The following is a 57,671-nucleotide window of genomic DNA, read 5'->3' on the forward strand; positions in this document are numbered from 1 at the left end:
TTTATCCCATCCACAAGTATGATCTCTACATTAAATTCGCTTTCAAGAAGTTCTTTCATCTTGGTAGCAATCTCTTTATTTGGACCTTCATCGTTGTAGATGAATGAAAAGGTCAACGTTGTTGGATTACAGGATGCTAGTAAAATGATAGCTAGTGTAATAGTGATAATTTTCTTCATAGGAGCATATTACGCGTACTTTAAAAATACTGCTAATTTTTTTGTGTCAGATTATTGACACTTCGCATTTTGCACCTAAATCCCTTTCAGTCATTATTTTGCATTATTTTAGGAGTAGTTTTGCTGCCTGAAGCTGAGGATGATTTTTTTTGAATGAAAATAAGTCACTCGCAGCAACTATATATTTGATTTTGATTGCTGTGATTTTTTGACACTAAAAGGCCGCTTAAAACAGACTAGACAAATGAGAAATATTTCCTTTTCGGATAGGATTAAATACCGCTTTGACAGTTTTGTTTCTCAGGGAACGATCTCAATGATCAAGGGCCTTGGGATAATTACTGTCCTTGTAATTATATTGTTTGGAGCTGCCCTTTTGCTTTTGGGATTACATCCAGACCATGAAGCCAACTTCAATATTTTCGAATCTTTTTGGGTTAATCTTACTCATGCATTGGATCCAGGTGTATTAGGTAATCATGATGAAAACTGGCCTTTCAGGCTTTTCATGCTGCTTACAACTGTCATTGGTCTAGTTATTATTTCAACATTGATTGGTTTGGTTTCTAATGGTATTCTCACAAAGTTGGAGGTTCTGAGAAAAGGCCGTTCGTTCGTGATAGAAAGAGACCATGTTCTAATTTTAGGTTGGTCTTCAAAAATATTCACCATTATTCCTGAGATCGTTGAGGCTAATGAAAACCAAAAGCGTGGAGTCATTGTAATCCTTGCAGATATGGACAAGGTCTTGATGGAGGACGAAATAAAAGATAAGGTAGGAAATACGGGAAATACCCATGTAATCTGTCGCACTGGAAATCCTATTGATGTTCATGATTTAAAGATTGCCAACCCGTTTGATACTAAGTCCATCATTATTCTTGACAAGGAGAATGAAAACTCTGATAGCCAGATCATCAAGACGATTGTTGCTATTGTAACTGACCCGAAACGTGAGAAACTAAGAGGTTTGGCTGACGAACGACCATATCATGTTACTGCGGAGATGGAGGATAAGAAAAACTTCGATGTGGCCAAGATGGTTGGAAAGGATGAAGTGGAACTTATTCTATCGGATGAGATTATTTCAAAAATAATGGTTCAAACAAGTCGGCAATCCGGCTTAAGTGTAGTTTATCAAGACCTTATGGATTTTGATGGAGATGAAATCTATTTTGAGGATGCGCCAACATTAGTAGGAAAATCGTTTCGTGAAGTGCTTTTTGCATATGAAGATTCCGCTATTATGGGTATTCAGTTTGCCGATGGGCATGTAGCTATAAATCCTCCGATGGATACGGTCTTCAATAGCGGCGATAAAGTAATTGGAATTACCGAGGACGATGATACGTTACTTCCCAATTCCTCTCCAGTAGATCCACATGAAAGTAAAATAGTCTACACCGAACCTGAGCCACAGGACAGTGAAAAGCTATTGATTGTCGGTTGGAATAATCGAGCCAGATACATTATCAGAGAACTTGATAATTATGTTCCACCAGGATCAGAAGTTCGAATTGTGTCAAAATTTCCAGATGCCGAAAGTACGATAAATCAGCTTAAGAACAGTGTTCAAAATATTACCATTGAGTTTGAGGTTAAGGATACAACAGGCCGAGAAACCTTAGAATCAATGGGACTCGAACAATATGATTACATCATATTGTTATGCTATCAAAACAGTTTTCCTATTCAGGAAGCAGATGCGCAAACACTCATTACGTTGCTACACTTAAGAAACTTCACCGAACTGAAAGGAAGTAAATACAAAATTGTAAGTGAAATGCTGGATATCCGAAACAGGCAACTTGCGGATATTACAAGTGCAGATGACTTCATTGTGAGTGACAAACTTATTAGCTTATTAATGAGTCAGGTTTCTGAAAATAAGGATTTGATGCGCGTATTCGAAGACCTATTTGATGCTGATGGATCTGAAATTTACATTAAGCCAGCCAGAGAATATGTGCAGACAGGCATGTCTATGAATTTCTATACTATTCTGGAATCTGCAGCACGAAAAAATGAAGTGGCTATCGGATATCGGGTAATCAGTAAAGCAAAGAGTGCTGACGAACAATACGGTGTTGTATTGAATCCGAAGAAATCTGACGAGTTTACCCTAGAAGAAAACGATATGGTAATCGTCCTCTCTGAAGATTAAGCGCTTGCCAGAGCTTCTCTTATTTCTTTCATGGCTCTTCTCCTATATAGTCTAGTGTTGTGACTTGTAGGTTTGATGTTTTTAATATAATCAAGAACATCATTTTTCTGATGACCATTCAAGCTTTGAACAGAAGAAATGATTTCAGTTTCTAATCTCAAATAATTCATAACAAGTGTGGTTTATATCTAAACTAATTTACGATCCAAGTGTTAGTCAGGTTTTAAGCTAATATTGTATTTCGATGAACACAAGTAACCTAAATATTAAACTTTAGTAATATTCCATCATTTTACAGAAGCTGAATAGATAAAAAACACCTAAATTCAATTCGTTAAAACAACTATAACCAATGTCTAGTCACTCCAATGAAATTGCGCAGTTCTTAGAGAAGATTGCGCAAAAAAATCCACATGAGTCTGAATTTTTACAAGCTGTGGAAGAGGTAGCGGAAACCATTATTCCGTTTATCGCTGACAAACCAAAATACAAGGACTCCAACATTTTAGAAACAATGTGTGAGCCTGAACGCGTATTTATGTTTCGCGTGCCATGGCTAAATGATAAAGGAGAAGTGCAGGTAAATAGAGGCTATAGAATTCAAATGAATTCAGCCATAGGGCCCTACAAAGGAGGTTTGCGCTTTCACCCATCTGTCAACTTGAGTATTCTTAAGTTTCTAGCGTTTGAACAAGTTTTTAAGAATAGTTTAACCACTCTGCCAATGGGTGGTGGTAAAGGAGGATCGGATTTCAATCCCAAGGGAAAAAGTGATAATGAGGTGATGAAGTTTTGCCAAAGCTTTATGACTGAACTCAGTAAATATATCGGGCAGTTTACCGATGTTCCTGCAGGAGATATAGGAGTTGGTGGAAGAGAAATTGGTTACCTATTTGGACAGTATAAGCGAGTACAGGGTGAATTTACAGGTGTTTTGACTGGTAAAGGTCTGCAATATGGTGGATCATTGATCCGACCTGAGGCTACAGGATACGGCTGTGTTTATTTCAGCCAGGAAGTGTTGAAACACAAAGGTGATGCTATTGAAGGAAAGGTTTGTGTGGTGTCAGGTTCTGGTAATGTTGCGCAATTCGCCATTGAAAAGTTGATTCAAAGTGGAGCCAAGGTAGTTAGTGTTTCAGATTCAGGTGGCTCTATCTATGATAAAGATGGAATTGATCAAGAGAAACTTGAATTCATTAAAGAATTGAAGAATATAAAAAGAGGACGAATCAGCGAGTTTGCCGATAAATACAAGAGTGCTGAATTTCGAGAAGGCAAAACTCCGTGGGATATCAAATGTGATCTGGCTTATCCATGTGCTACTCAGAATGAGCTTCCAATTGAATCTGCTAAACTGCTTGTTTCCAATGGTTGTATCGGTGTCTTCGAAGGTGCTAATATGCCCACAACCGCTGAAGCAGTGGAGCACATAAAATCTAATAAATTGATGTTTACGCCTGGTAAAGCTTCAAATGCCGGGGGTGTAGCTACATCTGGTCTGGAGATGTCTCAAAACTCTCTAAGACTATCCTGGACGCGAGATGAAGTAGACGAAAAGCTAAGAGGAATCATGAAAGACATTCATGAAAATTGTGTTAATCACGGCCAGGTGAGCAAGGACTTTGTGGACTATGTGAAAGGAGCCAATATTGCTGGCTTTGTAAAAGTTGCTGACGCAATGCTGGCACAAGGTGTAGTTTAAGCCTTTCTAAGACATAAAAAACTTTGTGCTCGTTCGTTGTGATGCACTAAAGTTCTTAAGGGTTCGATTTCTTCGAACCCTTTTTTAATTTTTTGATAGATTTCCTCAGTCAATCCAAATCTTACTTTTCCATCTGGAAACTCAACCATTCCATCTTTCAAATCTTTCCCTATTTCTGAGTCGACAACAGAATCCATGCTGACATATAGAATCCCCTTTTTATTCAATAGCAAAGACAATCTATTCCACATATTGCTGAAGACTTCTTCAGATTCAGCAAAGTGAAGAACTCTGCTGCAAATGATCAAATCAAACTTTTCTTCGGAAGAAGCTTCAAGCAAATTTTGTGTTTTGAAGGTAGTTTTTGAGTTGGCTATCGTAAGTGAAAGATATTCAAGTAGTTTAATTTTAGAGCTATCCGTGTCCCATCCCTGATACTCATAACCTCGTTGAATAAAGTGAATCCCATTTCTACCTTCACCGCAGCCAATATCCAATACTTTGCAACCTGGTACAATTGTCCCTTTCAGGATCAAATCCATCAGGAATAGGTCCATATCGCCGAAGTAATTATTAATTTCTTGAATATTCATATTGCTATATCAAATCCGACAAAATCGAAAGAAATGTTATCAAAACTGAAACAAGTTTCCTGAATTTTCGTTTCCGACAAAATCGAAAGAAATAAAATATCTACCGTAAATTAATAAAGGAACACGGTTGTGAAAGGAACAAACCTTGGAGAATTAGAAGAACTAGTCTTGCTTTCTGTCGGCATTTTATATGATGATGCATATGGTCTGGCTATCCAAAAAGAGATAAAACAGCGATGCAAAAGATCAATAACTATCAGCACGGTTCATTCTGTAACCAGTCGACTTGAAGAAAAAGGATATCTAAATGCGCGATATGATGGTGCAACTCCCGAAAGAGGTGGCCGCAGAAAACGATTGTTTAAGCTTACCCAGGCGGGTCAGGCTGCAATTGTGAAAATGCGCGAAATGCGTCAAAGTATGTGGGAAGCAATTCCGGATATAGCACTTACAAATGGATAAAAAACCAAAACTTCTTTCCAACACAAGCAATTTGCTTGAACGCTTTTGTAAGCCTACCATCATAGAAGGAATCATAGGTGATCTGGAAGAAGCATTTTTTGAAAATAAAGAACAAAAAGGGGCCTTCAGAGCTAAGGTGATTCACCTTTTTCAGGTGATCGGATTCTTAAGGCCCAGATTTAGAAGAAGGTCAAAACACTCAAACTTTGAAGCTATGCTACGTAATTACCTTGTCGCAACAATTCGAAACTTAAGTAAACACAAATTCTATTCAGCAATAAATATTTTTGGTCTTGCGGTTGGCATGACTGCTGGCTTTATGATCCTTCAGCATGTTTATCATGAGATGACCTACGATCATTTCATCGAGGAGAAAGAAAATATTTATAGAATTCAAACCAACAGGTATAATGATGGAGAACTTACCACGCAATGGGCTGGAGGTGCAGCGGGTGCAGGCTATCATCTTAACACAGACTTTCCGGAGGTTATAGATTTTGTAAACCTGACAAGCAGTAGAGCCATTATTTCTTACGATGAGAAATACTTTGAGCTTGCGCACCCGTATTATGCTGGAAAGAACTTCTTTGAGTTTTTCTCTATCCCATTGATGAGAGGTGTTGATAGCACCGCTTTGGATGAGCCATTCACTGTAGTTTTAAGTGAATCATTGGCCGGCAAAATATTCGGGGATGAAGATCCAGTCGGCAAAGTTGTAAAGCAAAACGACTCGAGAGATTTTAAAGTAACGGGAGTTTTTAAAGACTTCCCAGAGAGGTCTCACATGAAATTTGACCTTCTTTATTCTTTCGAAACTTTTGTTGTTTACACTAGCGAAGACGCAAGAACTGAATGGAACTGGGATGGGTTTTTGAATTATGTTAAGCTGCATCCAGAAGCCAATCCTGTTGATCTTTCAGAAAAGTTTCCATCATGGATCAGAGATAAAGTAGGTGAAGAGCTCGACCAGTACAACGCCGGAATTGAATTTGTCCTGCAGCCGCTTACTAAAATTCACCTTATCTCTAACTACCGTGCAGAAATCAAACCCACTGGTGACGAAAAGACTACTCAGTTTCTTCTTATCATTGGACTATTTGTCCTTTTCATAGCCTGGATCAATTACATCAACCTTACAACCGCAAGAGCTTTAAGTAGAGCTAAAGAAGTAGGAATTCGTAAGGTGATGGGTGGATTCAGACGTCAACTAATTGGTCAGTTCATGTTTGAGTCATGTACCATTAACGTGCTCGCCTTTCTGACGTCCACAATCCTGATTTTACTGCTATTCCCTTCATTTAACGAATTCGTAGGGAGAAACACATCCTATACATGGCCAGACGCATCTTTTTTCTGGATTGGGATTGCGGTTGTTTTCATTGCTGGAATAGCCTTATCTGGCTTTTATCCTGCCTTTGTATTATCTAGCTTCAAGCCAATTTCGGTTCTTAAGGGAAAATTTTCCAATAGCACGAGTGGCAATTTGCTGAGGAAAGGACTAGTCACATTTCAGTTTCTAGCTTCTGTGGTATTGATCACTAGCACCTTCGTTGTGTACAAACAGATGAATTTCCTCCAATCGCAAGATTTGGGCGTTAATATTGATCAAAACCTAGTCATCAAAACTCCCACCTTCCAAAATGACTCAATTAGATCTTTAAGAGATGATTTTTTTAGAAATAAGCTTGATGCCAACCCATCTGTAGCTACTTTGACAGCATCAACCGCAGTTCCCGGACGAACTCCAGATTGGAACGCCGGAGGAATCCGCTTGATTTCTGAAACGGATGCTGAAAGTAATCAATACAGGGTGTTGGGGGGCGACGACAAGTTTATCGATTTTTATGGACTGGAAATTGTTGCCGGCAGAAAGTTTGATAGATCGTATAGTACAGAAGAATCCAATGTTCTATTTAGTGAAAAGGCTGTAGAAATTTTAGGTTTCAGCGATTCTAGAGAAGCACTCAATCAAAAAATCTTTTTCTGGGGAGACACTTTCAATATTGTCGGTGTAGTGAAAGATTATAGACAGGAGTCCCCTAAACAGGCCTTTGACGCTTTGATTTTCAGATATTTCCCATCCTCCTCAGGATACTACTCGGTAAATATCAACACGAGCAATATGCGAGAATCATTGGATGCAATTCAGGCAGATTGGGAAGCCGCATTTGGAAATAAGATTTTTGATTTCTTTTTCCTAGATGACTACTACAATGAGCAATATGAGTCTGAAGTGAAGTTTGGTTCTATTTTCGGGCTTTTTTCAATGCTGGCCATTCTAGTAGCATGTTTGGGGCTTTTCGGACTAGCATCATACGTCACCAGTTTACGATCCAAGGAAGTCGGTGTGAGGAAGGTGCTCGGAGCCTCGATACAACAGTTGCTTAAGTTATTAACGTGGGATTTCATCAAACTTGTAGGAATCTCCATCATAATAGCCGCCCCACTGAGCTGGTGGCTAATGAAGAATTGGCTGGCTGGCTTTGAAAACAGAATCCAACTTGGAGTGGGTGTGTTCTTAATTCCGGCGATTACAATCATAATAATTGCTATCTCGACGGTTGCATTTCATACGATCAAAACGGCAAAGCTAAATCCTGCAGACACTTTGCATGATGAATAAGCTATGGTCTATAAATTTCTATCTCTTTTTGAAATCCTCCAGATAGCTCGCTAAATGGCATGATTATGACGAGGAGTTCCTTAGCAAACTCTGCAGAGATGTTCTCTAGTTCTACATCGACGGAGATTTTTACAGTACCTAGCACATTTGGCTGCGTATGCGAATTGACATGAACATTTTGGTAGATCATTAAATCGCTACCATTTATTTCTACTTTGATGTCATCTGGCTCCACAGAAGGAATACTTACCTCCAATCGGTAGTGGTCTTTCTCTGTAGTCGTCTTAAATGTTGGGAAAATCGAGCCTCCATTAATATTGTTTATAATACTGGCTGTTTCTGCTAACTGCTTGCTTACTTCTTTATCTACTCTCATCTTCTGCTAATTCAACTCTTCTGCTAATTCAACTTTGGCTGGGCAAAACTTATTCCAAAACCATACGAAATAAGTAAACGTGTCAGTATGGCTGAATTCTCTATAGCCTATGGCCATTTTGGCTGGATTATTCTATTCGACATTTCATCCTACAAAAGAAACATTCCATCTTTTTCTCTGTCTTTGAGATAATCTGATCTAATAATTTACACAAAAATCAACGATTAAACTCATGAAAAGGACTTTACTACTATTAACGACACTTTTGTCAATATCTGTTTTGGCACAAAGTGAGAAACCAAAAACGCTTATAGGTAACGATCCTGAAGATATTTCAGGCTTTGGGGGGGTGTTATTTTCATTTACACCAATAGATGGTGATTTATCCACTCTTACCGGAGGTGGTGGTGCGGTACTTTTTGACAATACCTTCTTTATTGGTGGATATGGGTTAGGTCTTACTGGAAATCATGAATTCAATGCGGGAGGAACCGAACTTACTTCCAGCTTTGGTCATGGCGGATTCTGGTTAGGCTATATTATTAAGCCTGATGACTTACTGCATATGGGCATAGACACAAAACTAGGTTGGGGCAGCGTCACCACAAAGTCAAGAGACACAAATGAAGCCGTTGGTGAAGATGATGTTTTCGTGTTCAGCCCTCAGTTTTTTGGTGAGGCTAACATTGCTTATTGGTTTAAAATCAACGCTTCTATTGGATACCAAAAAACGATAGGAGTAGATAATGTGTACTTTGATGCTGGAGATTTTGATGGGCCAACTTTCGGCATTTCATTGCTTTTCGGGTGGTTCAATTAGGTTCATATGTAAAAGTTTCGCAGGTGCGGTAAATATTTAGAAGGATTGTACCTTTGAATTATAAAAACTTAATGCATGGCCTCATCTAATCACAAGCGCGCAATAATTGGGTTTATTCTCGTATTCATTGGAGCAATATTTCTTTTAGACAATTTGGGATTTGATATTGATATCCCATACTACCTTTTTTCCTGGCCTGCAGTTTTTGTCGTACTTGGTATTGTTAATCTTATATCAGGAAATGGGCGAGCTGCAATTATCTTTTTTGGATTAGCCATCATCTTCTATTTGCACTATTATAATGTGATCAGAATTGGGGAAATATGGCCAGTGATCTTAATTGCCATTGGCCTATCATTCATTCTAAGAAAAAAGTCTGGTCCACGGCGCATTTCTGAAAGCGGTGAAGACTTCTTTGATGAAGTGGCAATTTTCGGAGGTACAGAACGAAAATTTGTTTCTGAAAATCTACAAGGAGGTAAAATCACTTGTGTATTCGGTGGCTCTGAAATAGATCTTCGAGGATCGAAAGCACAAGATGGAGCGGTTATTGAAATCTTCTGTATGTTCGGCGGAGTGGAACTCATGCTACCAGAAGATTGGAAAGTAAATATGGATGCTACGGCCATATTCGGAGGTTTTAGTGATGCTCGTAAAAATGTGACTAATTCGTCTAAAACAACTGTTCATATTAAAGGCTTTACCATGTTTGGCGGTGGTGAAATAAAGAACTAGGCATGCTTGTGCTAGGTGAGGGCAACATTATCTTAAGACCGCTTCAAAACGATGATGCAGAGCAAATTGCCAAACTGATTAATAATAAGAAAGTCTTAGATAATCTTAGAGACTACATTCCGTTTCCATACGCTAAAAAGAACGCTGAAGACTTCATAAAGATCTCTTCAGAACAAATACCTCCTTGCACTTTTGGTATCATTGGCAACAACCAATTATGTGGTGTTATTGGGATAATTATACAGAGTGATATCTACCGGATGTCTGCGGAAGTTGGCTATTGGGTTGGAGAGCCTTTTTGGGGAAAAGGAATAGCCACCAAAGCACTTGAGCTAATTACCTCATATGGTTTTTCTCAACTCGGTCTCATTCGCATATATGCCGGCACTTTTGGTCACAATGAAGCTTCTAGGAGAGTGTTGGAAAAGTGTGGCTATCAAAAAGAAGGAATCTCTAAACAAGCGATTATCAAAAACAATCAGATTCTGGATGAACATAAGTATGCCATCCTAAAGTCTGATTCGGTATAATTTTATTCGTCTTTTAGTAACTCATAGCCCTGTTTGATTCCAAGCTCTGTTGCTGGTACTCCCTCGTGCATCCACTTAGGCATTGGTGCACCCTTGAGGTAATGATCAAAAAACTGAGCCAGACGGATATTAAAATCAATCCTGTTTTGAACTTTAACCGGCCAGTGCGGCTCTCCTCTATAGTTGAGTAACCATGCAGGCTTGCCGAGCCGTCTCAGCGCTCCAAAGTATTCTATCCCCTGATACCAGGGCACAGCTCCGTCCTCATCATTGTGCATGATTAATACTGGCGTTTGAATCTTATCGACAAAGAAGATGGGAGAATTTTCAATGTATCGAAGTGGATATTCCCAAAGTGAGCCACCTATTCTACTCTGAGTTCGCTCATATTGAAACATTCTACTCCAACCTGAACCCCATCGAATTCCTCCATAAGCACTTATCATATTTACTACCGGTGCTCCAGATTCTGCACACTTGAAAATGTTAGTTTCATTAATCAAATGGGCAATCTGATAGCCTCCCCAGCTATGGCCTTGAACCCCAATATTCTCTTCATCTACAAAGCCCTTCTCTATTAATGAAGTAACTCCCGGAATCACGCAGTTATAAGCGTCCTCCCCAGGATATCCTGTCTTGTAGTTGACGTTCGGATTGAAAATGAGGTATCCTCGAGAAGCGTAGAAGCTATAGGTTATCGTAGATCTGCCAGGATATGGATCTCGGTGAGTGTTTAACCCATTAGAGCTTTTTTCATAGAAATTAACAATCATGGGGTACTTCTTGTTCGAATCAAATCCTTCTGGTTTTACAAGCATTCCCTCCATTTTTTGCCCATCCAGTGATGTCCAATTCACCAATTCAATAGTTCCCCATTGGTAATCTTTTTGCTGAGGATTGATATCACTGACTTTCTTAGTTGATTTGAAAGAAAGATCACTCGCCAGAATATCCGGGAAGGTTTGAAAGTTTTCCTGGGTGAAAATCAGGTTTTTACCATCTCTTGCTTTGGTAACCGAGCTGTATTGGTAATCCCCCGCGATGAGCTTGTTGGTCTTATTCTTTCCGTAGGTGAATGAAAAAAGTGCCTCACTTTTGTCCCCCTCATAGAATCCTGAGAGCAACAGTTTTTGATTCTTCTTGATAAAGCGCTCATTGTCATCTAATCGCACGTATCGGTAGGTAAGTTTTTTCTCTCGTCCGTCAGAAGTGATTTTCTTCGGTTCAATATTCCCTGAAGGATCAATTTCCCAAATATCATAACGATCATAGATCAATACTCGATCATCATTTTCTGTCCAGCTCATCACTCCATATGGCCATGGGTCAGATGGAGTATCATGTATTTCATTATAGAATGGAACTTTCAAGTTATTGGTTATGCTGATGATAACTTCTTCAGCAAATGAATAGGCGAACCATGCCGAATCGCTGTTATTGTACCAGTAGGCATACTTTCCGTTTGGCGACAGAGAAATAAAACCACGAACACCTTCATCGATTTTTGTCTTACTTCCGGTATTAAGGTCTACTCGATACAGATCGTTTAATGAGTATCCTTCCCAAGTGATTAATTTTCGATAGTTGAAATCACTCATGGCCACCGCAGTGTTTCCATCGCCTTCATCGCTTACTATTACTCGTGAGAATTCGGATCCACCAAGCTGTATAAATCGATCGTTTGCAACGTCATAGTAGCTCAGGTAGCCAAACTTAAGGTCATTATTTTTTTGATTCTCCTGATGTGTGAAGAGTCTTTGATCGTTAGAATTCCAGACTTCCACATTCACAATTTCATCATCTAGCAGACTGGTGTCCTGAAGGACAGGGTATTCTTTTACCTCAAAAAATAAGCGCTTACCTGATTCTGAAAAAAATAAATTAAAGTCTTTATTAACCATCAACTTATCCAGTTGATTATTTCTAGCGATATTCTTACTGCTATCCCATTCGGTTTTGTAATAATGTAGGTGATAATCCCTCTGTAATGCTTTTGTTGTGTCGGTATCTGAGATAAAGGACAATTGCTTTCCTTTTTTATCCCATGTCAGCTGAGAATATTTGCCTTTAGATCTATAAATAGGTTGGAAAGATTTAGCCTCGAAATCAAAGAAATAAACTCCTTGCTTTAAGGTGCTGTCATTGCCTGTTGTGGTCAGAGTCAGTCCTGCGCCTTCTTCAGCTATTGAATAATCCAGCACATAGGAAAATGTATACTCCGATTGATCCCTCAGGTTTTTTAACACCAAATCATAACCATTCTTCTTATTTCGATTTTTCTCCTTTTTATTCGTTGAATCAAGAGCAGGTTCATACAGATAAACCACATAATCGTCCCATTTTTCTGGTACTTTAAAAGACTTTAAACCTGGGATTTTTTCAAGGTTTTGAGTTCCAATGGAGTAAATAGCTAAGGTGTCTCCTGGCAAGTCTTTTTCTTTGGTTTTCTTTCTTTTTAGGTCTCTTAATTCATCAAAATCTGGAGAGACTTTGAATATCAGGAATTCGGAATTGTTAGAGAAATATGGGTTGTAAGACCTGTCATGATTTAAAATCTCTTTGCCATCAAATTGATGTAATAGCAAGGATTCATTTCCATAACCATTTGGCTTTAGGGTGTAAGCAATGGATGCTCCATTGTTACTAATCATTCTTTTTTCAACGTTTCTCCAAATGTTATAAACATCATGATTAAGCTCCTTTTTGATTTGAGAATGACCAAAGAATGGTATGGTAACTAAGAGTAGAACAAGCTTTTTCATGTCGTCTTTTTATTTATTAAGATTCAACGCATTGAATTTTAATACTAGCGAAAAAAGCCTGAGACATCAACTGAAAGTATACAAGCGGTGATAATGAGTTATTTCATGTAGTCACGTTTCAGAATTTCTGCTACAGAAAACTACTATTCTTATCGTCTACATTACCAACTTTAGGAGGAAGTAGACTCCCAAACCAAAGAGTAAAAATCCTGGTACCTTATGGACCAGAAACGGGTTATCAGCAATTCTTACAAACCGCTTACCCAGCGCATTAACTGTGAAAAGTAAACAGAAAGTGCCCGTCGAAAGACCAATCAAATACATCCAAAAGCCATACCCTTCAACACTTACCCATTGATCGTTTTCCAGGTAGGTAGTAATTGCCAACCAAAATGGAATGGTCATGGGATTTAGAAATCCCAAGAGTAAGCCCCTGGCAAACCCATGTCTTCCAGTCAATTTGGTGTCTACCTTTACCGAAGAAGATGTCGATTTAGAGAAAATATTAAAAAGGCCTAATCCAATCAATGCTAAAGATGTGATGATTCGGAAATAGTCAGCTATTACGTCATTATTGTTCAGAAAAATGTGAAACTGAACTGTAATTCCTGCATATACAAACTCCACAGCTGATGCCGCTAATGCGAAGAAGATGGCTGCCCTTCTTTTATGTAAAATGGCCAGCTGCATTACCGACACATTGATTGTTCCGGGAGGAATGGAGCCAATATAACTCACAATAAAAGCAACAATAAGCGTTTGTAAAATCATGAATTAGCTAGTAGGCGATTGTATCGTTGATGGGCTTTCCACTTCTGATAACCTCTTTTAAAGTTCCAGTAAGAATGGCCTCTTTTTCTATTCAGGCCGCTAATATCAGATAAAACAGATAAATGCCAAAGGATGTCTCGGTATGCTTTCAAAAGCGGGTATCCAGGCTGATAAATATGACCTGGCTCTGCTCCAGCACCGTTTAACTCTAATATTTTGAAGTTCTTTAATTGCTTCAAATCCTCATATGATTGGCACTTGATGTCAAATCTGCCGAAGTAAAAATCTGGAATCTGATCTGCGAGTGTATTAAACGCCCGGTTCAAATTTTCATCAATTTCGTGATTATCGCTCAAAAATTTTGTGCCCCGACAATGGTTGCCAATCGGTTCTATAAGCACATGTTTGCCCTTCTTGGGAACTTCAGAACCAATCAATTGTAAGTAATCACTTTTCCAATCTGCGGTGATTACTGCCCGAGTATTTTTCTTAAGAAGTTCTATGACTGTTTTTTTTCCATCTCCCAATACGGAGAGAAAATCCTTCCTAACAATGGAGGTCACTCTGCCAGACTTACCAGGATATTTTACATAGAAAACTCCTAGCTCTATTGGCCAATCAACCATTTCCTGAAGCAAGAAATCGACGGGACAAGTCTTCACGTATTTGTTTAGCTCCTGCTGAGAGTGAATCTTATTTACCCAATTGCCCCTCTCACCAATATCCGGTTTTGCTATCAATGGAAATCCCATTTTTTCTGCCTCCAATGCTGCACGTTTCAGGTCTTCACTTTCTACGAGTATCGTTTTTGGTATGTATTGATTTGGGATTAAATCAAAAATGTCGGACTTCTTTTCACCCACCATTCCACCAAACTCTATGCTCGGATTTGAGGCGGTGAAAAAGAAAAATGATCGATGCTTAATTATGAGCCATGCGTAGTAGATGAATATTGGAAAATAAAGCACCGAGAATGGCCAATACTCCCAGTTTCTTAGTCTTACCAATAACTTTTTCAAATGCTCAATTAATTCTCTTTTGTAATTGCTCTATAGCGGATGGTAGAGCTTGCTACACCAAAGTATTCAGGCAAAGAAATATAGGTAAGCGATTGTTTTACCGCCACTTTTAACAATGCCATATGATGTATTGCATGCTCAATGTTATACGCTAATTCCCGGTAAAAGCTGCTTTTCATTTTATCGTTCACATTGTCTTTGATCGCATAATTTGCCTCAAATGTGATTTCGAAATCTTCTTGATTCCTGTTTAGAAAATCTTCGATAGAAACAATAACACTTTGAGCCAATTTCTTGTCCGTCTCTATCAATGCATCGTGCTTTCTTTGATCATAGTTTACTATACCATCATTCTTTGCATCGAACAGACAGATGAAAAACTCCAGTGTATGTCTGATATGCTGTCCAAATGTTGAATTGCTCAGTTCAGGAAGAGGTTTAGAAAAATCCTCTTCTCGACAAGCTTCTATGATTAGATTAAGTTGAGAAAGTAAGTCCTTAGCTGATGTATGAAGCATATGATTGAATTAATGCAAAAATAAACATACGGATTTTCTCTGTTACAGATTTTTAAATCTTCTTAAAAGTATTGTTACCGACTTTGCTTTGCCAGAGAATTAAGTGCTGTCCATATCAAATCTTGCTCGTAACCCTTCCCAACCAGAAAGGCTAATGTCTTCTGTTTACGTTTAAAATCATCTTCTTTTTCGAGCTTTTGCCATTTTGACTCGGCTAACTCTGAAAGTCGATTGAAGTATTTATCTGGATCAATCCGATCCAAGGCATTTTGGACAGCCAACTCTGAAAGTTTGTGTGAATAGATATGGGATTTGATTTTTTGCTTACCCCAGGAGTTGAATTCAAATTTGTCATTGCAATACGCATTAGCAAACCGTTGCTCATCTACAAAGCCTTCTTTAGACAATTCCGCTACAAGTTGGGCTGCGTCTTCTTCTGCAATACCCCAGCTTTGGATTTTTTCGAAAAGTTCGTTTGGGGAACGCTCACGAAAAGCGCAGAATCTTCCCGCTTTTTGTTTTACTTCTTTGATGCCTAACCTATTAGCCATCGAATTTATTTTTCTACGATATAGCCTTTGCGTTTGAGAACTGTCTCGAGAAACCGTATCTCATTGTCATTATTGAATATCTTGAATGGAAGATGGACAAGTTGTGCTTTACTGGCAAAAAGGATGAAAGCGTCCTTTCCTTTTTTAGCTCGCTTGATTTGATCCCATTTCATAGGCATACCTTGTTTCGCGTTCATCTTAATCAAAATTTGCTGTGATGAAATTTCATACGAAAGCTTTTGAAACATGAATTTACCTTGCTCCAGTTGGGTAATTCCTGCGAACTGAATCAACCAAAACAAAAAGTACAATGAAAGCCCGATCGTAGCCCCGGTAATCCACCAATGACTTGGGGCCAGGAAATATCCGCTGCAAATCGCAGCGTAGATCAAGAATACCCACCATTGCTGTTTCACGGCTGATTTGAAAGCAATGCCTATGTATTTTTTTGTTGGTAGTTGGTATTTTTTTGTCCTTACTATCATGACTCGATCGCTCTTTTCTACTTCTTACAATGATTATACCGCGAATATAGAATTTAAATAGCTTTGAGACTCATATCCAGGCTTCTGTATGAGTGTGTAAGTGCCCCTACAGATATGTAATCAACACCTGTTTCCGCGATTTCTGCAATGGTCTTTTCCGTAATTCCTCCAGAAGCTTCTGTTTCAAATCGTCCACCTATCATTTTAATGGCCTGACGAATGTCTGATGGTAGCATATTGTCTAACATCACTCGGTGTACCTGTCCGACTGCAAGCACTTCATCCAACTCTTTCAAGCTCCTCACCTCTATTTCGATATTTAGCTTCAGGTTATTCTTTTCGAGGTATGCAACTGTTTGATTAATTGCATTTTTAACACCTCCAGCAAAATCAATATGATTGTCTTTGAGCATTACCATATCATACAATCCAAACCGATGATTAACACCTCCTCCAATCACTACAGCCCATTTTTCGGCCAATCTGAACAATGGAGCAGTCTTTCTTGTATCCAATAATCGTGCTTTAGATCCCTTAATCAGTTGGTTCATATGATGAGTATACGTGGCGATTGCACTCATCCGTTGAAGACAATTAAGAACTAAACGTTCCGCAGAAAGTATAGATCTAGAGCTTCCTTTTACTGAAAATCCTATTTCACCATGTTCTATCAGATCACCATCTTTTTTGTTGAAATCAATAATAAGACTTGGATCTACATGCTCAAAAATCTTAGCTGCTAGTTCGAGACCCGCAATGATTCCATCATCTTTTATGATTAAATGTGCTTCGCTAGTTGCATCTTTTGGAATGGATCCAAGTGATGAGTGATCACCATCTCCAATATCCTCAGCAAGTGCTGCCTTGATAAAAGAGTTAATGTTTTTATTGGTTAAATAGGGTAAGTTCATTGTGGCGGAAATTAGTAGTACAGGCGGTTGTCGGCGAAATAAGCTACTCTTGACTGAAATTCAAAGTGTCGATCAGGTATTTGTCTCCAATTTTTTTAATAAACATAACGACACGGTACGCTCCATTCTCATGTGTATATCTACCAATGGTGTACTTAAGCCCTTGGGATGCTCCTTGGTGGATATAGGCAAAGTTTTTCGGTGCGTTCTTTGCGAAAAAGTCTCTTAAAATAACTTCTGCCTGAGCTTTGCTATAATTAGAACTTTCTCCATTGATTTTAATCTCTATCGTCTGATTACAAAATTTGATCAGCTCCTTTGAGCTTCCTGCCTTCAGAGCTGTTCCAATATTCTTTACCGTCTCTTCCTGCACAGGAGAGAAGAAAAGGGCAAGACTTAGAATTAGCATTTTCATTAACTCGTCAAAATGATTGTATACAATGTAGTAAAAACCATGCCCAATTTATTCAATCAAGGAACTACATTCAAAAATAGACCCTTCTATATTTGCCATATGAATAAGAAAGTCATTCTCCTGATACTTGATGGTTGGGGTATTGCAAAAAACAAAAATGTCTCCGCAATAGATAAAGCAGACACTCCATTTATGGATCGTATGTTTACAGAATATCCTCATAACACGCTGGAAGCATCTGGCCTTGCTGTTGGATTACCTGATGGCCAGATGGGAAACTCTGAGGTCGGTCACATGAATATCGGTGCAGGGAGAATCGTTTATCAGGATTTAGTTAAAATCAGTAATGCAGTAGCAGATGGCTCAATTGCTGAAAATAAAGCTTTGCAGGAAGCCATTAGCTATGCAAAAATGAATGAAAAGCCCATTCACCTGATTGGGTTGGTCTCAGACGGTGGTGTCCATTCGCACATAGATCATCTAAAGGGCCTGCTTACCACATTTGCTAATCAAGACTTTCAAGATGTATATGTTCATGCATTCACCGATGGAAGAGATACTGATCCAAAAGGTGGAGTCAATTACTTACGAGACCTTCAGCATCACATGGCAGAAACCGTCGGGACGCTTGCTACGATTACCGGCAGGTATTATGCCATGGATCGTGACAATCGGTGGGAACGTGTAAGGTTGGCTTATGATGCTATGGTAAAAGGCGAAGGTAAAGTGGTGCAAGATCCTCTACGCGCCATGGAAGAATCATATATGGAAGATGTAACAGATGAGTTTGTAAACCCGATTATCTGTGCTGACGCTAAAATTCAGGAAGGCGATGCAGTTCTTTGCTTCAATTTTAGAACCGATAGAGGAAGACAAATTACTCAAGCGTTGTCTCAACAGGACTTCCCAGAGCAGGGGATGAAAAAGATTGACCTTTACTACCTCACCATGACCAACTATGATAACTCTTTCTCAGGAGTGCATGTCATGTATGGAAAAGGCAATCTGAGGCAGACGCTTGGTGAGGTGCTAGAACAAAATAAAAAGAAACAGATACGAATTGCTGAAACTGAAAAATATCCACATGTTACATTCTTCTTCTCGGGTGGACGAGAGGAACCTTTCAAAGGTGAGAAACGAATTTTATGTCCTTCGCCGAAAGTCGCCACTTACGATCTGCAGCCAGAAATGAGTGCAAATGAAATTAGAGATAAGATCATTCCTGAGCTAAAAGCAAAATCATCAGATTTCGTTTGCCTCAACTTTGCCAATCCAGATATGGTTGGTCATACAGGAGTGTTCGAAGCAGCAGTAAAGGCCTGCGAAACCGTAGATCAGTGTGCAGAAGCTGTGGTAACAACCGCGCTCGAAAATGACTACCTCTCTATCATCATAGCGGATCATGGCAATTCAGATATGATGATTAACCCGGATGGAACACCAAATACAGCGCACACAACGAACCTTGTTCCTTTTATTGTGGTTGATAAGAATTTTAAAGGAGATTTAAAGAGTGGGAAATTGGGTGATCTTGCCCCAACAATTCTTAAGTTTATGGGTCTTGAGATTCCGTCGGAAATGACCGGAAACCTACTTATTTGAAAATGATTCGATTAACAACAATTAAAATTTTCGCTGTTCTTCTCATTGCTCTTACGGGCTGTCAAAAGTTTAAACCTTCTGAGGTGACCATTCCCGAGTATCCAGACTATTCAGCTCTAATGGTAGAACAGGTAGAATTCCTTAGAAATAGCGGGGCCAGGAAAGAAGTCTGGTTAGACGGGAAAAGTGAAGTTAGAGTCCTGAACATGGATTCTACAACTTGGTCAGAAGAATTAGCATTTCTTAAAGAAGTCAATCCGAATCAACCAGAGTATGTTGGAGCGTTTGAAAAAAGTGGAGATGAATTTAGTCAAACTCTTACGTTGGTCGCGGGTGAGAATGGAGCACTTAAAAGGACCACTTTTTCAAAAAGTGATATCGGCTATCAAAAAATAAATGCAACGTTTCATGAGGACAAGGATGTCTACATCCACCACCGTGAAATAGAGCTGAATTTTCAGAATGGTTTACTTAGGTCATTGCAAATTGACGGATATCAAAAAATGATGTTTAAGGATACGGTAAGGTTTCGAATCCAGATCTCTGTTAACTAGAGCTTTGCATCCAGCATCTTTATAGCCGTTGCTGCAGCCTCATCTCCTTTGTTACCATGTTTGCCTCCTGCACGATCCAAGGCTTGCTTCATATTATCTGTGGTAAGCACTCCAAAGATGATTGGTTTATTATATTTCAAATTCACATTGGTAATACCATTGGCCACAGCATCACAAATGAAATCGAAGTGACGGGTCTCGCCTTGTATCACACAACCTAAGCAAATAACTGCGTCAATGTCTTTTCGCTCTGCCATCCATTGTCCTCCAAGACTTAGCTCAAATGTTCCAGGAACATTTAGGCGTTGGATGTTGTCACGGGTAGCCCCTGCATTGATCAACGTCTGACACGCACCAGAATAGAGCGATTCGGTTACCTGCTCATTCCATTCTGCAACTACAATCCCAAACTTGTTTTTACTAATGTCTTGAGATTGGTTGATCTTAACATCGCTGAGGTTTTTTTCTGATGATGCCATATTTCAATTATTAACTAACAACTCACAATTAATAATTGGCTCAATTTACTGTGCTGAAGCTTGTAGGCGCGACTTTTGTTTTTTTGCGTCATTCACTTCCGCTGCGTTTGGATAGTTGTTAATGATTGTACCGTAAGTAGTAGCTGCTGCAACAAGACTTCCGTTTTGTTCCTGAGCGATTGCTAATTTCTTCAGATAAATCGGAGTAAATGAATCATTCTCTCTGTAATCAGCTGCTTGTTTGTAATAGTTGATTGCATTTGAGAAATCATCTTGCTCCATGTAAGCATCACCAATCAATGAGTATGCTCTTCCTTGTAATAAGTAATCATCACTACTAAATTTTTTGAGGTTTCTGATGGCGCCATCAAAATCACCAAGCTTTAAATAAGACGCTCCCGCATAAAAACTTGCAAGATTAGCCGCCTTGGTGCCTGGAAATTCGTCCATGATCTCTAGGAACCCATAGCTATTTCCATCTCCATTAAGCGCAAGACCAAGGCTATCAGTATCAAAGTAAAACTGCGCTTGAAATAGCTCTTCTTGAGCTGTCTGGTTTTGGTTGGTGATATAGTAATTATAAGCAGCGAAACCTACGATTGCCAGTGCAAGGATTCCTCCAATACCAAAGACCATCGCTTTGTTTTTCTTACTACTAAAAAACTCATTGGCTTTTTCAACGATTGCATTTGGATCTTCAAGGATCTCTATGCCGTCATCTTTTTGTTTTCCTTTTGCCATTTCCTTTGAATGTTGAGCATTCTTATTCGTATAGAATGCCGGATTATCTCAATTAATATCACGCCATTTGGCGTTTGCGGACGCAAAGATATATTTTTTGTTCAGATGTGTAAGGTTATCAGATAATTATGTGTTCACAAACGGATAATCGTTCTCAACATAATTATCTGTGTAAGCTTCGGAAGTCTCTGGCCAAGGTGAATCTTCAGCAAACTGAACTGCATCTGCTACTCGGCTTTTGATTTCATTATCAATCTTTTTCAGATCCTCTTCTGTGGCCCACTTGTTCTGGAGAATTGCTTGTTTTACCTGCTCAATCGGATCTTGCTTTTTGTATTCCTCAAGCTCTTCCTTTGTCCGATACTTTGCAGGGTCTGACATGGAGTGTCCTTTGTATCGGTACGTTCTAAACTCCAGGAAAGTAGGACCATTTCCTTTTCTAGCTCTATCGGCCGCCCTGGCCACTGCGTTGTGAACATCTTCCACCTTCATCGCGTCAACAGGTTCAGATGGCATATCATAAGCTTCAGCAAGCGTATGAAGCTCTGTTACGTTTGACGTACGCTGAACGGAAGTCCCCATCGCATATCCATTATTCTCCACAACAAAGATTACAGGCATTTTCATGGTCATAGCCATGTTGAATGCCTCGTGCAAAGCCCCCTGACGAACTGCTCCGTCTCCCATGTAGCATATGCACAAGCTCTTTGTGCCTTTATATTGTTCAGCAAAACCAATTCCTGCACCAAGTGGAATCTGAGCTCCCACGATTCCGTGACCACCCATGAAGTTCACTTCCTTGTCAAACATGTGCATAGATCCACCTTTCCCTTTTGAAACGCCTGTTGCCTTTCCATAAAGCTCTGCCATCACTTTTCCAGGATCAGTACCTAATGCAAGCGGGTGGCCATGATCTCTGTAAGCGGTAATCCACTTATCATCTTTATCAAGTGCGGATACTGCTCCCGAAGCACACGCTTCCTGGCCAATGTAAAGGTGACAAAATCCTCGAATCTTCTGCTGGCCATATAGCTGACCCGCTTTCTCTTCAAACCTTCTCATCAACTGCATTGAGCGAAACCACTCCATGTACTGCTCCTTCGAAAACTCTTTTGATTTTTTTGTTGTCTTTTTAGCCGCCATAGGACCCAATTGTTTGATTTACTTTGTAAAACGGATAGCGAAATTACAGCAAAAAACGATGATCCTAAAAAGCCTAAGGCTTACGCACTTTAAGAATCACACTAAATCTCACTTTGAATTTGAGGAACGGATCAATTGTGTCCTTGGCAAAAATGGAAAAGGAAAAACCAATTTGCTTGATGCGATCTATTATTTATCCTTCACAAAAAGTGCAGTCGGCTCTCAGGACAAACTGACAATTTCACACGATCAGCAAGCATTCACACTTTTTGGTACATATGAAAATTTGACCATTGCTCTTCAATTTGAGAAAGGAAAAGTAAAAACCCTAAAAATAGATGGGCAAGAACCAGACAGATTGAGTGATGTCATTGGGAAGGTTCCCCTGGTCATCGTTCTTCCAGATGATACTTCCATGATCAAAGAAGGAAGCGAAGAAAGAAGGAAATTTTTCGATGGAGCCTTGGCACAATTTGATAATGAATACCTGAAGGCATTGCTACAGTACAACAAGCTTTTGAAACAGCGAAACAGTTTGCTCAAACAAGAAGATGGCCGAAAGGTCAATGTTCAACTACTTGACACATATGATGATCAGCTCATTCCACTAGCTCTGACTATCTCTAATAAGAGAAGAGAAATGCAGGAAGTATTTCTTCCCTTTCTAGAAAAGAACTATGCCGATTTGCACGAAGGCGGTGAGAAACCAGCTTTAAATTTCAAATCTCATGTTGATAATTCTTTTAAAGAAAAATTTAAGGCCAACGTGCAAAAGGATCAAATCATGCAGAGAACACTTCTGGGTAGCCATAAAGATGATTTTGAATTCATGCTTGATGGCGAGCTGATTAAAAAATTTGGTTCTCAAGGTCAACAAAAAACATTCATCATTGCTTTAAAGCTCGCTCTTTACGATTTCTTAAAAGAGCAAACTGGCAAAAAACCCCTGCTGCTTCTCGACGATATCTTTGACAAGCTGGATGATTCCAGAATACACCTCCTTGTCTCGCTTTTACTAGACAATAACCGCTTCCAACAGATTTTTATTACTGACGCTCGAAAGGATAGAAGCAAAGAGTTTTTTAAAAAAGCTTCTAAGGTCAAATTTCTTATTCTCAACTGAATCCGGCCTTACAATTTTGCATCTAACGAGGATGTAGCCTTTTTGTACACGATGTTACAGTCAATTACCGTGGACAAGTATTTAACTTTCTATCATATTTAACCAAACACAAAAATTATGAAAAAGTTAATCTATGTATTTGCGATTGTCGCATTGGGAACTGCATTCATATCCTGCGAGCAGGAAGATATCTCACCAGATCAGTATGAGTTAGTAGATCCTGAATTGACAGAAGAAGAAGGTGGAGAAAAAGAAGGAGATAGACCCTCCTCAAAGAAAACCTGATATTCTTCGAAACCCTGGCATATACCTGATTCATGGTATTTGTCAGGATTTTCTATATCTTAGCGTAACCCCTACCACCCTTTCAGGACCTGCTAAAAACCAATCACTTGAAAAAATATCTATTTGCCTTTTGGGTGGTGTCCTTAATATCTGCTCAAGGAACAGACAAACTCAAACACTATTATTCTGGTAAGATCAATCTAGATGAAGAGGAAATTCTAAAGGAAATAGATCAAACCATTAGTTTACACACTTCGGACCACCTAGTAGCCTACGCGTACTATCTTAAAGCCATTAGAGAAAATCAGGAAGATCTTAGTTTTCAGGCATATGAGACGTACGACTTATCATTTAAGTACCTCCAGGAATCTGATTCATTAGATTCCTATTTGTATTTCGCAATTCTTCTCAACCAAGGGGTCCTTTTAAAAAACTATGGACTTGTTCAATTTGCTGTCGAAAAACACGAGCAAGCACTATCTCATGCATATGCCTATAGTGAATCAAGAGGTATCAAGTTGAAATACAACCTCGGTTGGGTTTTAGAAAAGTTGGACAGAGAGCGTTCCCTTGAAGTATTTATGGAAGTAATTGAGGAGGCTGAAAAAGCAGGACTTATGGAAAGGGTGGCCAAATGTTATCTTGAAATATCCAAAATGTTCAATTACTCTTCCGAACATGTCGGCGCAATAGAGCAAATGGAAAAAGCCCTGCAATATGCACAAAGTGATTATACGCTTGCCCGGATTTATCACAACCTGTCTCATACCCATTATCTAATGCGACAGTACGATGAGCAGAAAAAATGGTTAAAAGAATCACTTACTAAAAGGCATGGAACCGATCGATTTATTTCACTCATGGATCTGGGTGAATCGTACATGATTTCCAACAACAGGAAACTTGCGGTTGAATCACTTCGGGAGGCTATTTTATACTACGAGGATCAAAGTCTCCATCCAGATAATATTAAGCTTTTTAAGTGGTTGTCTATGGCCTATCCAGACAGCATTTCTTATATAAAAAAACAAGTGGATGAGCTTGAAAAATACATTGTGATTCAGGAGAAACTAGAGGCCCGGCTCAAACAACAAGCCATGTTTCAGCTCTATCTGCGCCTTGAAGAACAAAAAAAACATGAAAAAAAAGTAAGTCTATATCAGGCGATTGCTTTGACCGGTGGGCTCGCTGCGTTGATAATACTACTGACCTGGCGCATCTGGTGGTACCGACTAAGAAAGCGTTTAGGCAAAAAGATACTTTCTATGGTAAATCATTGGGTAGAAGAAGATAATGACGGATAATAAATAGATTTGAGTTCAGATCGATACTATCGATCACACAAAATGAAAGAAGATCCAATTAAAAGTTTTCGCAACGCATTTCAAGGTTTCTTAAAAGAGGAAAATCTGGAACACACCTTCAAGCAGAAACAGGTTATCGCAGATTGGGAGCGTATCATGGGCAAAACCATTGCTGCCAGAACCACCAAAGTCTTCTTTAGTAAGAAAACACTTTTCGTAAAGCTTTCCTCGGCACCTTTGAAAAACGAAATGCAAAACTCAAAAACTCAAATCATTGACTTAATAGAGAAAGAGATAGGCAGAGGCGAGATTGATGATGTGAAGTTTTTGTAGCTACTCCCTAAACTTCACTCTCCACGCCAAGTAATAATCAAAAGAAGTGGAGTTCTGCCGCTTTGTTTTTCCAAATCCAGGAATGTCGAAAGTCTTGAGTTCACCTTCGCCATTGATCTGGCGAAGAAACTGCCAGCGCATGGTAAAGCCCATGTAAAGGTTAGACACGATTCTGCCTCTCAGATTAAACGCCACTTCCAGCCACCGGGCAGCTAGCGCATCGTTTTCCAGCAAATAGCTCTGTTCACCAAATCCCTGATCTGCGATATAGATGAGCTGATCATTAAAATTGGCTCTTGCGTATCTCAGCCCAAGAGAAAGCACATTGCCGCTTGCTTTGTCTTTTGTAAAGTTCCGATCAAAGCCTATGCGGTAGTAGCTGCCTTTATTTTGATAGGCAAAGGTTTCACCACGCTGGTGCTCCTCCACACCCAAGTCAAACACCACATTATATTTATGAATGGCAACTGCAGTTTGAAACTCATGGGTGGTCAAATCATCGGAACTGGCAAATGTCCGGATACTTCGAATGACATTCACACCAACCTTTACTTCATACGGTCGAAAGTCCACTGACTCTTTCTTCTTTTTCGGAGCTGCTGGCTGGCTGGCTACAACCAGACTAATAACCAATGTCAATATGCTAAAAGTAGATCTCAACATTGGTGCTTATTTGTCTATTAGTAACTGTTCCTACAACCACTGTAGAATCAAACGTTTGTCTTACGGTATCTAAGCCAATGAATGTGTAAGACGGATCACATTTTTGATCAAAAATGGTCACCTGCTTTTCTGCATAGCTAATCTCCAATTCAAAATGCGAGGTGTCCGAGTCAAAGAAAAATGTAGTGGTTGGATCATCCGGGTTGAGGGGAAGTCCAACACCTGTAGAGTCTGTGAAGGGTGTAAATGAATATGGAGAGTTCTCAGCAGTGATGGTAAATCCAATTTTTTTTTCAGCTGCACTTTCAAGATCATAGAATCGAACCGCCATGAAGTCCAGGTCATCATTGGTGCCACAGTTTTCAATATCCTCACAGGATATGATCAGAAGTCCGAATAATATGATTGCGAGTTTTTTCACAGGCGGCAAAATTAAACCTTAAAGGTTTCTACTTACTTTCAACTTGAGTCAAAAAGACTTAAAAGATCAAATTTCTTTGACCGACAATTACCATTATTTATGTCAAACCCTTCGCAAGGGTCTAATGTAACCCTCAGATTTCCATTAGCTTTGCGCCCGAGAACGAAAGTCTATGAAAACGAAGGGGTTAAAGAAAACAAAAGTCAACATCGTCACTCTTGGGTGCTCCAAAAATCTGGTGGATTCTGAAGTGATGCTGACACAGTTGAGAGGAAACAATATTGATGCCACGCATGAGTCAACGAAAGACGATGCAAATGTAGTGGTAGTCAATACGTGTGGGTTCATTGATAACGCTAAGCAGGAATCCATCGATACGATCCTGCGATATGTAGATGCCAAACAAGAAGGTCTTGTAGAGAAAGTGTACGTTTCTGGTTGCCTTTCTCAGCGCTATAAAGACGAGCTAAAAGATGAAATTCCGGATGTAGATGCCTGGTTTGGCACCGGTGATCTGCCAGCACTTCTCAAAAAATTTAAAGCAGACTATAAGAAAGAGCTCCTTGGCGAGCGAATCGTAACTACAAATAAGCACTACGCTTATTTGAAGATTGCCGAAGGATGTGACCGTCCATGCAGTTTTTGCGCCATCCCGCTGATGCGAGGCAAGCACGTGTCCAAACCTCTGGAACAAGTGATTGCTGAAGCACAATCACTCGTGAAGAACGGAACCAAGGAGATTCTTCTCATCGCGCAAGATTCTACCTACTACGGCTTAGACCTATATAAAAAGCGAAATCTGGCTGAGTTGATGGATAAACTTGCAGATGTGGAAGGCTTAGACTGGATTCGACTGCACTATGCATTCCCAACAGGCTTCCCGGAAGATGTACTAGATGTAATGGCCAAAAGATCCAACATCTGTAATTATCTGGATATTCCGTTGCAACATGCCTCCACGAACATGCTAAAGCTGATGCGTCGAGGAACTACAAGAGAAAAAACTGAAGCTCTATTAGATAAAATGCGAGCTAAAGTACCGGATATTGCTATCCGAACTACTTTGATTGCCGGACATCCCGGTGAAACACAGGAAGACTTTGAAGAAATGCTTGATTTTGTTGAGAAAAACAGATTTGAGCGTTTGGGTATTTTCACCTACTCACATGAAGAAAACACCCACTCATACAATTTTGAGGATGATGTACCAGACGAAACCAAACAAGAACGCGCAAATGCCGTAATGGATTTGCAGGAAGAAATTTCCACAAGCATAAATGAAGCGAAAATCGGCAAAGAATATAAAGTGCTGATCGATCGGATGGAGAGCGGAACTTTCATTGGCCGAACAGAACATGACTCACCTGAGGTAGACAATGAGGTGATCATTCCTGCGGACCATTCATACTTGCGAATTGGAGATTTTGCCCAGGTAAAAATTACCGACGCTACTGCATTTGATCTGTATGGCGAACCAATTAAGCCTTAACCCTCTTTACTAAAGCGTGCGCACCGAGACCATCCCTTTAGACGAGACCGACTGTTTTTCGCAGTTTTTTATAGACTACATTAATCAAAAAGAGGAGCTTGCTCCATTTTATAATTCGTTTCCTTCGGTTCCGAATTTTAAAAACGCAATTTCAAAAAGGAATTTCAAAGATTCGAATCGCAAGGTTCTGCTAAAAGTTTTGAAAGAACAGTATGCAAACCTTGAAATATCCGCTGCTGTTTCCAATAATATTGATGCGCTTGCTGAGCCAAACACTTTCACCATTACAACAGGTCATCAACTCAACATTTTCACCGGTCCGCTTTACTTTATTTATAAGATTGTCACGGTAGTCAATGCGTGCAAAACGCTAAAGCAGGCCTATCCTGAATACAACTTTGTGCCTGTTTATTGGATGGCCAGTGAAGATCATGACTATGATGAGATCAACCACTTTTTCTTTGAAGGGAAAAAGTATGTTTGGGAAACTGATCAAAAAGGCGCGGTGGGTCACTTTGATCCATCAGGCCTAAAAGACATTGCCAACCAGCTTCCAAAGGGTGCAGGATTTTTTAAGGACGCTTACTCACAGGAAACGCTAGCCAATGCAGGAAGAGCCTATGTAAATCACCTCTTCGGGGACGAAGGGATCGTTGTAGTAGACGCAGATCATCGTGAACTAAAATCTCTTTTTAATGAAGTCATAAAAGACGACCTCTTTGTTCATAGTTCAGAAGGATTAGTTGCCCAAACATCAGTTTCATTAGATTCACAAGGATATAAAACTCAAGTTCATGCCCGTCAGATCAACTTCTTTTATCTAAACGATGGTGTCCGTGAGCGCATTGAAAAAACAGCGAAAGGCTTTAATGTAGTTGATACTGATATTCGCTTTGATGAGGATGAAATGCGCCAGCTTATCAACGATCACCCAGAAAGATTTAGTCCAAATGTTATTTTAAGACCACTATATCAGGAAACCATCCTGCCTAATTTGGCTTATGTTGGTGGCCCCTCAGAAGCTGTTTATTGGTTGCAACTAAAAGCTGTCTTTGATCACTTCAAAACACAATTTCCATTGCTTATGCCACGAAACTTTGCGTTGGTAATTCCGCCAGAGGCCTCCACCAAATGGGAAAAAACAGGCCTGCCAAATACTGACATTTTTCTAAACGCAGAGAACGCCTATACCAAATGGGTAACGTCAAATTCAAAACACGAGCTTAGCTATTCTATAGAATTGCAAGATTTGAGAGCAATTGAAGAGAAACAAAAACAGAAAGCTAAGAAAATTGACCCGACACTGACACAGCATATAGAGGCTCTTTACGCCACATTCACTCAACGAATTGAAAAAGCTGAAAAGAAACTTGTGCGTGCTGAAAAGCGAGAACATCAAGAAAGAAAGCAACAGCTTGAAGCTGTTAAAGAAATGCTTTTCCCTGGCGGCAGTTTGCAAGAGCGTAAAGACAACTTTCTCAACTTTTATTTAAAAGATCCCAACTTTATTCAGGTTTTGCTTCAAACCTTTGATGCGTTTAATTATCGCATGTACATGCTGTATGAGTAACTCATTATACTAATAGAACCTAGAACGTTCCTTTTTCCGTGATTGATAGTTATTTTACATCTGTCAATGTATCAGTATGGAAATAAGTACACCTACTCTTTTAGTCGACAAAGAAAAATGCCTCCAGAACATCGAAAAGATGTTGAGAAAAGCACATCGATCAGGTGCTGAACTGAGGCCTCATTACAAAACCCATTTTTCTGCAGAAATTGGCAAATGGTTCAAATCTAAAGGAATCACAAAGTGCACGGTCAGCTCTGTTTCAATGGCGAAGTATTTTGCCAAAAACGGGTGGGATGATATTACGATTGCCTTCCCATACAATCCATTAGAAGCCTCTGAACTATCAGAACTTGCATCTAAGATCAATCTCAATATCCTGATCGTTTCTGAAGAAAGCCTGGAACATGCATTGAAAAACATTAAAAGCAGCGTTGGTTTCTTCATCAAAATTGATGTAGGTACGCGTAGAACGGGTATTGATCCACGCAATGAGAGACTCATTGAGAAGCTTATTTCAAAAGCCGACAAAAAAATGTTGTATCGAGGATTTTTGGCCCATGCAGGGCATACCTACGGCTGCCGTGATGTGGAAAGTGTAAAATGGATATTTGACGGAGCTGTGAAAGCACTAACTCAATTGAAGGAAAAATTTGGAGGAATAATTTCTTATGGGGACACCCCTTCCTGTAGTTTGATGGAAGACCTTTCCTTTTGCGATGAAATGCGTCCAGGAAATTTCATTTTCTATGATTGGATGCAACATAATATTGGTTCATGTAGCATAGAGGAAATTGCAGTTTGCCTCGCATGTCCTGTTGTTGCTGTCCATGAAGAACGCGACGAGATTATTATCTATGGCGGTGGTGTTCACCTTTCTAAAGAAATGATTGTAGAAAAAAATCTAATGGGAAAGGATCAAAACTGTTTTGGCAAAATGGTGGTATTGGAAAAACTCGGTTGGCAAACTAAGGTCAAAGGGAATGTGGTGAGGCTCTCTCAAGAGCATGGAGTAATAAAGTTATCTCCAGAAGAAATCGTTCGTGTAAAAGTTGGTGACCTGATTGGTGTGATTCCTGTACATTCGTGCCTTACTGCCGATTTGCAAGGACATTATCTCTCAACAAAAGGAGATCGAATTGAAAAGATGACGAAACACTGACAATGCAGAAAACACTTTCACTGGTTCTTATTTTACTCGCCCTAACTGGCTTAGCCAAAACCGATCCTCCTAAAGACTCAATTGATCTCATGATCGGGCAAATGATCATGATTGGAATTGGTGACTTCAATTTGGTTGATTCTTCAAAGCCAATTTTTAAGGAAATAAAAGAAGGGAAGGTCGGGGGCATTGTCCTTTATGAAAAAAACATTCTTTTCGAGAGTCCAAAGCCTGAATTGGCCCTTCTTGTAGAGATGCTCCAAAAAAATTCTCCTGTCCCACTTTTCGTAAGCATTGACGAAGAAGGTGGGCGTGTTACTAGAATGAAAACTAGGTATGGTTTTCCAAAAAACGTCTCCGCTCAATACTTGGGCGACATGAATAACATGGATTCTACTCGTTTTTATGCCCATCAAACAGCGTCCATTCTTAGCAGTTTCGGGATAAATATGAATTACGCTCCAGTAGTGGACGTCAATATGAATACCCGTAATCCTGTAATTGGAAGACTGGAGCGTAGTTACTCAGAAAATTACGCGGAGGTGATCCAACAGGCATATGAAGTTATAAAACAGCATAATAGAAAAGGTGTGGTGCCCGTACTAAAGCACTTTCCCGGACATGGAAGTAGTCAAAGTGACACCCATTTAGGATTGGCCGACGTTACAGAATCATGGCAACTAGAAGAGATGTATCCTTATTCGGCACTAATTGATAGCGGTGTAGTAAAAGCGGTTATGACAGCACATATCGTGAACAGTACACTTGACAGGAGTAAAAACCCAGCTACATTATCCAAGCGTATCGTCACAGGAATGCTTCGTGACTTTCTCGGCTTTGATGGAGTAATCATTTCGGATGATATGCAAATGGGAGCAATTAATAATGAATATGGATTACGAGAGGCGATAAAGCTGTCAATTGAGGCGGGAGTGGACATGCTCATGTTTGCAAATAATGTTCACGATTACGAGAGGGTTTCAGCAAGCACAGTTCATGCCATTATTAAAGATCTACTATTCGAAGGGATTATTACCCGAGAGCGAATTTATGATTCCTACAAACGCATTATGAAATTAAAAGCGGATACAGGACTTTGCGATGATGATTATTACCGTTCGTTAAAAAATAAACTCAGAGTATATAACTAGGTGCCGAATAAAAGCTGATTTTACTATCTTCACCCTTCCATGATCCAATACAATCCCAAATCCTGGTTTTCTCTCATCTTTGACGTCTACAGTAGATACGTCATTAGAGCACTATTTCCTCTGATCCTGTTTGCTGGGGTTCTCACTACAGTATTGTGTTTTCTTTTCATAGACGTATTGCATGTCAATATTGTTGACACAAAGGCATTTCACTCAATTCTCGGGGTAATTCTTGGTCTATTTCTGGTACTCAGAACCAATACAGCCTATGATCGCTGGTGGGAAGGACGAAAGTTGTGGGGACAGCTGGTAAACGACTGTCGGCAGATGGCAATTAAAATTTGTGCTTTTCTTCCAGAAGACGCCACTGAGGATCGCCTGTTCTTTAAGAAGATGATTCCAAATGTCACTTTTGCCATGAAGCATCACCTTAGGAGTAGCATACTTGTAGGAGAAATGGATTTCTTCGATGAAAAAACTAAGAAAAGAATCATAAACAGCAACCATCGGCCAAACATCATTAATAAAATAATGATGGAACGTATAATGGATTTAAACAAAAGAGGCTTGATTACAGCTGACAAGCTGTTTATAATTGATAAAGAAATCAAAGGATTTACTGATATTATTGGTGCTTGCGAGCGCATTAAATCAACCCCGATACCATACTCTTACAGTATGTTTATCAAAAAATTCCTTTTCATTTATTGTATCACCTTACCTATGACATTCATTGGCGAGTTTGGGTACTGGTCTATCATCTTAGTGGCAGTTGCATTCTACTTTTTGATGAGTGTAGAGCTTATCTCAGAAGAAATTGAAGATCCATTTGGTCGGGATATTAATGACCTGCCACTTGATGAACTTTGCGTGAAAATCAAAAAGAACATCATAGAAATTTTCAACAATAACTAACTTGACAATCCAAAATTGCTATTAACATTTTCTAATTATGAAATTCAATCAACTTAAACTAGTCTCTCTGGCACTATCTGCGGCCGTGCTTGTATCTTCATGTGGTGGTGGCAGTCAAGAGAAATCTTCAGACGCTTCATCAGAGTTTGATGCAGCAAAAGAGCAGGTAGCAGCCGATGTATCTAAGGTATTAAAGGATTTACCTCCTCCGTCAGAGGTTCCATATCTATTGATGAGTGCGGGTGCTGAATTCGACCCAACAATTATTAATTCGCTTGATAAGTTGGAGTCGTATCAGACTAACGAATCAAAAGCAGCGCTTAATTTAGGTGTATACGCTACCGACATTGGGTATTTAACATCCTACGAAAAGTCAGAATTGGCACTTGACTACATGGGCGAATGCCAAAAGCTAGCAGCCCCTGTTGGAGTTTCTGGTGCCATTGATTACGGTATGATTGCTCGTTTTGAGGCAAACATGGAGAACAGAGATTCTTTATCTAGCATTATAAATGAAGTAATGCAGAAATCTGGAGCTCGACTGAGCGAGCTTGATGAACTTAATAGTGCAGCATTGCTTCTTGCAGGTAGCTGGATTGAAGGTGTTTATATTTCTTCTACCATTGTAAATACCTATCCTGATGATCTTCCAGAAGAATCAAGAACCCTAATTCTTGAGCCTCTTGTAAAAATCGTTATCGATCAAAAAGTTTCTTTGAACGACCTTCTTCAAGTGATGAATGATGTGCCAGAGTCTGAAGAAGTAAATAACATGCTTGCGGAACTTGAAAAAGTAAAAGCTATCTATGACGGAGAGCTAGCTGAAGTGGAGAAGCAAATTGCTGAAAACACCGGAAGCTTTGTGTTGACACCTAGTACTTTAGATAATCTATCTGCTGAAGTGTCCAGAATAAGAGCATCAATTATTGAATAATATAAAATCTAAACCTAACCAGCCGTCATTGCTTAGCTCTGACGGCTTTTTTAATTTACAGGGTCATGCTAATGTTCTAACTTTAGCCAACTAACCAACCTAACCACTAACTCCACATGAGTGAAGAATTGCTCAAAGCTATCATACGCCTACTCGTAATTGTTGCGAAGGAGGAAGGACAAGTAGACGAAAGCGAGAAAGAAAGCGTTCGAGAATTTCTCTATGAGAACGTAAGTCGTGATGATACCAAGCATTATCTCAAGATTCTTGACGAATACGTTAAAGAAATCGATACCAAGGATGATTATAGCCAGATCGATGATATAACAACCAATATCAATAATGAGCTGACTCAACCCCAGAAACTTGTGGTAATGGTAAAGTTGATGGAGCTAATTATTGCAGATGAAAAAATTACGGAACGTGAATCTGATCTATTATATCGTATTGGTAAAAACTTCAAGTTTGAAGATGAAATTGTAGATGCAATCAAGCATTTTGTAGTCAACAAAGATCCAAATGGCTATTCTGACATGTACTCTGTTGTCGTTTCTGGAGCTGACGAACCAGATCGTCCTCGTCAAATTTTCCATGAGCAGCTTAAAGGTCACCTTGCCTTTTTCAAGCTTCCAAAAATTGATACCTGTTTTTTTAAATACTATGGCGGTGACATTGTTAGCCTGAATGGCTTGATGATTTCTCCAAACAAGATTAAGGTTTTCTCAACCGGAAGTTCCATCAAAGGCAAGAGAACTGAGCGACTTTATTACAGTGATGTGGTAGGGATATTGAGAGATGATATCACTGAAACTAATGTGTCATTTGTTGCCGAGAATATCTCCTACAAATTCGATAACGGGAACATCGGTTTGGTTGAGGTTAATATTGCCGAGTCTACAGGCCGATTGGTTGCAATCATGGGCGGTAGTGGCGCCGGAAAGTCCACCCTATTCAATGTATTAAATGGCACGGCAAAACCATATAAAGGATCAGTTCGAATCAATGGAATTGACATCTACCAAAATTCTAAAGAAGTTGAAGGTATCATAGGGAATGTACCGCAAGATGATTTACTCATTGAGGATCTAACGGTTTATCAAAACCTCTACTATGCTGCTAAATTATGTTTCGATAATACGGAGAAATCAGTACTAAATGAGCTGGTCAACAGGACATTAGAGTCACTTGGTCTGACAGAAGCTAAAGATCTGAAAGTCGGCAATCCACTTCAAAAAACAATCAGTGGTGGTCAACGGAAAAGACTGAACATTGGGTTAGAGTTGTTACGGGAGCCATCTGTTCTATTTGTTGATGAGCCCACAAGTGGCCTCTCATCACGAGACTCTGAAAACATAATGGATTTGCTTAAAGAGCTCTCATTAAGAGGTAAAATGGTGTTCGTGGTAATTCACCAGCCTTCCTCAGAGATATTCAAAATGTTTGATAAGCTTGTGATTCTGGATACAGGAGGTCATCAGATCTACTATGGCAACCCTGTAAAAGCTGTGACCTATTTTAAAAATATGGTGGAAATGATCGACAAGGATCAGAGCGCCTGTATTGAATGTGGGAATGTGAATCCGGAGCAAATCTTCAACATCATAGAAATGAAGGTGGTGGATGAATATGGAAGATTCACTAATAAACGAAAGTACTCTCCGACGCAATGGCACGAGCAGTTCGCTAATAACATCGAGGTTGAGAAAGTGGTAGAAGAAGATACCAAGCCTGAGAAATCTCTAGATCTACCTAACAAACTAAAGCAGGCTAAAATTTTTCTTCAACGTGATGTGCTTGCCAAGATTAGCAATCGACAATACGTTTTGATAAACCTACTTGAAGCCCCGGCTCTTGCACTGCTTCTTGCGCTAATTACCAAGTTTTCGCCTGACGGCTCTCAGTATACTTTTTATAAAAATGAGAACATCCCTGTGTTCTTCTTTATGAGCATAATTGTAGCCCTTTTTATGGGTCTAACTGTAAGTGCAGAAGAAATCATTAAGGATAGAAAAATTCTAAAACGAGAAGGCTTTCTTCATTTAAGTAAACTGAGCTATCTATCTTCAAAGACTCTTATTCTGTTTTGTCTTTCTGCGGTTCAAACATTACTTTTTGTTCTTGTTGGATCTCTAATTTTAGAAATACAAGGAATGACTCTTTGGTATTGGGTGATCCTTTTTTCAGTGTCATGCTTCGCTAATATTCTAGGCTTAAATATTTCAGCAGGTTTCAACTCCGTCATTACAGTTTACATATTAATTCCACTTCTGATCATTCCTCAACTAATTTTGAGTGGAGTTGTCGTTGATTTTGACAAACTGAATTCCACTTTTGCAAATCGTGAGAAAGTGCCATTCATTGGTGAAATGATGGCATCTAGATGGGCTTATGAAGCACTTGCTGTTACACAGTTTCGGGATAACCCTTCCAATAAAGATTTCTATGCATTAGATAGAGATGTAGGTATCAATACATATAAGTCAGTTTATTATACCAAGTACCTACAGGAACATCTCGACTACTGTTTTGAGAACAAGGATTTTAAGGGAAGAGCAGCTCATCTGGATTTAATTAGAAATGAAATTAAGAAGCAACTAAGCATCTTCGGAGAAGATAAACTACCTGATGTGGATCAGGTTACTGAAGGAGGCCTAACGAAAAGGGTTTATACTGAAACGGCAGATTTTCTGGCAGCTATTCGTTCGGTATATAATTCACGTCGGAAAAAAGCAAAAGATCAGCTCGATGAACTAATCGCTGAAAGAACGAAAACACCAGATCTGGAAGAGCAATACATTACAAAGAAAAACACTTATGAGAATGAACGGATTAGTATTATGCTCAAGAACATATCGACGAAGAAAAGAATACTGACTTCAGGTAACAAACTTGTTCAAAAAATATATCCTATCTACGCAAAAAAAGAATTTCCTGATGGAGCTCTTGAGTTCAGAACGAATTTTTATTACCCTGAAAAGCACTTCGCTGGGATGTATATCGATACAAAGATCTTCAACCTTATTATCATTTGGCTGATGACAGTTATTCTGTTCATAGCAGTGTATTACGACTGGCTTAGGAAAATAATAAGAAGTGGACAATTTTAAATAGGTACGTTTACGTGTCGCTCTGCATGATAGGACGATCGTACTAAAGGTCCGGATTCTACATACTTGAGTCCACGTTTCAATCCTTCCTCCCGGAAATGATCAAACTTGTCCGGGTGTACAAATTCTGCGACTTCAATGTGTCTTTTTGTTGGCTGAAGGTATTGGCCTAGTGTCAAGATGTGCAATCCATGCTGAACAAGATCATCCATAGCCTTGTAAACTTCTTCATCCGTTTCCCCCAGTCCAAGCATAATGCCAGACTTAGTCCGCTTACCAGCTTCCATTGTCAATTTAATCTGCTCAAGACTTCTATTGTACTTAGCTTGAGGGCGCACTCTTCTATAGAGTCCCTCCACTGTTTCCATGTTGTGAGACACTACTTCTTGGCCTCCTTCTATCATTCGATACAGTGCTTCCCAGTTTCCCTTCACATCCGGAATCAATGTCTCTATAGTCGTTTCTGGAGAAAGATTCTTTGTTTCAACTACTGTTTGATACCAAATTTCGGCTCCGCGATCTTTCAGCTCGTCTCTATTTACTGATGTAAGTACTGCATGTTTTACTCCCATCAGTTTAATAGCTTCAGCTACACGTTTTGGCTCTTCTACATCATACTCTGGTGGACGGCCAGTTGCCACTGCACAAAATGTACAGCTTCGGGTACATACATTGCCGAGGATCATGAAAGTAGCTGTTCCCTCGCCCCAACATTCACCCATATTGGGACAGTTTCCACTCTCACAAATTGTGTGAAGTTTATGCTGATCTACCAGTCTTCTTACTTTGGCATAGTTTTCACCAACAGGGAGTTTTACCCTTAGCCAATTTGGCTTCTTCTTTCTCTCTGGTTTATCTACTACTGGTAAATCAATCATACGCTACTATTCAGATATAAAAGTGCAAATCTAATTCAGGAAAGGTAGATTCCCGCCTATTTTCGGGTTCCCCAAAACAGTGTGAAGAAAACAGAAGAATAAAAGGATTTGTTCGGCTGGGTGGGCACAAGTACAATCTCCTCAGAGAATACCTCGGCCATTACACCTACTTCAACACCAGCTACATTTCTTCTATACGTGCCAAATTCAAATAACAATGATCCTTTTACATGAAAGCCTGGAGCAAAATCTGCATCTCCCAATCCTTGGAAAAGTTTTCCCGGGCCGGCAATATTCTGAAAAGAAGGAAAGTTCACAACATTAAATGGCTTGTATTGTTGATCGGCGCCAAGTACGTAATACGGTGTAATCAAACCAAAAGTAGGCCCTCCGGCAGCTGCCATGCTAATTTGAACTCCTTGCTGATTGGCTTTCTTATACATCAATTTTTCCAGGCCGTAGTTGGTTCGGATTGCATATAGATAATTAGACTTACCATAAATGAAGCCAGCACCACTTAATCCAATGTATCTAGCTTCACTCGGATGTTTTACGTTCGAAAGTTCCAACCCAAATGTATGATAAACATTATCTCCTTTCTTCCTACTATGCCGTACCATCAAGCCTCCTATCAGGCCTCCGTTTGTGTTTTTATTTATCCCCCATATCCACTCCGATGTATACTCAAAATCTTCACCTTCAAAAAGCTGAGCCGAGGTGAGCAACGGAAGAATAAAAAGTATAAGTAGATGGATTTTTTTCATGTCTGCTATTCCATAACAAAAATAATGCGCTAGTCCCTATTCCTTTTGTGCCATTGTATTAAGTTCCTCGTAGCTAATTCCCATATGAGAAGTATTGAAAACTGCTTTTCCATTCCTGATTAAAATAGCTTGAGGTGATTCATGCTTAACGCCATACCGAGAAGCGATTTCATTGGAAATATCTCGGTGAGCGATTAAATCCAAATAATATGGCTCAAATAATGCTTCCTCCTTGTACGATCTTTCAAATCGACCTAGTGCCATCGCACTTATTGAACATCGCGTGCTATGCTTGAAAAGAAGTACAGCTCTCTCTTTTGAGAGATTTTCAATTTCCTCAAGCTCAGATATTCGATCCAGGTTTTTCCATGGAAGAGGCACTTTATCTTTTGATGAAAATAGTTTTCCTAGCATTCTGTATTGAGATCAATTATTCCAAATTACACGTTCCTTCTTGTCAAACTTCGGTTCTTTCACTGGTTCATTAACACCATTTGAGTTTTGCTTGTTCCCATTCATTCTTGTCCAGAAAATATTCCATTTTCTAAACATTTTTCGGATTTTGGGATTGCTAAACTTCATAGCCATATGGTAATTGCTGCTTGGATGTTGGTCGCCAATTCGCCGATTCTTGACTTTCATGTCGCCTTCCCATAGTGAGGATTCCTGAAAATATTTTGATTCTCCCCATTCTCTTGAATTACCAAAGAATCGAATTTTTGTCCCAGAATACCTCGGACGAACCTTAAAATCGACTCCTCTAAATGGTGATCCGGCAGAATACCGAGGCCTAACATGAAAGTCTTTCCCTCGAAAAGGCATCCCTTGTGAATACCTGGGTGTTATTTTGTAATCCTTGCTTCTAAAAGGCATCCCTTGTGAATAACGTGGAGTTATTCTATAATCCTTGCTTCGGAAGGGCATCCCACGTGAATAACGTGGGGTTATTCTATAATCTTTTGCCCTAAATGGTGATCCTTGTGAATAGCGAATATTCACCTTATAGTCCCTCCCCCTGAAAGGGTTCGAAGGAGAATAGCGTGGACTTACTTTATAGCTCCTTCCCTTGAATGGGTTTCCTCGAGAATACCTGATACTTACTTTATAATCCTTGCCACGAAATGGATTGCCTCCTGAATAACGAGGTGATGCTTTGAATTTACTTCCTCTGAATGGGTTCCCATATGAATAACGAGGAGTTACTTTATAATCACTTCCTCTAAACGGATTGCCCCCAGAATATCTTGGTGAGTACTTTCTTGTCTTAAAACTAATAACGCCACCAGATGTCCTTGGCCTAACCGAATACCGCTTTTGGCGGTCTCTAACAGAAGAGTATCGAGGGGAAGTCGTGGTAGAAAGTCTAAAAGGTGAAGATGCGCTTGAATAGCGTGGCGGTGTTCTTCTGCCCGAGCTTGGAATACCTGCGCTATTACCAGGCTTTTTTTTGCTCCGAAAAAACAGAAACCCTTTACGCTCAACTTTTTTGGTTTTGAGTCTGCTGTCATTATCCTCAAGCAATTGAGCTTCGGCGGTGTAGACTGCCGCACCAATTAAAAATGATATGATAAGAAATCGTTTCATTCACTCTATCCCGTCCAAAGGTTGGCAATTTAGGTGATAATCTCAACGATTCGATCGATTCGATTCTTCCCCAGCCTTGGTTGGTACAAAAGAAACGCCTAATTCACTTAAACATTTTCTAAGCAATTAGGCGTTCTAGTTATGTTATCCGATTAAGCCGGATTATATCTGAATAGGTTCTCCCTGAGCGTTGAGTACTTGAAATTCGGTAAGCGCTTTTGAGCTATCCTCCACCATATTGACCCAGCGGAAGTATTTGAAAAACCACTTAACCCTTCTGGAAAAAACACCCGCTGTAAAATAGGTATATAGATATGGGTGCAATGCAACAGTTATCTTCTTTTCATTCTGAGATTCAAAGAAGTACATGATGGTATTTTCCACTTGATCGGCCACCTGTATCGAGGCTGAAATCTTTCCTGTTCCGCTACATGTAGGACAAACCTCTTTGGTAGCTATTGAAAGCTCCGGTCTTACCCTTTGACGGGTAATTTCCATCAGACCAAATTTCGACAAAGGTAGAATGGTGTGCTTGGAGCGATCATCTTTCATAGCCTCCTTCATCTTTGCATAGAGCTTTTTCTTATTCTCTATTTTTCGCATGTCGATGAAATCCACAACGATGATTCCTCCCATATCTCTTAACCTAAGCTGTCGTGCAATCTCCTCAGCAGCATCCAAATTAACTTTCAGTGCTGTATCTTCCTGATTATCCTCTTTATTGGATTTGTTGCCGCTATTGACATCAATCACATGGAGTGCTTCAGTGTGCTCGATGATGAGATAGCCGCCGTTAAGCATGCTTACCGATTGACCAAATGAGGTCTTCATCTGTTTTTCTACTCCTGTAGCTTCAAAAATCTTGGCCTTCCCACTGTATTGTTTTAGAATCTTTTCCTTGTCTGGAGCGATTCCCTTAACAAAGGTCTTGATCTCTTGGTATAGCTCCTTGTCATCTACCATGATGCTATCAAAGCTTTCATTGAGAACATCTCGAAGAATGGAGTTGGCGCGGTTCATTTCGCCAATTACCTTGTCACGAACTTTCGCTTTTTGCAAGTCCTTCATGCCTTGATCCCAGCGATCGACCAGATTTCGTAGATCAGTATCAAGCTCTTTTACATCCTTGCCCATCGCGACAGTACGGATGATCACACCAAACCCTTCGGGTTTAATTGAGCTGATCAGTCGTTGTAGACGCTTACGTTCGTTTGCGTCAGTTATTTTTTTAGATACGTTTACCGTATTCGAAAACGGCACCATTACCAGGTATCTACCTGCTAATGACAACTCGCATGAAAGTCGTGGACCTTTTGTAGAAATAGGTTCCTTTACTACCTGCACCAAAACCTTTTGTCCTTTGGTAAGGACTTGACTCATCTTACCGAGCTTATTAATATCTGGCTCTGTTTTAAAGCCAGCCAGCCTAGTGCTGTTTAGCTTCTTAGCTAGTGTAAGCTTGGTAAACTTATTTAGTGATTGGACTTGTGGTCCTAAATCCAGGTAATGTAAAAAGGCATCTTTCTCATATCCTAAATCAATAAAAGCAGCATTCAATCCTTGAACAACTTTCTTTACTGATCCTAGATAAATGTCACCTACGTTGAAGGTTTGACCTCCTCCGTCTTGGTGAAATTCTACTAGCCTTTTATCCTTTAGTAAAGCAATACGACATCCCTCGCGAGTTGAGTTAATGATTAGTTCATTACTCATAGCGTTTGTTTAATGGGTGCCTATTACTTCTTCTTGTGTCTGTTTTTTCTAAGTCTCTTCTTTCTCTTGTGAGTAGAGATTTTATGTCTCTTTCTTTTCTTACCGCAAGGCATAATTTCTGTTCTTTAAAGTTTTTAAAATGTTTTAGAGCCCTTTGAGATAATCATTGGCCATCATCTTAATGGCCGGAATGGAATCTCTTGAGGCTAAGATTTCCTCCAAAAGCAGGCGTGCCTGCGATTGTTGATTTATTTCCATCATAGATACTGCCAGATAAAGCTTCGCCTCATGATCAGCAGTATTCAACGATATCAAATTTTCAAAACGCTCCTTAGCTCTTTCAAACTGTCCGCTTTGGATAGCTAAGAGTCCAAGGTTCAAAATGGCTTGCCTGTTTGTTTCATCTTGAACTAATATTTCCCTTAGCATGGATATCCCAGCCATTGGGTTTTCAGATATAACAAGCGTCATTGCCAGTCTGTTTTTCAAAAAAAGGTTTGTAGGATCTTTATCCAACAAATTTTGTAATACCTCTCTGGCCTTTTCAGCATATTTCTTAGCTCGCTCTTGATCTGGAGATCTCTCATAAGCCGTGAAATAAATATCTGCGGCCAACTGAGATGGGATAATTTTCCATCTCTCAATCTTCTCCGCAACACTCGCTGCACTATCTACAACCCCATAATCGAGGAAGTGTCTCGCCAAAGAGTGCGCAAAGTTAGCTTTTTTATCAATATTTTCTTCCTCTCTAATTAATCTTCTTAACTCATTGATCTGATTTTCAACTTCTTGAGGGATTTCCATTGAGTGACTTTCTGCTTCTGTTACTTCCTGCAACTGTTCATTCTCAACAACACTTCGTGGAAGTTGAAACAAAATCACTGCCAATGCAGCTGATCCGAGAAGGAGAATTATTTGTGATCTTGTCACTTGATCTTAGAAGATTTCTTTATTTTCTCTACGAAAATTTTTGATGGCTTAAAAGAGGGGATGAAGTGTTCGTCAATTACTATGGCCGTGTTTTTTGAGATATTTCTTGCAATCTTTTTCGCACGCTTCTTATTCACGAAGCTTCCGAATCCTCTTACATAAACATTCTCTCCGTTGGCCATGTTGTTTTTTACAACAGTGAAGAAGGCTTCCACAGAGGCTTGCACATCTGCTTTATCTATTCCGGTTTTATCCGATATTTCGTTTATAACATCAGCTTTTGTCACAACTGTCTGGTTTATAGGTGGGTATTAAAATTGGGAGGCCAAAATTAAATTTGCACCTTCACATAAAAAAAGGATTTCTAAATTATTAAGTCATCGAAGAGAAAACATTTGCCGAAAGGCTAATTAATTGGTATACAGAGAGAAAGCGAGATCTTCCTTGGCGAAAAACAAAAGACCCATATCCGGTCTGGTTGTCAGAAATCATCCTCCAGCAGACTCGAGTTGACCAAGGACTTCCATATTGGGAACAATTCATGGAGGCTTTTCCCACAATTACTGACTTAGCAAATGCTCCTGAAGAAAAAGTGCTTAGACTCTGGCAAGGGCTGGGCTATTACTCCAGAGCTCGTAACCTGCATACAACAGCTAAGTATGTAAATGAGGAGCTTGGCGGAATTTTTCCTTCAACATTCTCGGAAATAATTAAATTAAAAGGTGTTGGTCCATATACCGCAGCCGCTATAGCCTCCATTTGTTTCGATCTGCCTGAGCCTGTTGTTGATGGTAATGTTTTTCGCTTTGCATCCCGATATTTCGGGGTTCATGCCGATATTTCAAAAAGTGCTTCAAGAAAAATATTTGAATCTGTTCTGAAAAAAGAAATCTCAGAAGAAAACCCTGGAAGCTTCAATCAGGCCATGATGGAATATGGAGCGACTACATGTGCACCTAGTCCAAAATGTGAAGAATGCGAATTCTCAAATAGCTGCTATGCTTTCGCAAAAGGTGTTCAAAAATCTCTTCCAGTAAAAACCGGAAAGATAAAAGTGAAAATTCGTCACTTTAATTATGTTGTGCTCAAGCATGGAGACAACTTCTTTTTGAATGAGCGAATAGAAAAAGATGTGTGGAGTGGTCTGTATGATTTCTTTTTGCTTGATGGAGTCTTTGATGAAGAGGTTGTCCTTAAAAAAACAAATCAAAATCTTGGATTGAAAAATCCTATTATCATAGAAATCTCTGAGCCATTGCTTCATGTTTTGAGCCATCAAAAAATTTATGCGCGATTTTACTTAATGACGATTTCCAATAAAGATGCAGAAATGGTGATCCAAAAGACCAACTTAAGGTCTTTTTCCGTTGAGGAAGTGCTAAATTTGCCGAAACCTAAACTAATCGTAAATTACCTTAAACGAGTAGGTATCAAATAAATAACTATGTCTGGAGTAAATAAAGTAATCTTAGTAGGCCGCCTTGGAAAAGATCCTGAAGTTCGACACCTTGAAAATGGTGCGACTGTAGCCAATTTCTCACTTGCTACCTCTGAGACATACAAAGATCGCCAAACAGGTGAGCGTAGAGAACAAACTGAATGGCATAACGTAGTGCTATGGAGAGGTTTGGCTGAAGTTGTTGAGAAGTATGTGAAGAAAGGTGATATGATCTATGTGGAAGGAAAGCTCCGCACGCGCTCATGGGAAAAGGACGGAGTGACTCGGTACACTACTGAAGTGGTTGGAGATAACATGACAATGCTAGGAGGCGGAAGTGGTGGTTCATCACAAGGACAACAAGAAGGAGATTACTCTGGTAAACAGCAATCTCAAGCGTCGGAACCAGTACCAGACACACAGAATGATGCGACAGACGACCTCCCATTTTAAACATAACAACTAGTACTTGGAAACATCTTTGGACGACCCATTCCCCACGGTATTACTTAGCCTGATGGCAGACATGCCTGTCTCATTTTACCTGATTAATGGTTTGGTAGTCTTGTTATTACTATGTCTATCTGGATTAGTTTCTGGTTCAGAAGTTGCTTTTTTTTCATTCTCTCACAATCAAATCAAGGATTTCAATAGGGCCGCCGATCCTAGGGAAAAACGCATTAGCACATTACTTCACAATCCTAAGCGACTCTTAGCTACCATCTTAATTCTGAATAATCTGGTCAATATTTTCATTATTACAATTTCTACTTTCGCAACATGGCAAATTGTCGGTGAACAAGGGAAACAGGGTGTCACTATAATTATCCTCACATCCATTATCACAGTTCTGATTATCTTTTTCGGTGAGATCATTCCAAAAGTATACGCCAATCACAACGGTGTTGTATTTGCCAAACTGACATCTGGCCTCCTGATGTTTTCATACAAAATATTCAAACCAATCTCATGGTTTTTAATGAGCGCTACCGGGATGATTGAGCGAAGGATGGAAAAGAAAGGCTACAATCTCTCTGTTGCAGAAATCAATCAGGCTTTGGAGATATCTGTTGAAAAAGAATATGTGACTGAAGAGGAGAAAGGAATATTAAAGGGGATTGTAAACTTTGGAACATTATCAGTAAAACAGGTAATGAAATCTAGAATTGATATAACGGCAATAGATCGAGAAGCCGACTTTCATGAATTGATGAACCAAATCAACAAGACAGGATATTCCCGAATTCCCATTTTCTCAGAAACCGTTGATAAAGTCGAAGGTATCTTATACATCAAAGATTTACTTCCTCACATTGGAGAAGAAGAAGATTTTAAGTGGCAGGAGCTATTACGTCCAGCTTTTTTTGTGCCAGAGAGCAAAAAAATTGATGACTTATTCAAAGACTTTCAAGAAAAGCAAGTTCACATTGCTGTCGTGATTGATGAGTATGGCGGTACTTCTGGCTTAATTACCATGGAAGACGTAATTGAAGAAATAGTGGGAGAGATAAATGACGAGTTTGACGATGAAAGCGACGTGGCCTACAATAAACTTGATAATCAAACTTTCATCTTTGAAGGTAAAACATCCCTCAATGACTTTTGTAAAATCACCAACTCGGACATTTCCATTTTTGATAGTTTAAAAGGAGAAAGTGAATCTCTTGGCGGGTTACTATTAGAGATCAATACAAAACTTCCAAGTGCCGGAGAAAAAATCAGAGTGGCGCATTTTGTCTTTACCGTAGTTGCAGTGGATCAGCGAAGAATCAAACGTATAAGGTCATACATTAATAATGATAAAAGTAACATTACGGGATTTGAAGACTAAAAAAGTTTAGACACAATTATGAAGTACCTGTCCATCCTCCTTGCATTCTTTTGTCTTGCTTGTGGAAACGATTTTCTCCCTAAACCAAAAGGATTTAACAGGATTAATCTACCTGATGCAGCGTATCAACCCTTGCCAGATTCACTTCCATATTCATTCGAATATTCTAAACATGCCAAACTTCAGCGTGATTCCAGCTGGATAAGTGAGCGCTACTGGATCAATTTGTATTACCCTGCAATGAATGCATCGATTCAGATAACATACAAGCCCGTAACGGACTCGATCATTCGAGAATATTTAAGTGATTCTTACAGACTTACTTCCCAACACAATGTAAAAGCATATGCGATAGAGGAGAGCATAATTGAACTCCCAAATGGATCGTATGCCTCCTTTACCGAGCTCGAGGGAGAGGTCCCAACACAAGCACAATTTCACGTCTCGGATAGTGTCAATCATTTTCTTAGAGGTGCACTTTACTTTCGCACAGCAACAAAGAATGACTCACTTGCACCGGTTATCTCCTACCTGAAAAATGATATCATCCACCTGCTCACTACTTTGGAGTGGGGGCAATAGATAAAATATTATTCTGCATGCCTAATAAATTATGAATATGGTATATATTTTTTAAAATGAATTTATACAGAATATTCTTCTGATTTTTGTTCTTATTGGTGTGATTTTGTACATGTTCAATTGAATGTGAAAAAGGTTGTTTCCCTAACTAAAAAAAATTTTATATTGCAATTTGGTTAAACACCCAATAAATCAAAACCTAATAATTATGAGGAGAATTAATAATATTTTATCGCTTGTTCTAATTGCGGGCATTACGCTTGTATCATGCTCTGAAGATCAATCGCCTGTTGCAGATGATCTTTCAGTTCCTAGTGAAGTTCTTGCACAAATTGCAGATCTTGGCTTTGATATCGAAACACAGATTCCTACGAAAATTGATGAAGGCTATCTGGTTGAAGGGGATATTTATTTAACTGACCAGACAATTGCTGAAATGGGTCAAGGAAGAAGTATTGCCACTGTTGAGCAGTACAGCACGGACAATCTCGTGAATGCTGGTGGAGGAAGAGTAATTACAGTTTATGCTCCTGAAGAATCTTCAGGAGGTGGAAGAGGTAAAAAAGGTAGCAGTGGATATAGCCCGGCTATGATCGCTGGCCTTGACCTAGCTATTGCACGATACAATTCTGAAAACCTGTCTATTTCATTCCAGAGAGTAAGCTCTTCATCCGGTGCAGACATTGTGATGACTAGACTAAGCAAAAGAGATGAAAGAAGAGGCGTATTGGGATCTGCAGGATTCCCGACCAACTCTGGTGATCCATATGGTGAAATCAAAATGAGTGGTGTGCTTGAGTCTTCTTACGGTCTTAGCACTGCAGGTATTGCTACTATCATCGCTCACGAAATGGGACACTGTGTAGGATTCCGTCACACTGACTTTTTTGACAGAAGTATTTCTTGTGGTGGTGGTACATCTAACGAAGGTGACGGTGGTGTTGGTGCAAACCACATCCCTGGAACACCTACAGGTGCTACTGCTGCTAAAAAATCTTGGATGCTTGCTTGTACTGATGGAGGCGACAGACCTTTTAACAACGACGACAAGACAGCACTTAACTACCTGTACTAATAACTTAACATTAACCTGATGGGTGTTTAATAAGGGAGTCCATTCGACTCCCTTTTTTTGTGCTTAAGATTATCTTAGCTGCATGCATCAATTCTTTGATCGATCCATTGAGTATTTGAAGGGGGTAGGTCCACAGCGTGGAGAAACACTCAATAAAGAATTGCAGATCTTCACTTTTGGAGACCTTCTCCAACATTACCCATTCCGTCACGAAGATCGCAGCAAGTTTTATACGGTTAATAAACTTGAGCCTGATCTACCGTATGTCCAGCTTATTGGTGAATTCAAATCATTCAAAACCATTGGCGTTGGCAGAAAGTCACGCCTGGTAGGAATTTTTGCGGACGAAACCGGATCAATAGAAATGGTTTGGTTCAAAGGAGTGCAATGGATCCAAAAAAGCCTGACGATCGGGGTAAAGTATGTTGCCTTTGGAAAGGCCACACTCTTCAATGGTAAATTCAATATCGCACATCCTGAGATTGAAATACAAACCGAGAAAAACACAAAAGGAGGTTACCTTCAACCTATCTATCACACATCGGAGAAGATGAAAAAAAAAGGGCTTGATAGCAAGTTCATTTCTAAAATTATGAAAGTCCTTCTGGTAGAAGCTGTTAATTACATTCATGAAACTCTACCAAAAAACCTTGCCAATCAATTTAAACTGATCGACAAAAAGACGGCTGTAGTATCCATGCATTTTCCTCGAAACAGCCCGCTCTTGATGCAAGCTCAAAATCGAATGAAGTTTGAAGAACTCTTCTTTGTTCAGCTACGATTGATCAAATTAAAAATCGCCAGAACAGAAAAATACAGAGGTGCTATTATCAATAAGAGTGATCTGCTCAATACATTTTATGAGGACCACATGCCATTTGAACTCACAGGTGCTCAAAAGAAAGTTGTCAAAGAAATCTATGCCGACTTTCGCTCCGGCCAGCAAATGAATCGATTGGTGCAGGGCGATGTAGGAAGTGGGAAAACCATGGTTGCTTTTCTATCCATGTTAATTGCCATAGGCTCCGGCTATCAATGTGCTTTCATGGCACCTACGGAAATTTTAGCTGAGCAACATTTCAAAGGATTGCAGGAGCAGACCAAGCCATTAGGAATACATATCGCCCGGCTGACTGGATCTACACCAAAGTCTGAGCGCAAGCTCATCCATGAAGGATTGATGTCAGGAGTGATTACCGTATTAGTCGGCACACATGCGCTTTTGGAAGATAAGGTCAAGTTCAAAAACCTGGGCCTGGCAGTGATCGACGAGCAACATCGATTTGGAGTAGCCCAACGCGCCAAGCTTTGGACGAAAACCAAGGAGTTGTATCCACATGTGCTAGTAATGACGGCAACTCCGATTCCGCGAACGCTGGCGATGACCTTGTATGGCGACCTAGATATCTCCGTCATCGATGAGCTGCCTGCTGGTCGGAAGCCAATAAAGACAAAGCACTTCTTTGAATCCAAACGACTGGAAATGTTTGGTTTCGTGGAAAAAGAAATTGAAAAAGGCCGGCAGGCCTATATTGTATATCCACTAATTGAAGAATCTGCTTCCCTTGATTACAAAGATCTAATGGATGGATATGAAAGTATCACAAGGAGATTCCCCAATTATCAGATTTCCATTGTCCATGGAAGGATGAAAGCAGAGGACAAGGAATGGGAAATGCAACGATTTGTGAAAGGAGAAACCAAAATCATGGTGGCGACTACTGTAATTGAAGTTGGTGTCGACGTGCCAAACGCATCAATAATGGTTATAGAAAATGCTGAGCGCTTTGGCTTGTCTCAATTGCATCAACTTCGCGGACGAGTTGGTCGGGGTTCCGATCAATCCTATTGTGTGTTAATGTCAGGTGTAAAACTGAGCACTGAAGGAAGAAAGCGGCTGAAAACCATGGTGGATACTACCGACGGCTTTAAGATTGCTGAAGTGGATCTGGAACTGAGAGGGCCAGGAGATTTGATGGGCACACGACAAAGTGGGGCACTTGATCTACTTGTCTCTGACCTGGTGAAAGATGGTGAAATATTAAAGGTTGCACGAATTGCCGCTCAGGAATTATTGAAGAGCGACCCAAATCTTGAATTGCCAGCCCACCGAATGATTAAATCACATATAGATTCCTTTAGCAAGAATGCAGTGAACTGGGGCAGAATTAGTTAAAAACTATTACTAAAACTGCAACCTTTTACACTTAGCTACAGTTCATGGCTTGATGAACTTCTCATCAAAAATCTTATTTACACTTCTCGCCATAATACCCGTCCTTTCAAACGCACAGACACCAATAAGTGCAGGTAATACATTTACAATTGAGTCATCCGCTTACGAATCCAGCAGAGAAATTCAGGTATACACACCAGATGGATATGATTCCATAACCAAAAACTATCCGGTATTATATGTTCTAGATGGTCAACGTTGGTATATGCAAGCTGTTAGCTATCAAAAGCTTTTCCAGGAATATGGTTACACCCCTGATTTTATTGTTGTAGGTATAAACACAAATGATTCCGGGCGTTATGGATTTTTTAATAATTCAAAAAAACTTTCTAAGTTCCTCGAAAAGGATGTAATCGCTTTTGTTGAAAATAATTTCAACACCTCCAATGAACGCATCTTGTTCGGATGGCAGTTTGCTGGAGCTTCTGCATTAAATATCCTTTTTTCTGATTCAGAATTATTCTCAGGATTTCTTGCTGCAAGTCCCATCCCAATAAATAATGTAATCATCGATAGCTCTCAAGAAGACTTAAAGACAAAATCGTTATTTCTTGTTACAAGTCATGCGGAAAACCAAGTCAATAGTGGTGTAAATGATTTTGTAAAACAACTTGAGGATACAACCACTCCTTTGAAATGGACACGCCAAATCGTTGAATCTGAACCCCTCTCTTCATTTGGTCATCGCACAACTCCGGTACATGCTCTTTATCACGGTCTTCGTTTTTATTATGACGATTATCCATTACTAGAATTTGACAAGATTGAGGACTTTCATTCATTGGGTGGGTTTCAATATGTTGAATCTTACTACAATAGTAGGGCTAATAAATATGGCTTGTCTAACATCATTCCACAGGAAGGAATGTTCTTTTTGCTACGTCTTGGGTTGGATGAAAATGATTATTCTGTCTTCAAGAGGTTCATGACCATCTTCATTGAAAAGAATGTTTTGGGTGGTGTCAATATAGGGTGGGGCACTAGATATGCCGAGTTTAGTTTACAAAACGAAGATTACTCATTAGCAAAATCGATATATCAAATATTATGTGATCGCTTTCCGGACAACGCACGACCCTTTCATGGATTAGGGAAAGTTTATTTAGCTCAAAATGATAAAGTCAAAGCGAAAAACCTATTTCGGGCCGCCATAGAAATAGCTCAAAAAAATAATGATCGTAAATTGACGCAATATCAACAAGATCTAGATTCACTGAAGTAAATAAAACCTCACAAGTGAGTACTCGTGCTCCGAAACACAACCTTGAGCTATCTGATGTAGACTAACCTTTGAATGATTAACTTGACAGCTACAGCAAGCATCGAAAAAATGAAATCTCAATACATCAAACTTTTAAAAAAACAGATAACCAAACTTGAAGATGAGGGCTTTGATCTGGAAGCATGGAAAACCAGCGCCATAACTGTACTGCAACGGATATTCGGAGAGAGCGACCTTCGCTATAAGCAGATCGAAAATCTAAAGATCGATTACAGCAGCTGGGCACTGAGAGACTCAAACTCAACCTACAAACCAGTAGAAACAGCTAAGCTTAAAGGCAAGGAAGTACTGAATACCGCCATCGATGAAATCGAAATCTTTGGGGCTCCAGAAAACCACGCAATGGAGGTTTTAGGTCATGATTTTGTAAAAAAATTACAAGAAATGAATGAACCGGATCGAAAGAAACACTTTAATGATATGAAGAAAGACAAGCTGGTGGACTTGCTTATGAAGTTGACTTCCTAGTGTGAGTTTTTGTAAAAAAATTACAAAAATTGATCTTGCTAGTGCTTAAAGTGCCTCACACCAGTCATCACCATAGCTAGGTTGTTTTCATCACAATAGTCAATCGAAAGTTGATCTTTGATCGAACCACCAGGTTGAATCACAGCACTAATGCCTGCTTTGTGTGCTATCTCTACGCAATCAGGAAATGGGAAGAAGGCGTCAGAAGCCATAACCGCACCTTTGAGATCGAACCCAAATTTCTCCGCTTTTTCGATGGCTTGGTTCAATGCATCAACTCGTGAGGTTTGACCTACTCCGCTTGCCAGTAGCTGACCTCCTTTAGCTAACACGATAGTATTCGACTTTGATTGCTTACATACCTTAGATGCAAAGAGCAAATCCTCTACTTCATCAGCTGTCGGTTGCTTCTTGGTTTTCACTTCCAGATCCGACTTTGACTCCGACTTCAAATCGTAATCCTGGACAATCGTACCATTCAATAGGCTCTTGTATTGTGTCTGTTGTTGCCATTTCCTCTTTTGAACCAATAGAATTCTGTTTTTCTTTTGCTTCAGCACTTCTAAAGCCTCCTCGCTAAACGAAGGAGCAATCAGGATTTCAAAAAATAGGCTGTTCATTTCATCCGCACTATCCTTATCAATTTCTTTGTTGCAAACCAGCACGCCACCAAAAGCTGAAACGGTATCTGCCGCAAATGCTCGGTGGTAAGCTTCCTTTACAGTAGATCCAGTTGCAATTCCACAGGCATTGTTGTGCTTCAAGATTCCAAAAGCTCTTTCATCAAACTCCGAAATTAGCTGAACTGCAGCCTCAATATCCACTAGATTGTTGTAAGAGATCTCCTTGCCGTGTAGCTGATCAAAGTATTCAGAAAGATCACCGTAAAAGGTTCCCTTTTGGTGAGGATTCTCTCCATATCTCAATTCTCTTGCTGGAGACGCACTCAATCTAAAAGCTGGAACCTCATCCTGCGAATTTGTCCAGTTGAAAATGGCAGAATCATAATGACTGGATGTTGCGAAGGCTTTTGCAGCGAATAACTTTCTTTCCTCCTCACTGGTTTTTCCCTGCTGATTGTCAAGAATGTTTTGAAGATCAGCATAGTATTCCATTGAGCTTATCATTACTACATCCTTGTAGTTTTTTGCTCCTGCACGAATCAAGGCAATTCCTCCAATATCAATTTTTTCAATAATATCTTCTTCTGACGCACCACCGGCAACAGTAGCTTCAAATGGATAAAGATCAACAATCACCAAATCAATTGGTGGGATTTCGAATTTTCTAGCTTCTGCCAAGTCAGATTCATTCTCTCTTCTATGCAGAATTCCTCCAAACACCTTGGGATGAAGCGTTTTTACGCGTCCTCCAAAGATTGATGGATAATCTGTTAGGTTTTCCACCGGAACCACATCTACGCCTTCTTCACGAATAAATTTTTCTGTTCCTCCGGTCGAGTAAATAGTAACTCCAAGTTTATCGAGGCTATGAATAATTGGGCTTAGCCCTTCTTTATGAAAAACAGAAATTAGGGCAGATTGAATTTTTTTTGTAGACATGTCAGGTGGACGGTTTATTTCAAGGTTGGCAAAGGTACCATCGTAGATGGTTTTATCAATTACGAGATTGGATATACTCCTCTATGACTCTCGGAAAATGCTCAAATTCCAATACGTGAATTTTCTTTACTAGACTTTCGGCAGTGTCATCTCCAATAATTTCACATTTGGCCTGATGCAATACTTCTCCCTTGTCATACTCTTCATTTACCAAATGAATAGTAATTCCAGATTCCTTTATTCCTGATTCAATTACTGCTTTATGAACATTTTCTCCGTACATGCCCTTACCTCCAAAATTTGGTAACAGCGCGGGGTGAATGTTTATGATTCTGTTGGGAAAGGCTTTTACAAGATACTTTGGGATCAGCCACAGGAATCCTGCCAAAATGATGTAGTCTATATCTTCCAGCCGTTTGATAAACGATGTATCTTGGAATTCATTCTTACTAAAAGTGAATGAAGGAATATCGAGCTGCTTTGCCCGCTCATGAACGAAAGCATTCGCCTTGTTTGAAAGAATCTCTTTTACCTGAATGTGTGGATGTGTTTCGAAGTATTTAGCAATATTTTCTGCATTACTTCCACTCCCTGAAGCAAGTATGGCTAGGTTAATATTCTTGTTCACATTGCAAATCTAACTAGAACGCATCTTCGAAAATCTCAATTTTTCCTTTCGCATCAACACACACAATGTCGAACCGAATATCTTTATTCCAATTTATACCAAAAATGTAATCCTCCGCAGCCTCTTTTATCCGTGACTGCTGTGATTCAGAAACAAATGTCTCAGGATCTCCATAATCCGTCCTACTTCTGTTTTTCACTTCTATAAAAATTAAAAGTTGTTCTTTTTCCAAGACGATCAAGTCAATTTCTGCTCTACCAAAACGATACCCTGATTCTAAAATCTCGTAACCTAATTTTTCGTAGTAGCGTTTGGCTATTGCTTCACCTTCAATACCTTTATTTTTGCGATCCATTATGAATATATCGATTGGCTGTTATAGAAGTTAATGTCAGAATTATACCCACTTAAATTCAAAACCATCTTCAAAGAAAAGCTTTGGGGCGGACAGAAAATTAAAACCATTCTTGGAAAAGATTTTGGTGATTTGGACAATTGCGGAGAAACATGGGAACTGTCCGGCGTCCCTGGAAATATATCCGAAGTTTCAAATGGCCCCTTAGCAGGAAAAAAGCTTTCAGAAATTGTCGCTGACTTCAGTTCTGATTTAGTTGGAAGATCCATATACTATCAGTTTGGAAATAAGTTTCCGCTGCTGATAAAGTTTCTAGATGCGGCACAGGACTTGTCTGTGCAGGTTCATCCAGATGATAAACTCGCTCGGAAAAGACACAATTGCCCTGGCAAAGCCGAAATGTGGTACATCGTACAAGCAGATGATGGTTCCTCTTTAATTAATGGCTTTTCGAAGGACACCAATAAAGTTGAATACTTGGATCACTTTCGTTCTGGGAAAATATTAGAGTTACTTCATTCAGAGGCTACAGAAAAAGAAGATGTCTATTATATACCTGCAGGCCGGGTTCATACAATTGGAAAGGGCCTTTTAATAGCAGAAATTCAGCAAACCTCAGATATCACCTACCGAATTTATGATTTTGATAGAGTAGATAAAAATGGCAACAAAAGAGAACTTCACACAGACTTAGCACTTGATGCCTTGGACTATTCTAAGCCCAATCAGATAATAAGCGTGTATGAGAAAATCCCAAATAAAACTAACGCCATTGTCTCCTCTCCATATTTTACAACTAATAAATTGTTGGTTGATGAAATATTGACACTTGATAGAGCTGGTTTGGATTGCTTCAAAATCTATATCGCTGTGGGCGGTTCTGGAAAAATAGCTGGAGAAACGATTCAACTAGGTGAAGTAATTCTTATTCCTGCCTCAATGAAATCTTTCCAAATAGAACCAGAAGATAGACTTGAGTTGTTAGAGACCTATATTGAAGCTTAAAGAAGTGACCAAACAGACACAGTTTATTCATTTAGGTCTAAAAGACTACCAAGAGGCCTGGGATTATCAGGAAAAACTATTCAAGGATACAGTTAATCGAAAAATTCTAAATAGGAAGCTTCCGGAAGAAGAGCAAGTTGAAACAAAAGATTACCTGATTTTTTGTGAACATCCGCATGTGTACACCTTAGGGAAGAGTGGTAATGAAAATCACTTACTTGCAAATGCCGCTTTTTTGAAAGAAAAAGAAGCCACTTTTTATAAAATCAACAGAGGTGGTGATATTACCTATCATGGCCCCGGACAAATTGTAGGTTATCCAATCCTTGACTTGGATCACTTCTTTACAGACATCCACAAATACCTCCGCTATTTAGAAGAAGCGGTAATCCTTACCCTAAAAGAATACGGAATAGCTTCTGGTCGAATAGAAGGCCTTACAGGTGTGTGGCTGGATTGGGAGGATGAGAGAAAAGCAAGGAAAATCTGTGCCATAGGTGTAAAAAGTAGCCGGTGGGTAACCATGCATGGATTCGCGTTCAACGTGAACACAAATCTCGAATACTTCAATTATATAGTTCCCTGTGGCATTCAGGACAAAGCTGTTACTTCTCTAGAAAAAGAAATGGGAAGAAGAATAGATATAAAAGAGGTTGAGACAAAACTCAAAAAGCATCTTGCCTCAACATTCGAAATGGAATTGGTAAACTGATCTACTTTTTCACCAACCAAAGAGAAATACCAAACCCAAGGAAAGTTGCCATCACATGCATCAATGATATGTGAAGATCAATTCCCAAGACTATTAAGTTGAATAGTTCAAAAATGACTGGAATACTTAGCATTACCCAGCGCTTCCTACTCACCGTCGCCAGCGCTCCGTATACTTGAAACATTCCGATTGAGCCTCCAAGCCAATTTCTTACGAAAGCGAAATTCATGAATTCACTATCAGGGAAAAAGTCAATTCCTACTGTATAGAAAACTGCAAAAAATGGAGCTACTGTCACATAAGATGAAAGAAATATCAACGCTGTTTTCTTTGATCCAAACACAGCTTCGTGTGATTGAACAATCAACAAAAAGCCCAAAACTGAAACAAACAATATGTGATCAAGCCCATTATGCAAAAATGGAGTGGTCAAAAGATTTCGTAGAAATATGAGTGGTGCCTCCGTTAGGTTCTTTACCCAAAAGGCATATTCACATTGCAGAGCAAGTTGCCAGGTTCCTTCACAATTTCTAGTAGAGGCAAAACCAAGGATAGCAATTACTGTCCAAATTGTTATTAAGTAGAGAATCGTAAAAGCCTTTCCTTTTATTAATTCCGAAAAAGAAAGGTGTTGATTGTTAGCTCCTCTCCAAGGCCAGACAAAAGGAAAAATTCTTTCCTTTTGAGGGTTGTTTTGATTCATTTGCCTAAAATAGTGATTGTGACCAAAATTGCTGAATATCTCAGTCTGCAAAACTAAGAGATGTAGGCCATAAGGTGATTAAAAATAAAATCAGAAAAAGTTTGTGAAAAAAGACATAGATTTTTCGCCCGTGAAGAATGTTCATGTTGTAATTGCGAAGGATAATGATAGCTGGAGAGTCTTTCTTATCAATAGAAACAAAATGACGCTGGAAAATGTGATGGTCACTTCCCGCGGGTATGGGGAGACTAAAACAGAAACACAAAAAACTTCAGTACTCCGCCACATGATACCATATGTTGATTCAGGCGAGTATGCATTAATCGAACCAATTGATGAGTCAGTATTTCATCTAAATAACGAATATTGGGTCAGCTATTTTATTGACGAGCAGGTGTATGATAAAAAGTTTATCTTTGTGCCTGACTCCATCATTGAAGATAACCTCACCTTCATTGAAGAGTTGAAAATGAAAGGTATCTTGCATGATTGATGCATAACCATTTTCAAGATTTCCTAATCATCGATATTGAAACCGTCTCAGGCAACGAAGACATAGAGCAATTGTCCCCTGCTCTGCGAAAACACTGGGAGCATAAAGCTGGTTTTATTCGAAAGTCAGATGAAAAAACGCCCGAAGAACTTTACAGTGATCGAGCAGCTATTTATGCTGAATTTGGCAAAATCATTGTAATTGGGATGGCATTTTATCACGAGCTTAAAGGAAAGCCAGCTTTACGCATAAAATCAATTGCTTCTGATAACGAAAAAGAATTATTAACAGAATTTAAAAATTTTATAGAATCAAAATTTGATCAGGATAATCTAAAACTCTGCGCTCACAATGGGAAAGAATTCGATTTTCCTTACTTGTGCAGAAGGATGCTGATCAATGACATAAAAATTCCCTGGTCACTAAACTTGACCGGGAAAAAACCATGGGAAGTCAATCACATAGACACGATGGAACTCTGGAAGTTCGGAGACTGGAAAAGCTTTACGTCTCTTGATTTACTGACAAACATCTTTGGGATTCCATCCAGCAAAACAGAATTGGATGGCTCAATGGTGACAAAAACATATTATGAAGAAAATGATGGGTTAAAGAAAGTTGAGCAATATTGTCAGAAAGACGTAATAGCTACGGCACAGCTCTACCTCCGTCTCAACAACTTACCACTGATCGATCCAGATCAGATAAACATCGTAAAATGACCGCACGGTCACACTAAAACAATGAGTAAAAAGAAAAGAAACAAAAAACTAGGATCGCGTTCCAAACAACAACCAAATCACGTAAAACAAATCAAAAGCAAACTCCATGAGATTT

The 57,671-nt window shown here is 39.5% G+C and carries 61 protein-coding genes (2 of these 61 cut by a window edge); 33 read left to right on the forward strand and 28 right to left on the reverse strand.

Features of this window, described 5'->3' with window-relative positions:
- Positions 1-179, reverse strand: the 5' portion of a protein-coding gene (locus ABJG98_RS10510) for a TAXI family TRAP transporter solute-binding subunit (RefSeq protein WP_348279472.1). The gene continues 1,069 nt to the left of window position 1, outside the view; 179 of the gene's 1,248 nt are visible here — the first part of the coding sequence; it begins with the start codon at positions 177-179; the stop codon falls past the left edge of the window.
- 244 nt (positions 180-423) lie between these two features.
- Here ABJG98_RS10510 and ABJG98_RS10515 point away from each other — a divergent pair, with 244 nt between their 5' ends.
- Positions 424-2,343, forward strand: a complete 1,920-nt coding sequence (locus ABJG98_RS10515) for a hypothetical protein (protein ID WP_348279473.1) — start codon at positions 424-426, stop codon at positions 2,341-2,343.
- Here ABJG98_RS10515 and ABJG98_RS10520 read toward each other — a convergent pair.
- Entirely contained in the window at positions 2,340-2,513 is a 174-nt protein-coding gene (locus ABJG98_RS10520; RefSeq protein ID WP_348279474.1) for a hypothetical protein, read from the reverse strand. The genes ABJG98_RS10515 and ABJG98_RS10520 overlap by 4 nt on opposite strands.
- Positions 2,514-2,695: 182 nt before the next feature.
- Between ABJG98_RS10520 and gdhA the strand changes: the two genes are divergently transcribed.
- A complete protein-coding gene (gdhA, locus tag ABJG98_RS10525; protein WP_348279475.1) occupies positions 2,696-4,048 on the forward strand; it encodes an NADP-specific glutamate dehydrogenase in 1,353 nt (450 codons plus the stop codon).
- Here gdhA and ABJG98_RS10530 read toward each other — a convergent pair.
- Complete coding sequence (locus ABJG98_RS10530; RefSeq protein WP_348279476.1) at positions 4,045-4,641, reverse strand: methyltransferase; 597 nt, start codon at positions 4,639-4,641, stop codon at positions 4,045-4,047. The genes gdhA and ABJG98_RS10530 overlap by 4 nt on opposite strands.
- 129 nt (positions 4,642-4,770) lie before the next feature.
- Here ABJG98_RS10530 and ABJG98_RS10535 point away from each other — a divergent pair, with 129 nt between their 5' ends.
- Both ABJG98_RS10535 and ABJG98_RS10540 read left to right on the forward strand, forming a co-directional pair.
- Positions 4,771-5,103, forward strand: coding sequence for a PadR family transcriptional regulator (locus tag ABJG98_RS10535; protein ID WP_348279477.1), 333 nt, complete (start codon positions 4,771-4,773; stop codon positions 5,101-5,103).
- Complete coding sequence (locus tag ABJG98_RS10540) at positions 5,096-7,726, forward strand: ABC transporter permease (RefSeq protein ID WP_348279478.1); 2,631 nt, start codon at positions 5,096-5,098, stop codon at positions 7,724-7,726. Before ABJG98_RS10535 ends, ABJG98_RS10540 begins: the two co-directional genes overlap by 8 nt.
- 1 nt (position 7,727) lies before the next feature.
- Here the strand turns inward: ABJG98_RS10540 and ABJG98_RS10545 are convergent, their stop codons facing one another.
- Positions 7,728-8,102 (reverse strand): Hsp20/alpha crystallin family protein, encoded by a 375-nt coding sequence (locus ABJG98_RS10545; RefSeq protein WP_348279479.1) that lies wholly within the window; start codon positions 8,100-8,102, stop codon positions 7,728-7,730.
- 232 nt (positions 8,103-8,334) lie between these two features.
- Here ABJG98_RS10545 and ABJG98_RS10550 point away from each other — a divergent pair, with 232 nt between their 5' ends.
- The 3 genes from ABJG98_RS10550 (at position 8,335) to ABJG98_RS10560 (ending at position 10,187) form a co-directional block, all read left to right on the forward strand.
- Complete coding sequence (locus ABJG98_RS10550; RefSeq protein ID WP_348279480.1) at positions 8,335-8,922, forward strand: hypothetical protein; 588 nt, start codon at positions 8,335-8,337, stop codon at positions 8,920-8,922.
- 75 nt (positions 8,923-8,997) lie between these two features.
- Complete coding sequence (locus ABJG98_RS10555) at positions 8,998-9,657, forward strand: DUF5668 domain-containing protein (protein ID WP_348279481.1); 660 nt, start codon at positions 8,998-9,000, stop codon at positions 9,655-9,657.
- Between the two features lie 2 nt (positions 9,658-9,659).
- A complete protein-coding gene (locus ABJG98_RS10560; protein WP_348279482.1) occupies positions 9,660-10,187 on the forward strand; it encodes a GNAT family protein in 528 nt (175 codons plus the stop codon).
- Between the two features lie 2 nt (positions 10,188-10,189).
- On the opposite strand, the gene ABJG98_RS10565 is transcribed toward ABJG98_RS10560, so the two are convergent.
- The 8 genes from ABJG98_RS10565 to ABJG98_RS10600 form a co-directional block, all read right to left on the reverse strand.
- Complete coding sequence (locus tag ABJG98_RS10565) at positions 10,190-12,949, reverse strand: prolyl oligopeptidase family serine peptidase (protein ID WP_348279483.1); 2,760 nt, start codon at positions 12,947-12,949, stop codon at positions 10,190-10,192.
- A 156-nt stretch (positions 12,950-13,105) separates the two neighbouring features.
- The gene (locus ABJG98_RS10570; RefSeq protein WP_348279484.1) at positions 13,106-13,720 is read right to left on the reverse strand and encodes a LysE family transporter; all 615 of its coding nucleotides are present in this window, start codon (positions 13,718-13,720) and stop codon (positions 13,106-13,108) included.
- The gene (locus ABJG98_RS10575) at positions 13,717-14,739 is read right to left on the reverse strand and encodes a hypothetical protein (RefSeq protein ID WP_348279485.1); all 1,023 of its coding nucleotides are present in this window, start codon (positions 14,737-14,739) and stop codon (positions 13,717-13,719) included. Before ABJG98_RS10575 ends, ABJG98_RS10570 begins: the two co-directional genes overlap by 4 nt.
- An 8-nt stretch (positions 14,740-14,747) precedes the next feature.
- Positions 14,748-15,257, reverse strand: a complete 510-nt coding sequence (locus ABJG98_RS10580) for a hypothetical protein (RefSeq protein WP_348279486.1) — start codon at positions 15,255-15,257, stop codon at positions 14,748-14,750.
- Between the two features lie 74 nt (positions 15,258-15,331).
- On the reverse strand, positions 15,332-15,808 hold the full coding sequence (locus ABJG98_RS10585; protein WP_348279487.1) for a regulatory protein RecX: 477 nt from the start codon (positions 15,806-15,808) through the stop codon (positions 15,332-15,334).
- Between the two features lie 5 nt (positions 15,809-15,813).
- Entirely contained in the window at positions 15,814-16,293 is a 480-nt protein-coding gene (locus ABJG98_RS10590; protein ID WP_348279488.1) for a YcxB family protein, read from the reverse strand.
- A gap of 53 nt (positions 16,294-16,346) precedes the next feature.
- Entirely contained in the window at positions 16,347-17,204 is an 858-nt protein-coding gene (nadC, locus tag ABJG98_RS10595) for a carboxylating nicotinate-nucleotide diphosphorylase (protein WP_348279489.1), read from the reverse strand.
- 43 nt (positions 17,205-17,247) lie between these two features.
- Positions 17,248-17,613 carry a DUF4783 domain-containing protein gene (locus ABJG98_RS10600; RefSeq protein WP_348279490.1) on the reverse strand — a complete coding sequence of 122 codons (366 nt, stop codon included), beginning with the start codon at positions 17,611-17,613 and terminating at the stop codon, positions 17,248-17,250.
- Between the two features lie 105 nt (positions 17,614-17,718).
- Here ABJG98_RS10600 and gpmI point away from each other — a divergent pair, with 105 nt between their 5' ends.
- Both gpmI and ABJG98_RS10610 read left to right on the forward strand, forming a co-directional pair.
- Complete coding sequence (gene gpmI / locus ABJG98_RS10605; RefSeq protein ID WP_348279491.1) at positions 17,719-19,221, forward strand: 2,3-bisphosphoglycerate-independent phosphoglycerate mutase; 1,503 nt, start codon at positions 17,719-17,721, stop codon at positions 19,219-19,221.
- Positions 19,222-19,223: 2 nt separating this feature from the next.
- Positions 19,224-19,775, forward strand: a complete 552-nt coding sequence (locus tag ABJG98_RS10610) for a hypothetical protein (protein WP_348279492.1) — start codon at positions 19,224-19,226, stop codon at positions 19,773-19,775.
- On the opposite strand, the gene ribH is transcribed toward ABJG98_RS10610, so the two are convergent.
- From ribH to pdhA, 3 genes are all read right to left on the reverse strand, one after another.
- Positions 19,772-20,254 carry a 6,7-dimethyl-8-ribityllumazine synthase gene (gene ribH / locus ABJG98_RS10615; protein ID WP_348279493.1) on the reverse strand — a complete coding sequence of 161 codons (483 nt, stop codon included), beginning with the start codon at positions 20,252-20,254 and terminating at the stop codon, positions 19,772-19,774. The two genes, ABJG98_RS10610 and ribH, sit on opposite strands and share 4 nt — an antisense overlap.
- Before the next feature lie 45 nt (positions 20,255-20,299).
- Complete coding sequence (locus tag ABJG98_RS10620; protein WP_348279494.1) at positions 20,300-20,995, reverse strand: tetratricopeptide repeat protein; 696 nt, start codon at positions 20,993-20,995, stop codon at positions 20,300-20,302.
- Between the two features lie 126 nt (positions 20,996-21,121).
- Positions 21,122-22,138, reverse strand: a complete 1,017-nt coding sequence (gene pdhA, locus ABJG98_RS10625) for a pyruvate dehydrogenase (acetyl-transferring) E1 component subunit alpha (RefSeq protein ID WP_348279495.1) — start codon at positions 22,136-22,138, stop codon at positions 21,122-21,124.
- A gap of 58 nt (positions 22,139-22,196) precedes the next feature.
- Here pdhA and recF point away from each other — a divergent pair, with 58 nt between their 5' ends.
- The 4 genes from recF (at position 22,197) to ABJG98_RS10645 (ending at position 25,183) form a co-directional block, all read left to right on the forward strand.
- A complete protein-coding gene (recF, locus tag ABJG98_RS10630; protein ID WP_348279496.1) occupies positions 22,197-23,261 on the forward strand; it encodes a DNA replication and repair protein RecF in 1,065 nt (354 codons plus the stop codon).
- Positions 23,262-23,378: 117 nt separating this feature from the next.
- Positions 23,379-23,546 carry a hypothetical protein gene (locus ABJG98_RS10635; protein ID WP_348279497.1) on the forward strand — a complete coding sequence of 56 codons (168 nt, stop codon included), beginning with the start codon at positions 23,379-23,381 and terminating at the stop codon, positions 23,544-23,546.
- Positions 23,547-23,653: 107 nt separating this feature from the next.
- Entirely contained in the window at positions 23,654-24,850 is a 1,197-nt protein-coding gene (locus tag ABJG98_RS10640) for a hypothetical protein (protein ID WP_348279498.1), read from the forward strand.
- 42 nt (positions 24,851-24,892) lie between these two features.
- Positions 24,893-25,183, forward strand: coding sequence for a DUF721 domain-containing protein (locus ABJG98_RS10645; RefSeq protein ID WP_348279499.1), 291 nt, complete (start codon positions 24,893-24,895; stop codon positions 25,181-25,183).
- Here the strand turns inward: ABJG98_RS10645 and ABJG98_RS10650 are convergent, their stop codons facing one another.
- Complete coding sequence (locus ABJG98_RS10650) at positions 25,184-25,846, reverse strand: DUF6048 family protein (protein WP_348279500.1); 663 nt, start codon at positions 25,844-25,846, stop codon at positions 25,184-25,186.
- On the reverse strand, positions 25,827-26,267 hold the full coding sequence (locus tag ABJG98_RS10655) for a hypothetical protein (protein ID WP_348279501.1): 441 nt from the start codon (positions 26,265-26,267) through the stop codon (positions 25,827-25,829). The genes ABJG98_RS10650 and ABJG98_RS10655 overlap by 20 nt, the downstream gene beginning before the upstream one ends.
- A gap of 172 nt (positions 26,268-26,439) precedes the next feature.
- On the opposite strand from ABJG98_RS10655, the gene rimO reads away from it, so the two are divergent.
- The 7 genes from rimO to ABJG98_RS10690 all read left to right on the forward strand — a co-directional run bounded on the left by rimO (position 26,440) and on the right by ABJG98_RS10690 (position 36,595).
- Positions 26,440-27,756, forward strand: a complete 1,317-nt coding sequence (gene rimO / locus ABJG98_RS10660; RefSeq protein WP_348279502.1) for a 30S ribosomal protein S12 methylthiotransferase RimO — start codon at positions 26,440-26,442, stop codon at positions 27,754-27,756.
- Between the two features lie 16 nt (positions 27,757-27,772).
- Positions 27,773-29,326 (forward strand): bacillithiol biosynthesis cysteine-adding enzyme BshC, encoded by a 1,554-nt coding sequence (gene bshC / locus ABJG98_RS10665; protein ID WP_348279503.1) that lies wholly within the window; start codon positions 27,773-27,775, stop codon positions 29,324-29,326.
- 76 nt (positions 29,327-29,402) lie between these two features.
- Positions 29,403-30,488 (forward strand): alanine racemase, encoded by a 1,086-nt coding sequence (locus tag ABJG98_RS10670; RefSeq protein ID WP_348279504.1) that lies wholly within the window; start codon positions 29,403-29,405, stop codon positions 30,486-30,488.
- 2 nt (positions 30,489-30,490) lie between these two features.
- A complete protein-coding gene (locus ABJG98_RS10675; RefSeq protein ID WP_348279505.1) occupies positions 30,491-31,639 on the forward strand; it encodes a glycoside hydrolase family 3 N-terminal domain-containing protein in 1,149 nt (382 codons plus the stop codon).
- 39 nt (positions 31,640-31,678) lie between these two features.
- Positions 31,679-32,554, forward strand: coding sequence for a bestrophin family ion channel (locus tag ABJG98_RS10680; protein WP_348279506.1), 876 nt, complete (start codon positions 31,679-31,681; stop codon positions 32,552-32,554).
- 37 nt (positions 32,555-32,591) lie between these two features.
- On the forward strand, positions 32,592-33,488 hold the full coding sequence (locus ABJG98_RS10685) for a hypothetical protein (protein WP_348279507.1): 897 nt from the start codon (positions 32,592-32,594) through the stop codon (positions 33,486-33,488).
- Positions 33,489-33,604: 116 nt separating this feature from the next.
- On the forward strand, positions 33,605-36,595 hold the full coding sequence (locus ABJG98_RS10690; protein WP_348279508.1) for an ATP-binding cassette domain-containing protein: 2,991 nt from the start codon (positions 33,605-33,607) through the stop codon (positions 36,593-36,595).
- Here the strand turns inward: ABJG98_RS10690 and lipA are convergent.
- From lipA to ABJG98_RS10725, 7 genes are all read right to left on the reverse strand, one after another.
- The gene (lipA, locus tag ABJG98_RS10695; protein ID WP_348279509.1) at positions 36,592-37,473 is read right to left on the reverse strand and encodes a lipoyl synthase; all 882 of its coding nucleotides are present in this window, start codon (positions 37,471-37,473) and stop codon (positions 36,592-36,594) included. The two genes, ABJG98_RS10690 and lipA, sit on opposite strands and share 4 nt — an antisense overlap.
- Positions 37,474-37,529: 56 nt before the next feature.
- Positions 37,530-38,237 carry a hypothetical protein gene (locus ABJG98_RS10700; RefSeq protein ID WP_348279510.1) on the reverse strand — a complete coding sequence of 236 codons (708 nt, stop codon included), beginning with the start codon at positions 38,235-38,237 and terminating at the stop codon, positions 37,530-37,532.
- A 36-nt stretch (positions 38,238-38,273) separates the two neighbouring features.
- A complete protein-coding gene (gene ytxJ / locus ABJG98_RS10705) occupies positions 38,274-38,651 on the reverse strand; it encodes a bacillithiol system redox-active protein YtxJ (RefSeq protein ID WP_348279511.1) in 378 nt (125 codons plus the stop codon).
- A gap of 12 nt (positions 38,652-38,663) precedes the next feature.
- Complete coding sequence (locus ABJG98_RS10710) at positions 38,664-39,821, reverse strand: hypothetical protein (protein WP_348279512.1); 1,158 nt, start codon at positions 39,819-39,821, stop codon at positions 38,664-38,666.
- 162 nt (positions 39,822-39,983) lie between these two features.
- Positions 39,984-41,534, reverse strand: a complete 1,551-nt coding sequence (locus tag ABJG98_RS10715; RefSeq protein WP_348279513.1) for an Rne/Rng family ribonuclease — start codon at positions 41,532-41,534, stop codon at positions 39,984-39,986.
- A 144-nt stretch (positions 41,535-41,678) separates the two neighbouring features.
- On the reverse strand, positions 41,679-42,464 hold the full coding sequence (locus tag ABJG98_RS10720) for a tetratricopeptide repeat protein (protein WP_348279514.1): 786 nt from the start codon (positions 42,462-42,464) through the stop codon (positions 41,679-41,681).
- Complete coding sequence (locus ABJG98_RS10725; protein WP_348279515.1) at positions 42,461-42,751, reverse strand: HU family DNA-binding protein; 291 nt, start codon at positions 42,749-42,751, stop codon at positions 42,461-42,463. Before ABJG98_RS10725 ends, ABJG98_RS10720 begins: the two co-directional genes overlap by 4 nt.
- A 92-nt stretch (positions 42,752-42,843) precedes the next feature.
- On the opposite strand from ABJG98_RS10725, the gene mutY reads away from it, so the two are divergent.
- The 8 genes from mutY to ABJG98_RS10765 all read left to right on the forward strand — a co-directional run bounded on the left by mutY (position 42,844) and on the right by ABJG98_RS10765 (position 51,376).
- A complete protein-coding gene (gene mutY, locus ABJG98_RS10730; protein WP_348280089.1) occupies positions 42,844-43,902 on the forward strand; it encodes an A/G-specific adenine glycosylase in 1,059 nt (352 codons plus the stop codon).
- A gap of 6 nt (positions 43,903-43,908) precedes the next feature.
- Positions 43,909-44,355, forward strand: coding sequence for a single-stranded DNA-binding protein (ssb, locus tag ABJG98_RS10735; protein ID WP_348279516.1), 447 nt, complete (start codon positions 43,909-43,911; stop codon positions 44,353-44,355).
- Between the two features lie 64 nt (positions 44,356-44,419).
- Positions 44,420-45,733, forward strand: coding sequence for a gliding motility-associated protein GldE (gene gldE / locus ABJG98_RS10740; RefSeq protein ID WP_348280090.1), 1,314 nt, complete (start codon positions 44,420-44,422; stop codon positions 45,731-45,733).
- Between the two features lie 18 nt (positions 45,734-45,751).
- Positions 45,752-46,315, forward strand: a complete 564-nt coding sequence (gldD, locus tag ABJG98_RS10745; protein WP_348279517.1) for a gliding motility lipoprotein GldD — start codon at positions 45,752-45,754, stop codon at positions 46,313-46,315.
- Between the two features lie 208 nt (positions 46,316-46,523).
- The gene (locus ABJG98_RS10750) at positions 46,524-47,390 is read left to right on the forward strand and encodes a M57 family metalloprotease (RefSeq protein WP_348279518.1); all 867 of its coding nucleotides are present in this window, start codon (positions 46,524-46,526) and stop codon (positions 47,388-47,390) included.
- Positions 47,391-47,472: 82 nt separating this feature from the next.
- The gene (recG, locus tag ABJG98_RS10755) at positions 47,473-49,566 is read left to right on the forward strand and encodes an ATP-dependent DNA helicase RecG (RefSeq protein ID WP_348279519.1); all 2,094 of its coding nucleotides are present in this window, start codon (positions 47,473-47,475) and stop codon (positions 49,564-49,566) included.
- Positions 49,567-49,618: 52 nt separating this feature from the next.
- The gene (locus tag ABJG98_RS10760) at positions 49,619-50,848 is read left to right on the forward strand and encodes an alpha/beta hydrolase-fold protein (RefSeq protein WP_348279520.1); all 1,230 of its coding nucleotides are present in this window, start codon (positions 49,619-49,621) and stop codon (positions 50,846-50,848) included.
- 72 nt (positions 50,849-50,920) lie between these two features.
- Positions 50,921-51,376, forward strand: a complete 456-nt coding sequence (locus tag ABJG98_RS10765; protein ID WP_348279521.1) for a hypothetical protein — start codon at positions 50,921-50,923, stop codon at positions 51,374-51,376.
- Positions 51,377-51,414: 38 nt separating this feature from the next.
- Here the strand turns inward: ABJG98_RS10765 and purH are convergent, their stop codons facing one another.
- From purH to ABJG98_RS10780, 3 genes are read right to left on the reverse strand one after another with little or no spacing between them, the layout of a single operon-like run.
- The gene (gene purH, locus ABJG98_RS10770; protein WP_348279522.1) at positions 51,415-52,938 is read right to left on the reverse strand and encodes a bifunctional phosphoribosylaminoimidazolecarboxamide formyltransferase/IMP cyclohydrolase; all 1,524 of its coding nucleotides are present in this window, start codon (positions 52,936-52,938) and stop codon (positions 51,415-51,417) included.
- Between the two features lie 55 nt (positions 52,939-52,993).
- The gene (locus ABJG98_RS10775; protein WP_348279523.1) at positions 52,994-53,566 is read right to left on the reverse strand and encodes a phosphoribosylglycinamide formyltransferase; all 573 of its coding nucleotides are present in this window, start codon (positions 53,564-53,566) and stop codon (positions 52,994-52,996) included.
- Between the two features lie 13 nt (positions 53,567-53,579).
- Entirely contained in the window at positions 53,580-53,921 is a 342-nt protein-coding gene (locus ABJG98_RS10780) for a YraN family protein (protein WP_348279524.1), read from the reverse strand.
- A 33-nt stretch (positions 53,922-53,954) separates the two neighbouring features.
- Here ABJG98_RS10780 and ABJG98_RS10785 point away from each other — a divergent pair, with 33 nt between their 5' ends.
- A complete protein-coding gene (locus tag ABJG98_RS10785) occupies positions 53,955-54,926 on the forward strand; it encodes a type I phosphomannose isomerase catalytic subunit (protein ID WP_348279525.1) in 972 nt (323 codons plus the stop codon).
- A gap of 4 nt (positions 54,927-54,930) precedes the next feature.
- On the forward strand, positions 54,931-55,638 hold the full coding sequence (lipB, locus tag ABJG98_RS10790; protein WP_348279526.1) for a lipoyl(octanoyl) transferase LipB: 708 nt from the start codon (positions 54,931-54,933) through the stop codon (positions 55,636-55,638).
- Between the two features lies 1 nt (position 55,639).
- Here the strand turns inward: lipB and ABJG98_RS10795 are convergent, their stop codons facing one another.
- Entirely contained in the window at positions 55,640-56,341 is a 702-nt protein-coding gene (locus ABJG98_RS10795) for a hypothetical protein (protein ID WP_348279527.1), read from the reverse strand.
- A gap of 103 nt (positions 56,342-56,444) precedes the next feature.
- On the opposite strand from ABJG98_RS10795, the gene ABJG98_RS10800 reads away from it, so the two are divergent.
- The 3 genes in view from ABJG98_RS10800 to rnr are tightly spaced (at most 21 nt apart) and all read left to right on the forward strand, a layout consistent with a single transcriptional unit that may run on beyond the window.
- Positions 56,445-56,834 carry a hypothetical protein gene (locus tag ABJG98_RS10800; RefSeq protein ID WP_348279528.1) on the forward strand — a complete coding sequence of 130 codons (390 nt, stop codon included), beginning with the start codon at positions 56,445-56,447 and terminating at the stop codon, positions 56,832-56,834.
- Complete coding sequence (locus ABJG98_RS10805; protein WP_348279529.1) at positions 56,834-57,556, forward strand: 3'-5' exonuclease; 723 nt, start codon at positions 56,834-56,836, stop codon at positions 57,554-57,556. The genes ABJG98_RS10800 and ABJG98_RS10805 overlap by 1 nt, the downstream gene beginning before the upstream one ends.
- Positions 57,557-57,577: 21 nt before the next feature.
- A protein-coding gene (gene rnr / locus ABJG98_RS10810) for a ribonuclease R (protein WP_348279530.1) crosses the window boundary here: on the forward strand, positions 57,578-57,671 show its 5' end (the start). The gene runs 2,087 nt beyond the window's last position; 94 of the gene's 2,181 nt are visible here — the first part of the coding sequence; it begins with the start codon at positions 57,578-57,580; the stop codon falls past the right edge of the window.

The sequence above is a fragment of the Ekhidna sp. genome, assembly GCF_039960695.1.
GTDB lineage: Bacteria > Bacteroidota > Bacteroidia > Cytophagales > Cyclobacteriaceae > Ekhidna.

Excerpts from the sequence above, each read along its gene's own strand:
- ABJG98_RS10515 (WP_348279473.1), top strand. The coding sequence starts at position 424 with ATGAGAAATATTTCCTTTTCGGATAGGATTAAATACCGCTTTGACAGT.
- ABJG98_RS10520 (WP_348279474.1), bottom strand. The coding sequence starts at position 2,513 with ATGAATTATTTGAGATTAGAAACTGAAATCATTTCTTCTGTTCAAAGC.
- gdhA (WP_348279475.1), top strand. The coding sequence starts at position 2,696 with ATGTCTAGTCACTCCAATGAAATTGCGCAGTTCTTAGAGAAGATTGCG.
- ABJG98_RS10530 (WP_348279476.1), bottom strand. The coding sequence starts at position 4,641 with ATGAATATTCAAGAAATTAATAATTACTTCGGCGATATGGACCTATTC.
- ABJG98_RS10540 (WP_348279478.1), top strand. The coding sequence starts at position 5,096 with ATGGATAAAAAACCAAAACTTCTTTCCAACACAAGCAATTTGCTTGAA.
- ABJG98_RS10545 (WP_348279479.1), bottom strand. The coding sequence starts at position 8,102 with ATGAGAGTAGATAAAGAAGTAAGCAAGCAGTTAGCAGAAACAGCCAGT.
- ABJG98_RS10550 (WP_348279480.1), top strand. The coding sequence starts at position 8,335 with ATGAAAAGGACTTTACTACTATTAACGACACTTTTGTCAATATCTGTT.
- ABJG98_RS10555 (WP_348279481.1), top strand. The coding sequence starts at position 8,998 with ATGGCCTCATCTAATCACAAGCGCGCAATAATTGGGTTTATTCTCGTA.
- ABJG98_RS10560 (WP_348279482.1), top strand. The coding sequence starts at position 9,660 with ATGCTTGTGCTAGGTGAGGGCAACATTATCTTAAGACCGCTTCAAAAC.
- ABJG98_RS10565 (WP_348279483.1), bottom strand. The coding sequence starts at position 12,949 with ATGAAAAAGCTTGTTCTACTCTTAGTTACCATACCATTCTTTGGTCAT.
- ABJG98_RS10570 (WP_348279484.1), bottom strand. The coding sequence starts at position 13,720 with ATGATTTTACAAACGCTTATTGTTGCTTTTATTGTGAGTTATATTGGC.
- ABJG98_RS10580 (WP_348279486.1), bottom strand. The coding sequence starts at position 15,257 with ATGCTTCATACATCAGCTAAGGACTTACTTTCTCAACTTAATCTAATC.
- ABJG98_RS10585 (WP_348279487.1), bottom strand. The coding sequence starts at position 15,808 with ATGGCTAATAGGTTAGGCATCAAAGAAGTAAAACAAAAAGCGGGAAGA.
- ABJG98_RS10590 (WP_348279488.1), bottom strand. The coding sequence starts at position 16,293 with ATGATAGTAAGGACAAAAAAATACCAACTACCAACAAAAAAATACATA.
- nadC (WP_348279489.1), bottom strand. The coding sequence starts at position 17,204 with ATGAACTTACCCTATTTAACCAATAAAAACATTAACTCTTTTATCAAG.
- ABJG98_RS10600 (WP_348279490.1), bottom strand. The coding sequence starts at position 17,613 with ATGCTAATTCTAAGTCTTGCCCTTTTCTTCTCTCCTGTGCAGGAAGAG.
- gpmI (WP_348279491.1), top strand. The coding sequence starts at position 17,719 with ATGAATAAGAAAGTCATTCTCCTGATACTTGATGGTTGGGGTATTGCA.
- ABJG98_RS10610 (WP_348279492.1), top strand. The coding sequence starts at position 19,224 with ATGATTCGATTAACAACAATTAAAATTTTCGCTGTTCTTCTCATTGCT.
- ribH (WP_348279493.1), bottom strand. The coding sequence starts at position 20,254 with ATGGCATCATCAGAAAAAAACCTCAGCGATGTTAAGATCAACCAATCT.
- ABJG98_RS10620 (WP_348279494.1), bottom strand. The coding sequence starts at position 20,995 with ATGGCAAAAGGAAAACAAAAAGATGACGGCATAGAGATCCTTGAAGAT.
- pdhA (WP_348279495.1), bottom strand. The coding sequence starts at position 22,138 with ATGGCGGCTAAAAAGACAACAAAAAAATCAAAAGAGTTTTCGAAGGAG.
- recF (WP_348279496.1), top strand. The coding sequence starts at position 22,197 with ATGATCCTAAAAAGCCTAAGGCTTACGCACTTTAAGAATCACACTAAA.
- ABJG98_RS10635 (WP_348279497.1), top strand. The coding sequence starts at position 23,379 with ATGAAAAAGTTAATCTATGTATTTGCGATTGTCGCATTGGGAACTGCA.
- ABJG98_RS10645 (WP_348279499.1), top strand. The coding sequence starts at position 24,893 with ATGAAAGAAGATCCAATTAAAAGTTTTCGCAACGCATTTCAAGGTTTC.
- ABJG98_RS10650 (WP_348279500.1), bottom strand. The coding sequence starts at position 25,846 with ATGTTGAGATCTACTTTTAGCATATTGACATTGGTTATTAGTCTGGTT.
- rimO (WP_348279502.1), top strand. The coding sequence starts at position 26,440 with ATGAAAACGAAGGGGTTAAAGAAAACAAAAGTCAACATCGTCACTCTT.
- ABJG98_RS10670 (WP_348279504.1), top strand. The coding sequence starts at position 29,403 with ATGGAAATAAGTACACCTACTCTTTTAGTCGACAAAGAAAAATGCCTC.
- ABJG98_RS10675 (WP_348279505.1), top strand. The coding sequence starts at position 30,491 with ATGCAGAAAACACTTTCACTGGTTCTTATTTTACTCGCCCTAACTGGC.
- ABJG98_RS10680 (WP_348279506.1), top strand. The coding sequence starts at position 31,679 with ATGATCCAATACAATCCCAAATCCTGGTTTTCTCTCATCTTTGACGTC.
- ABJG98_RS10685 (WP_348279507.1), top strand. The coding sequence starts at position 32,592 with ATGAAATTCAATCAACTTAAACTAGTCTCTCTGGCACTATCTGCGGCC.
- ABJG98_RS10690 (WP_348279508.1), top strand. The coding sequence starts at position 33,605 with ATGAGTGAAGAATTGCTCAAAGCTATCATACGCCTACTCGTAATTGTT.
- lipA (WP_348279509.1), bottom strand. The coding sequence starts at position 37,473 with ATGATTGATTTACCAGTAGTAGATAAACCAGAGAGAAAGAAGAAGCCA.
- ABJG98_RS10700 (WP_348279510.1), bottom strand. The coding sequence starts at position 38,237 with ATGAAAAAAATCCATCTACTTATACTTTTTATTCTTCCGTTGCTCACC.
- ytxJ (WP_348279511.1), bottom strand. The coding sequence starts at position 38,651 with ATGCTAGGAAAACTATTTTCATCAAAAGATAAAGTGCCTCTTCCATGG.
- ABJG98_RS10710 (WP_348279512.1), bottom strand. The coding sequence starts at position 39,821 with ATGAAACGATTTCTTATCATATCATTTTTAATTGGTGCGGCAGTCTAC.
- ABJG98_RS10715 (WP_348279513.1), bottom strand. The coding sequence starts at position 41,534 with ATGAGTAATGAACTAATCATTAACTCAACTCGCGAGGGATGTCGTATT.
- ssb (WP_348279516.1), top strand. The coding sequence starts at position 43,909 with ATGTCTGGAGTAAATAAAGTAATCTTAGTAGGCCGCCTTGGAAAAGAT.
- gldE (WP_348280090.1), top strand. The coding sequence starts at position 44,420 with ATGGCAGACATGCCTGTCTCATTTTACCTGATTAATGGTTTGGTAGTC.
- gldD (WP_348279517.1), top strand. The coding sequence starts at position 45,752 with ATGAAGTACCTGTCCATCCTCCTTGCATTCTTTTGTCTTGCTTGTGGA.
- ABJG98_RS10750 (WP_348279518.1), top strand. The coding sequence starts at position 46,524 with ATGAGGAGAATTAATAATATTTTATCGCTTGTTCTAATTGCGGGCATT.
- recG (WP_348279519.1), top strand. The coding sequence starts at position 47,473 with ATGCATCAATTCTTTGATCGATCCATTGAGTATTTGAAGGGGGTAGGT.
- ABJG98_RS10760 (WP_348279520.1), top strand. The coding sequence starts at position 49,619 with ATGAACTTCTCATCAAAAATCTTATTTACACTTCTCGCCATAATACCC.
- ABJG98_RS10765 (WP_348279521.1), top strand. The coding sequence starts at position 50,921 with ATGATTAACTTGACAGCTACAGCAAGCATCGAAAAAATGAAATCTCAA.
- purH (WP_348279522.1), bottom strand. The coding sequence starts at position 52,938 with ATGTCTACAAAAAAAATTCAATCTGCCCTAATTTCTGTTTTTCATAAA.
- ABJG98_RS10780 (WP_348279524.1), bottom strand. The coding sequence starts at position 53,921 with ATGGATCGCAAAAATAAAGGTATTGAAGGTGAAGCAATAGCCAAACGC.
- ABJG98_RS10785 (WP_348279525.1), top strand. The coding sequence starts at position 53,955 with ATGTCAGAATTATACCCACTTAAATTCAAAACCATCTTCAAAGAAAAG.
- ABJG98_RS10795 (WP_348279527.1), bottom strand. The coding sequence starts at position 56,341 with ATGAATCAAAACAACCCTCAAAAGGAAAGAATTTTTCCTTTTGTCTGG.
- ABJG98_RS10805 (WP_348279529.1), top strand. The coding sequence starts at position 56,834 with ATGCATAACCATTTTCAAGATTTCCTAATCATCGATATTGAAACCGTC.